This is a genomic window from Mesorhizobium sp. B2-8-5, assembly GCF_006440675.2.
In the GTDB taxonomy this organism is placed as follows: domain Bacteria; phylum Pseudomonadota; class Alphaproteobacteria; order Rhizobiales; family Rhizobiaceae; genus Mesorhizobium.
In genome coordinates this window covers 3,629,143-3,685,031 of record NZ_CP083951.1, presented here as the reverse complement: position 1 = coordinate 3,685,031, position 55,889 = coordinate 3,629,143, and the positions used below count along the sequence as shown (strand labels likewise).

Sequence of the window (55,889 nt, the reverse complement as noted above, 5' to 3'; positions counted from 1 at the left end):
GCGCGTCACCTGAATCCATTTCGATGCGACGCGCTTTAACCGGATAGCATGACTTGGGCGCCGACATTGACAGAATGATGGCTACATGGGATTGCCGGGGAAAGCGGATGTGGCGGAATTGGTAGACGCCCTGGATTTAGGTTCCAGTGCCGAAAGGCGTGGGGGTTCGAGTCCCTTCATCCGCACCATCCTTCGCTCTTCGGGTGGCAGGCCACTCTGAAGATGAGTGGACATAGGGGTCTCTCCCAAGCCTTGGCAAAGAAGGACCGCAGCTATCTCCTGGCGGCGCAACCAAGGCTCTCACGCTCTCGGAGCCCATCCCGCTTTGCGCATCCGATGCACTTGAAATAGCCCTTTAACAGGTTCTTACTTGCAATAGGCGGGTCGGAGCTCTGTCAGATTGTGCGTGTAATTTCTCTAGTTGTGGGGGTTGGGTCAGCTCTCGCGGCGGCGTCTCAGGTTGAAGCTTTGGAGTACACTCCGGCTTCTCTTCCAGGTCACCGGCCAATGCTCATTGTCTCCGGTGAGTTTAGCGCCAATGAGTCCTTGAACGGCTTTAGCCGCGCCGTTGCGAGCAGCGGGGCCAAGGTGATTGTATTCAACTCCCTTGGTGGCAACGTCGGCGGTGCTATCCGGTTGGGGCGTATGATCCGCGCAGCAGGGCTGGATACGCTTCAGGTTGGGCAATTGCAGTGCGCTTCAGCCTGCTCACTGGCCTTCCTGGGTGGCATCCACCGTATTGCCGAACCAAGTTCCATCGGCATTCACCGGGCGTTTCTCAAACCGGCTGACGGGATGTCCACCGAAGAAGCGAAGGCCCGCGTCCAGCTCGGAACGGCTGCAATCACATCCTATGTGGTCGAGATGGGAGTGGACCCCAAGCTGATAGAATTGGCTTCGAGCTATGGTAAGCATGACATAAGATATCTATCGGCCAGCGAAATGGCTGAGTTGCACGTGACCAATGCCGCAGCGAACCAATCGCCGGCAGATATTTCACAGGTGTTAACGAGGCCAAATCCTGCGCCCGTGTCCGCTCCTGCACCCAACGCAAGACAGCCGGAAAGCATTGCGGTCGCCTTCGTCAGGGATCTCATCGAGCATCATGGCGACAACGACGATTTCGCTCTTGCCCAAATTCAGGCGTCCTACGCTCCCACGGTCGATTATTATGGCAAGCTGACGAACTTGAGGTCGATCATTGACAACAAGAGGAACTATTACCGGCGATGGCCTGAACGCGGATATAGCGTCCGCAATGACAGCATCGTGGTCACCTGCACTAAGGATCGCTGCATGGTCTCGGGCGTCTACGACTGGGCTGTGCGCAGCCCCTCGAAACACAAGCAGGAAAAAGGCGCAGCAAACTTTAGCTATACGATTTTGATCGGTCCCTATCCCAAAATTATCGCAGAGACAGGGGGTGTCCAGCGATAACCGGAACACCGTTAGCGCGGACACTGACCTCAAGCCTCCTATACACTCTAATCTAATAAAGTGGCTCCTCGAACAGCGTCTTGTCACCGTCCATCAGCGCCTTGATCTGTGCCGTGCCGTCGGGTGCTAGCGCGAGCTTGATGCCGAACGGCCGCACGCGCATGTCGTTCTGGATCGCCATTCCTTCGCCTTCCGACACATAGAAGCGATCGATCCCGTAGTCCGGCGCGATCGTCATGTCGGGGCTGCGAAGATCCCAGCCCGCGGCGACATGTCCGACGATGTCCGCCTCGTCCACGCCCGTCGGGGCCGGCGCTTTGCCGAACCAGGCCGCCGTCGGCTGCCAGTAACCATCCGCGCCCTTCTTCAATCGCACCGCGATCGAACCGTCGTCGCTGGAAAAAGCGCCTTGTGGAATGTCGGCGATCAGCTTCACCGGAATCCGCGAAATGTTGTTGTTGAGCGAGACATAGTCGCCGCGCATGAGATCGCGCGGATCGACGGGCTCGACTTTCAGAAGCACTTCCTTGCCGTTGCGCAGGATTGCGGCGCGGCCGGCGATGATCCAGCTGAGAAAGCCGATCTGGACAAGCGCCAGCACCAGCGCCGCGATGATCAGTTTTTTGCCGGTCATGGCGTTGCTCCTGCCTTGGCGGGCGCCCTCATGCGTTTCTCGACGCGGATGATGATCAGCGCCAGGATACCGAGCAGCACGGCGGCGGCCAGGAAGAATCCGGCCGTATCGAGCATCGACCGCAAGGTGACGCCATAGATGATGGCGAGTTCGAAGGCGAAGCCGGCATAGGCCAGCCAGCGCAGCCCCCTGCTCTCGCGGCCGGCCAGCATGATCGCCGCCACGATGCCGGCAAGCGCCACGATCGAGGCGACGGCGAAACCGCTGTTGTAGGTGCTTTCATCCGCCAGCTCGAACTGGACGATCGCCATGCCGGTGAGGAAGCCGAACAAGGCGTGCAAGGGCAGCCGGCCGCCGAGTTGAAGGATCCTGTCGATCGGATCGCCCGTAAAGACCGAAGCGGCAAACAGCAGCGCCGATATGACGGCGAGCGAAACCGCCACCGGCAGCGTGTCACGATCCGTCGCCAGCAAAACCAGATAGAGAACGACAGACAGAATGATGAGGTGGCGCGCGGCCCGGCTGCGCGTCCAGAACGAAATGGCGAACAGCACGACCGCCATGACGATGAAGAGATGCGGGATCTCCGCGCGCCAGTAGAAGCCGAACCCCTTGAGGACCAGCCAGGCGTCGGCGATGCCGACCGCCGCCACGGTCAGCGGGTTGGAACGCAGCGCCACCGCCGCCAGCCCCGTGCCGGCGCACCATGTCAACAGCGCCGAGGCCTCGTCGCCCGAGAGGTGGTACATCTGGCCGATGAGTGCGATCGAGCCGCCGAAGGCGGCGGCGGCGACGATCCACAGCGCCTCGCCGACCGCGGCATGGTCGCGCGTCTTCAGCACCGCACCGCCGACATAGCCTGCGAGGATGACGGCAAACAGGGCCGCCACGCGAACGAGGCGCGGGATGGCCTCCCAGTTGGCGGCGACGAAAATCAGGATCGCTGCGCCGAACAAAAGCGCCGCCATCATCGCCAGGATGGAGCCGAAACTCAGTGACGCCCGCTCGTTGGCGGCGACGTCGCGTGTCAATGCCTCCGCCGTGGCGGGATCGATCAGCCCGGCCTCCCGCCATCGCGCGATATCCGCCCTAACCTGTGTTGCATAGCCCGCCATGCTTTCCCCCAAAGCCTGGTCATTTCCTTAGCCGGGAACAGCCAAGCCATTGACGCGGCGGCATTTTCCGATTCGGTCTTCTTTGTGACGTAGGCGTGAATGGCCGTTAATGTTGCATTGCACAATTTGCATTGCTGCCATGCGCCAACGGCACTTTTAAACCGATATGATCCCACCTATTTCCTGTTCGTACGCAAACGGAATGATCCGAACCAAAGACGAAACGAGAAGTACCATGAACCTGATCCGCAACTACCGCAACTGGCGCCGCTACCGGGACACCGTCTCCGAGCTGAGCCGCCTGTCGAACCGTGAACTGACCGACCTCGGCATCAGCCGCAGCGACATCCACTACGTCGCCCGCAAGGCGGTCTAATCCGCTTCGGACCGCAAATGGTCCGAACCAGTTTTGAAGAGAGTAACGACAATGAACCTGATCCGCAGCTATCGTAACTGGCGCGTCTATCGCGACACCGTTACCGAGCTGGGTCGGCTTTCGAACCGCCAGCTCCATGATCTCGGCATCGTTCGCGACGAGATCAAGATGGTCGCCCGCAAGGCGATCTAAGGAATTTCGCCAGGGTCGACCTCCTCCCCGACCCTGACGGATACGGTCAACCTTCACCTCCTCCCGAGGGTTGACCACTGAAACGGCGCCCGCCGGACCTCCTCCCCCGGCGGGCGTTGTTCCCGAAGCGAACGTAGTTCGTCTTCGAAAGCTTCGCCCCTTCTCAAAGGCGAGAAGAATTTTCGTCCTCAAGGGCGATAAGGAATTTCGTCAAAGCCGACCTCCTCCCCGGCAATGGCGAATAAGGTCGATCTTCACCTCCTCCCGAGGATCGACCCCCAAAACGACACCCGCCGGACCTCCTCCCCCGGCGGGTGTTGTTGTTTTTGGCGCAGGCTTCCCACTTCGCCCGTTGCTGGCCGGCAATTGCAATCGTGCCGCCAAGCGACTATTCCGGCGCTCATGAGCAAAAATCCCGTCCATATCATCGGCGGCGGCCTCGCCGGTTCCGAGGCTGCATGGCAGATCGCTGAGGCCGGCGTTCCGGTCGTGCTGCATGAAATGCGCCCGGTGCGCGGCACCGACGCCCACAAGACCGACAGTCTGGCCGAGCTCGTCTGCTCGAACTCCTTCCGCTCCGACGACGCCGAAAACAATGCGGTCGGCCTGCTGCATGCCGAAATGCGGCTTGCCGGCTCGCTGATCATGAGCGCCGGCGACGCCAACCAGGTTCCGGCCGGCGGTGCGCTGGCGGTCGACCGCGACGGCTTTTCCGATGCGGTCACCGCGAAGATCGAGGCGCATCCGCTGATCGCCATCCAGCGCGAGGAAGTGCCGGGACTGCCGCCCAAGGATTGGGACCAGGCGATCATCGCCACCGGCCCGCTGACGGCGCCTTCGCTGGCGCAGTCGATCGCCGAGGCGACCGGCGCCGATGCGCTCGCTTTCTTCGACGCGATCGCGCCGATCGTGCATTTCGACACGATCGACATGAACACGGCCTGGTTCCAGTCGCGCTACGACAAGGTCGGCCCCGGCGGCACCGGCAAGGACTACATCAACTGCCCGATGGACAAGGACCAGTATCTCGCCTTCGTCCAGGCGCTGCTCGACGGCCAAAAGACCGAGTTCAAAGAGTGGGAAGGCACGCCCTATTTCGACGGCTGCCTGCCGATCGAGGTGATGGCCGAACGTGGCGTCGAGACGCTGCGCTACGGGCCGATGAAGCCGATGGGCCTGACCAACGTCCACAATCCGACGGTCAAGGCCTATGCGGTGGTGCAGCTTCGCCAGGACAATGCGCTGGGCACGCTCTACAACATGGTCGGCTTCCAGACCAAGCTGAAGCATGCCGAGCAGGTGCGCATCTTCCGCACCATCCCCGGCCTTGAAAACGCGGACTTCGCGCGTCTCGGCGGCCTGCACCGCAACACCTACATCAACTCGCCGACGCTGCTCGATCCGTCGCTGCAGCTCAAATCGCGGCCGGGCCTGCGTTTCGCCGGCCAGATCACCGGCTGCGAAGGCTATGTCGAAAGCGCCGCCATCGGCCTGCTCGCCGGCCGCTTCGCCGCCGCCGAACGGCTCGGCCAGATGCCCGCCCTGCCGCCGCCGACCACCGCCTTCGGCGCGCTGCTCAACCACATCACCGGCGGCCACATCGTCTCGGATGATGAGCCGGGCAAACGCTCCTTCCAGCCGATGAACGTCAATTTCGGTCTGTTCCCACCCGTGGAAGCACCGAAGACCGAAGGCAAGCGCCTGCGCGGCAAGGACAAGACCGTCGCCAAAAGGCATGCCATCACCTCCCGCGCCCTGGCTGAATGCAGGGCATGGTTGGGGCTGCCGGGCAGAGCTGAGGCAGCCGAATAAGCTTTTCTGTCCCATTGGCCATGCATATAAAGTAGGATATAATCCCACTTTATATGCATGGAGCGATGTCAATGGAATCTGCCGAGAAACTATCCATCACCGTCACGCCTGCCATGGCTCGCATGATCCGCGAGAAAGTCGAGGACGGGTCTTTCGGCTCCGCCAGCGAAGTCGTCCGCGCAGCGCTCCGCGCCTTCCAGCGCGAAGAGGAAGAGCATGCCGAGCGAATGGCATCGATCCGGGCGCGGGTGAAGGCTTCGATCGAGGACAAGAGGCCGAACCTTTCAGGAGAACAGGTGCGCGCTCATCTTCAAGGGCTGTTTGCCGAGTATTCGAGCCCCGACGATGATTCAGCGGCTTGAAGTCGAATACAGCCAAAGCGCGAGAGATGATCTCGCTAATATTTTCAGACACATAGTCGAGGCTAGCGGAAACCCTCACGTCGCGTTGAAATTCGTTCTGCGCATCGAAGACCGCTGCCAGAACATCGGCAACGCCCCTCGCGGCGGCCGAACTCGCGACGATATCGTACTAGGCTTGCGAACCGTCCCTTTCGAGCATTCTGCCGTCATCACCTATGTTGTCGAAAGCGATGTCGTTCGCATCATCAACATCTTCTACGGCGGTCGCGACTACGAGACGTTGATTCGAGACGGTGGGTCGAGCGCTCCATCCTGAAGGGGTCTTACTCCGCCGGCTCGGCACCCATCCCTGGCAATCCCGGCTTTCCTGCCTCTCCCGGATTCCTCCGCACATAAGCCGCCTTCAGCGTCTCGGATGTATCGTGCGAACCGTCATGGCTCCAGCCTGGCGGCTGGATGAGATAGTTCAACCGCTGGGCAAGCGTCAGCCCCGGCGCCAGCGCATCGTTGAACATGCCGATCCATTCGTGGAACGCCACCTTCAGCGGATTGAAGGTGCCGATGTTCTTGACGATGCCGTAGCGCGGCCGGTCTTGCTCCAGTTCCTCGACGAAGGTTCCGAACATGCGGTCCCAGATGATCAGCGTGCCGGCATAGTTGGCGTCGAGATAGCGCGGATTGGTGGCGTGGTGGACGCGGTGGTGCGAGGGCGTGTTGAAGATGAATTCGAACCAGCCCCACATCTTGCCGATCGTCTCGGTATGGATCCAGAACTGCCAGACAAGGTTGAAGCCGAAGACGAAGGCGATCACCGCCGGATGGAAACCGAGCAGCACCAGCGGCGCTTGCAGGATGAAGGTGAAGGTGAACAGGCCGGTCCAGCTTTGCCTCAGCGCCGTCGAGAGATTGTAGTGCTGGCTGGAGTGATGGTTGACGTGCTCGGCCCACACCCAGCGCACCCGGTGCGCGATGCGGTGATAGACATAGTAGCGCAGATCATCGAGCAGGAAGGCGGCCAAAAACACCCAGATCGACAGGCCGAGATTGAAGAACCGGAACTGCCAGAGCCACAACAGCGCCCAGTAGGATACGACGCCGAGCAGCAGTCCGGCGACGACATTGCCGGTCCCCATCATCAGGCTGGCCAGCGTATCGCGCGTTTCGAACGATCCCTTGGCACGGCCGCTGCGCACCAGCCAGAGCTCGATCAGGATCGCCGCGACGAAGAACGGAATGGCAAGCTGGGTGACCTGCGGAAAATTATACTCATCCATCACGCAGCCTTTCGGATCTGATCACGGCCTTGCAGCGCCGCCGCCACGGCCAGCGCGCCGGCCTCGTCGGCAAAGACGAACGTGCCGCCCTTCCAGGTGAAATCGTTCGACCGCATCGACACCACATTCCCCTCCCTGGCCAGCGCCAGAACGTCTCGCGGCCTGACGATGCGCGTCAGAAAACAGTCGCCTATGCTCTGGACGATGCCGCAACGCTGCGGGCCAAGATCGAGAAACGCGGCATGGCTGTCGGCCGTCAGCCGCACGACACCCGGCTTTTCGTCGGGAAAATCCTCGGCAAAGCGTGCGAGCGCCTGATCCGGTCCGGCAAGCGTCGCGGTCGTCGTACCGCCGGTGAAGTGCACGGCGGCGACGGACAAGGCGATGCCGAACACGACAAGAACGACCAGGACTGGCAGGCTCATGGAAAGGCTACTCCTCCGGCGGCCCGCATTTCTTCGACGCGAGTCCACATAGACGGAATCCCTAGCATGATTGACGTTTACGTCAAAGGGGCGTCCAGCCCCGCATCGCATGACGCAGGAGCAGCCAATGGCGGCGCAGGGTGGAGAGCGTCGTCGTCGAGCCGAGCGGCGACCCGCCCGCCTTCTCCATCTTGTCGAGATAGGCGCGCGTCAGCGCCAACGGCAGGAAAGCAGGCCGCAGCGCGACAGGAAGCGCCGGCGCGCCTTTCTCGAAGGCGTTGAGATGGTCCCGCGCCAGCGCGATCATAGCAGCGACCGCGCGCTCGGCGCCGGCCCCGCCCTCGCCCTTGATGAACTCTTCCGGCGTCGTGCCGGCGGCCGCCAGGACGTCCGCGGGCACGAAACACTGGCCGCGCCGACGATGCAGCGGCAGCAGAAGCAGCAGGCCGGTGATGGCCTGAGCGCAACCGGCCCGGCCCGCCGGTTCGGCAAAGCGCGGCGCCACGACCGGATCGAGCACCATGGCCGCAAGCTGGATCAGTGCAGCGGCCGTTTCGCCGCAATAGCCCTCGAGGTCGGTCCGCGACGGCATCGGATCGTCATAGAGATCGAAGATGCGCGCCTCGAGCATATTGTCGAAAGCGGATTTCGGCAGATGATTGCCGACGATCGCGGCCTTGAGGGCATCGGCGATCGGATGACCGGTCTCTCCCGGCCCGTCCGCCGCGATGACGTCGCGCCACCATTGCAGCCTGACCTCGCCCGGCAGTGGCTCGTGGATGCGATCGCGCACGCCGGCGATCTCGGCGTTGAAGGCGTAGAGCGCGAGCAGCATGTCGCGCCTCTCGGCCGGCGCGTAGAGCGCCGACAGATACCGGTCATGGTCGGCGGCGCGCACCGCATCCATGACGACGTCGCCATTCTTGACGATGTTGGACGTGCCGGCCATTCAGTCGACGGCGATCAGCGCAGCGGCCACCGCGCGGTCTTCGGCGAGCAGCACGTTGTAGGTCCGCACCGCCGCCCCCGTCGACATCGGGTCGGCCGAAATCCCGGCCTCCTTGAGGGCGGCGCGCAGCGCCGCCGGCAGCGGCCGCAATTCCTTGCCCATGCCGACCAGCAGAATCTCCACCCTGCCGGCCTCGGCGAACAGCCTGTCGAAATCCGAGGCCTTCAGCGCCAGCGGATCGGCCGGCTCCCAACCATGGATGCCCGACGGCAGGACGAGCAGCGAGCCCCGATGCGACATGTCGGCAAAACGGAAGCCGCCATTGCCATAGGCCTCGATCGGCGCCTTGCCCGGGAAATGCGCCTCGCGGATGATGATGCCTTTAGCCATGGGTCTAGAGCATGATGCCGAAAAGTGTGGAGCGGTTTTCGGACGACATCATGCTCTATCTCTTTGATTTGGAGCCGGATGATTTTCAGGTTGGCTCGACCTGAAATCATCCGGCTCTGACGGCGTCAGGTCGCCACGGCCTTGCCGTTCACCGGCTTCTTCTCTTCTTCGGTCGCGGCCTGCGGCCGCAAGCGGAACAGGATCAGCAGCGGCGCGGCGATGAAGATCGACGAATAGGTGCCGAACACCACGCCGAACAGCATTGCCAGCGTGAAGGAGCGGATCACCTCGCCGCCGAACAGCACCAGCGCCAACAGCGCCAGGGATGTGGTGACAGAGGTCAGCGTGGTTCTCGACAGCGTCTCGTTGATGGCGTTGTTCAAGAGCTGCGGCAGCGGCATCTTCTTGTATTTTCGCAGATCCTCGCGCACGCGGTCATAGACGACGATGGTGTCGTTCAGCGAATAGCCGATGATGGTCAGGATCGCCGCCAGCGACGACTGGTTGAACTCCAGCCCAGTCAGGACGAAGAAGCCGATCGTCATCACCACATCGTGCACCGTGGCGACGATGGCGCCGACGGCGAACTGCCATTCGAAGCGGAACCAGACATAGAGCAGGATGCCGGCCAGCGCGATCAGCATGGCGATGGTGCCCTGCTTGGCGAGCTCGCCGGAAACCGTCGGACCCACCACTTCGACGCGGCGGAAATCATACTGGTCCTGCAATTCGCCCCGCACCTTGTCGATGACGGTCTGCTCGGCGTTCTCGCCGGCGTCCTGCGTGCCGACACGGATCAGCACGTCGTTCGGCGCGCCGAACTGTTGCACCTGGATCTCGCCGATGTTGAGCTCGGAGAGCCTGCTGCGGATATCGCCAAGATCGGCATCGCCCTTTTTGGACTGCACCTCGATCAGCGAGCCGCCCTTGAAGTCGATGCCGTAGTTGATGCCAAGAGTCAGGAACCCGACGACCGACAGGATCGACAACGTGCTGGAGAGAGCAAATGTCCAGCGGCGGATGCCCATGAACGGGATCTTCGTGCCCGGCGGAATGAAGGTGACCGGCGCGCGCGGCAATTCCTTCGGACGAGCGCGGCGCAGCCAGATCGACACCAGCATGCGGGTGAAGGTGAAGGCGGTGAAGACCGTCGTCAGAATGCCGATGGCATAGGTGATGGCGAAGCCCTTCACGGGACCGGTGCCCAGAAAGAACAGCACGACGGTCGCGATCAGCGAGGTAACGTTGGAATCGACGATTGTCGCAAGCGCCTTGGAGAAGCCGGTGTCGATCGCCTGGATGACCGAGCGGCCGTTGCGCCGCTCCTCGCGGATGCGTTCATAGATCAGAACGTTGGAGTCCACCGCCATGCCGATGGTGAGCACGATACCGGCGATGCCGGGCAAGGTCAGCGTAGCGCCGAGCAGCGACAGCGCGCCGACGATCATCGCCACGTGCACGGCCAAAGCGATATTGGCGATGAAACCGAGGAAACCATAGGCGACGAACATGAAGGCGACGACGAGGATTGAGCCGATCACACCCGCCACCTTGCCGGCGTGGATGGAGTCCTGACCAAGGCCGGGGCCGACGGTACGCTCTTCGATGATGGTCAATTTGGCCGGCAGGGCGCCGGCGCGCAGCAAGACGGCGAGGTCGTTGGCGCTCTCGGCCGTGAAATTGCCGGAGATCTGCCCGCTACCGCCGAGGATCGGCTCGCGGATCACCGGCGCCGAAATCACCTGGTTGTCGAGCACGATAGCGAACGGCTTGCCGACATTCTGCTGGGTCGCCTGGCCGAACCGCGTCGCTCCGCGGGAATTGAAGGTGAACGAAACCACCGGCTCATTGGTCTGTGAATTATAAGTCGGCGTCGCATTCGACAGGTCTTCGCCCGAGACGATAACGCGGTTCTCGACCAGGTAAGGAACCGGAGGATCGTCCTGCGAATAAAGGATCGAGTCGCCAGCCGGCGGGCGATTCTTCATCGCGTCCTGGACCGGCACCGACGTGTCGACCATCTGGAACGTCAGCTTGGCGGTCTGGCCGATAATGTCCTTGAGCCTTTGCGGGTTCTGGAGCCCCGGCACCTGGACCAGGATGCGATCGTCGCCCTGCCGCTGCACGATCGGCTCGGTCGTGCCTAGCGCGTTGACGCGTCGCTCCACCACTTCAATCGCCTGCGAGAGCGCGGTCGAGGTACGATATTTGATGCCGGCATCCGTAACGGTGAACTTCAACAGCCCAGGCTCGGAATCGTCCAGCGCCATCGACTGCACGGAACCACCGGCAAACAGACCGGCCGTGACCGGGTTGGTTATCGGCTTCAGCGCGGTCTTGGCGGCGTCGAGCTGGCTCGCATCGTTGATGCGCACCTGCACGGTTCGGCCTGTTCCGCCAAGGCCGGTATATTGGATCTTGGCGTCGCGCAGCAGCGTCCTGATCTCGTCGCGCGTCGTCTGCAGCTGATCCTTGATCAGGTCGTTCTGATCCATCTGCAGCAGGATGTGCGAGCCGCCCTGAAGGTCGAGGCCGAGCGTCATCTGCCGCTTCGGCACCCAGCTCGGCAGTTGCGCCAGTGTGCTTGCCGGGAAAAGGTTGGGCGCGGCGAGGATCACTGTGATGGCCACGGCGAGCCAGATCAGGATCATCTTGAGGCGCGAGAAATAGAGCATTCGTTCTTATCCGTTCAGGCGTACAAGCGGCAGCGTTCCGCCATCGGCTAGATTATCAGCTATGGTTTTCGTTCCAACCACGGTCGGCCCTATCGTGCTTCCTCGACGATTGTCAATCTCGCCGGCAGCGCGCCGGTGCGGAATAACAGGGCAAGCTCCTTGGCGCTGTCGGCCGTGAAATTTCCCGATATCTGCACGGTGCCGTGCTCGATGGGTTCACGGATCATAGGTGCCGAAATCACCTGACCGTCCAAAATCACCGCAAATGGCTTGCCGATATTCCGAGTGGTTGCCCACTTGAAACGTTGCGTACCCTTGGAATCGAGCCGGAATGCGACGACAAACTGTTCTGTCGAACTGTCGCGGATCGCTTCCGCGTCCAGCACGCTGTCGCCCGAGACAAGCACGCGGTCTTCGACCAGATAGGGAACTGGCGGATCATCCAGCGTGTAAAGCACGCTTGAACCGGCAGGCGCCTGGCCGTTGACCGCATCGTTCACAGGCGTCGACGTATCGACCAATTGGAAGCTCAGTCGGCCTTGCCGCCCAAGGGTTTGCGCCAGGCTGTGCAAATCCGCGACGCCTGGCGCCTGAACCAGTATGCCGTCATCCGTCAACTGGACCGCGGGATCGGCCACGCCAAGTTCATTGAGGCGATTTTTGATGACCTCGATCGACTGTGCGAGCGCGGCATAGGTTCGATACTTCGCACCGGCATCGGTCATGGTGAACTTCAACAGGCCGCGCTCGCTATCGTCCAGCGCAAACTCCTGGACCGGACCTTCCTTGCCGGCAATGGGATCGATCACCGCCTTGAGTGCCGCTTTGGCGGCCTCGACTTGCGCGGGATCGCCAATGCGCAATTGAACCGTGTGGCCCGATACGGCAAGGCCGCTGTAGCTGATCCTGGATTCGGCGTCGCGAAGCAGCGTCCTGATCTGGTCGCGCATTGCTTCCAGCCGGCGGCTTTTTACCTGGTCGGTATCCAGGCGAAACAAAATATGCGCGCCGGGCACCGCGGCGAGAACATTCGGCGCGCCGAAGGCCATCGAGATCAGGGCAAGCCCGATCAAAATGACCTTCAGGCGCGAAAGATAGACCATATGCCGCCGTTCGTCAGAACCCTGCCCGCGGCCATCACCGCTGAGATTTCGCCTACTTCTTGGCGTTCTGGTTCGCCACCGGTTCGCCCTTGACGCGCACGTCCGAGATCGTCGAGCGCAGCGCGGTCACCTTGGTTCCGCCGCCAAGGTCGATCTCCAGCTCATTGTCGTCGATCACCTTGGTCACCTTGCCGACGAAGCCGCCGCCGGTCACCACCGTGTCGCCGCGGCGCACCGCCGAAAGCATTTCCTGGCGCTTCTTCAGCTGTGCGCGCTGCGGCCGGATGATCAGAAAATACATGATCACGAAAATCAGGACAAACGGCAAAATCGAGATAAGCATGTCTGGCGAAGCGCCGACGCCCTGGGCGTATGCCGGTGTAACGAACATCAAGAAACTCCTGGATGGTGAAATACCGCCGGGGCGGCCCCGCGAAAATTTGGCCGGAATATAGTCGGTAAACTTGCTAATGCAACTGCGCTGCGAGGCCAATCCGTTGCTTTTCCAGCCGTTTGCGGCGTGCTAGAGCGTCGCAGCGGAAGCCGCTTCGAGGCCACCGAAAAGATCATGCTCCAACAAAAGCTTGGACCTGGTTCTTGCAGCGACGCCGTGGAAGCTGCTCCCACATGCTGAAATATCACAACAAAAAGACCTGATATGACCGACAGCCTGGATACATTGAACAAGAAACTCGACCGCCTGATCGAGGCGGTTTCCCGCCTTGCCCCGCCGCCGGTTCCGCAGACCGACCTCGGCGTTGCCGACTGCTTCGTCTGGCAGGCGGACCCTGGCTTTCTGGAACCGGTGCGCAAGGTCAACCGCGTCGACATCGGCCTGATCCGCGGCGTCGACCGCGTGCGCGACATCCTGCTCGACAACACCGAGCGCTTCGCGTCCGGCTATGCGGCCAACAACGTGCTTTTGTGGGGCGCGCGCGGCATGGGCAAATCGTCCCTGGTCAAGGCCGTGCATGCCACCGTTAACGCCTCCGACAAGCTCGACCGGCCGCTGAAGCTGATCGAGATCCACCGCGAGGACATCGACACGCTGCCCAAGCTGATGGGTCTCCTGAAGGCGGCGCCTTATCGGTTCATCCTGTTTTGCGACGACCTCTCCTTCGACCATGACGACACGTCGTACAAGTCGCTGAAGGCGGCGCTCGAAGGCGGCGTCGAGGGCCGCCCCACCAACGTCATCTTCTACGCCACGTCCAACCGGCGGCATCTGTTGCCGCGCGATATGATCGACAACGAGCGCTCGACCGCCATCAACCCCTCGGAAGCGGTGGAGGAAAAAGTCTCGCTTTCCGACCGTTTCGGCCTGTGGCTCGGCTTCCACAAATGCTCGCAGGACGAGTATCTCGACATGATCGACGGCTATGTCCGCTATCACGGCCTGGCGACAGACCCCGAGCAGCTGCGCGCCGAGGCGCTGGAATGGGCGACCACGCGCGGCAGCCGTTCGGGCCGCGTCGCCTGGCAGTTCACCCAGGACCTCGCCGGCCGGCTTGGCAAGCCGCTGAAGGATTAGGCTTGACCATGATCGCAAACCGAACCTTCGGTTCTCGCAGCCAAAACAAAAACTGAAAAAGCCCGCTCCTTTCGGAGCGGGCTGAAGACGGCGGGCCGGACTGGAGGTCAGGCGGCCCGCAAAACGGTTCTTGTTCTATTCGAGATAGCCCGTCGGATCGACCGGGGCCGAATTCTTGCGCACTTCGAAGTGCAGTTTGGGCGAGTCGGTCGTGCCGCTCATGCCGGACAGCGCGATCTCCTGGCCGCGCTTGACCTTCTGGCCGCGCTGCACCTCGATCGAGCTTGCATGGCCATAGACGGTGACCAGGCCGTTCTCGTGCCGCACCAGCACGGTGTTGCCGAATTCCTTGAGACCGTCGCCGGCATAGATGACGACGCCGTTCTCGGCCGCCTTGATCGGCGTTCCTTCCGGCACCGCGATGTCGACGCCGTCCTTGCCGGAACCGAAGCCGGAGATCACGCGGCCGCGCACCGGCCAGCGCATCTTGCCGATGCCGGTCGCGTCAGGCGCCACCGCATCGTCGTCCTCGGCCTGCTGGATGACCTTGGCGTCCTTCTTCGGCGGCGTGTAGGAAGCGAGCGTCTGCGACGGCGTCGTCTTCGCCGGCGGCTGCGTCGTCGCCGTGGTCACCGGATCGACCGCCGGCTTGGCGGTGGTAGCGGCACCCTTGGCCGCTGCGACAGCGACCGTGCCGCCGGCCGGAACCTTGAGCGTCTGGCCGATCTTGAGGAGGCCGTCCTGCATGCCGTTGGCCTGCTTCAGCGCCACGACGCTGACGCCGGTCTTCCTGGCGATCGAGGACAGCGAGTCGCCCTGCTGCACGGTGTAAGAGCCGCCGGCGCCAGCCGGCTTGGCCTCGGCCATCCGCGGCGCGGGCTTGGGGTTCTTCGAGCCGCTGGCCGCGGCCGATGCATCGACCTGAGCGGCCGACTTGCCGTCCTTGACCTTGGGCTGCTGCGGCAGCACAGCGACCTTTTCCGGCACGGGCTGCTTCGGCGTGTTCGTCGGCTTGCCTTCGGCGACCCTTGGCTCCGTCTTGCTGGAATAGGCATAGGCGGGAATGACGATCTTCTGGCCGCTGCGAATGCCCTTCTTCGGATCGATCCCGTTGACCTTGGCGATGGCATCGGCCGGCACATGGTAGTGCGCTGCCAGGCCCGAAAGTGTCTCGCCGTCCCGCACCACGATTTCGGTCGCGTGCGGCGCAGCGCTCGCATCGGGCTCGGCGGTCTTGAACGGCTTGGCCGCGGCAACCGTGCCGGTCCTGTCGAGATGCGGCGCGGGAGCAAGCGCCGGAGCCGGCGCGAGAGCGGGAGCCGAAGCGGTACGCATCGGCTTTGCCGCAGCCGGCGCCGACGGAGGCGGCAGTTGCTGGGCGGTGACCGGCTCGAGGCTGGAGCGGCTCACCGACTGGGTGTGGGTGCCGTCGACCGGCGCAGGCGCGACATTGTCGCCCGGATAGGGCTGGTCGACATTCTGCTTGTTGATGATGGCACGCTGATTGTTGGTGGAGGATGTGAAGACATCATCGACACCGTTGAAGCGCATCGACTGGGAACTGCACCCGGCCGCCGCGCCGGCAATCATCAGGACAGCGCAACCGCGCGCCAGATTGCGTCTGTTTGCCTTCAAGTGATTGAATTGCATCGCACTAACCCGCACAGACCCGGTACAAACTGGCTGTAATTAAAGCGCGTTAATGTTACTGGCCGGTTAACCCATTAGAATCCGGCGAAAATTTTCTTAAAACATTGGCGGAAATTTTGGCGCGGCCAAAATCCGGGCGACGGCGACGCGGACATCCCGGCTTTCCGGCGCATTCGCGGCTGGTTCTCGGGACCGCGGGCTTCGCTTCATTTGCCGGGCCGGGAACAAAGTTCAATCGCCGAACATCGAAGTGATCGGCCCCGGACGCCGCAGTCTCCTATCCAAGTATAGTTCGGATTCAAATATTCCCGAGTGTTGCTTCCAGGTAACGGGATTTCCGGATCGGGTTCCGATACCGTCAGGGAACTTGGGAGGGTCCTTCAATGAAATGTTTTCTCGTCGCCGCGGCGTTTGCCGCTGCCTTGGCCGCGGCTGCGCCTGCATCCGCCGCCGATCTCACCGAAACGCCTGTCGCCGCGAGCTATGACTGGAGTGGCTTCTACATCGGCGCCAATGGCGGCTGGGGATCGAGCCACTCATGCTGGGACGCTCAACTTGCCGGCCTGTCTTTCAGTGAGGGCTGTCACAATGCCACCGGCGGCACCGTCGGCGCACAGCTTGGCTATCGCTGGCAGCGCAACGACTGGGTGTTCGGGCTCGAAGCGCAAGGCAACTGGGCCGATCTGAACGGCTCCAATGTCAGCGAATTCATTCCCCCTTTTATAGATCGTTCCCGCGTCGACTGGTTTGGGCTGCTGACGGCCCAGGTCGGATACAGCGTCGACAACGCTCTCTTTTACGTCAAAGGCGGCGCGGCCGTGACTCACGACCGTTTTGAGGTCCTCTTTCCCCCGGATATTCCCGCTGGCAAGACCGGCGATCAGACCCGGTGGGGAGGCGCGCTGGGCGCGGGCCTCGAATACGGCTTCGCCCCGAATTGGTCACTCGCAATCGAATACGATCACCTGTTCATGCCCGACAAGACCACTGCTTTCGCGGCAGTCGGGCTGCCCTTTCCGTTCGGCACGGATCGGATCGGCCAGGACGTCGATCTGGTCGGCTTGCGGCTGAACTTCCACTGGAACGGTTGAGAAAAGCTAGATCACCGCGGCGATGCTGCGCAGGATCGGCTGCAGCCTGACCATGCCGATGTCCTCGCGCTCGAAGCGGCTGCCCACCTTGGTGAGTTTGGCCAGCACCTGCTCGCCCTCCTCCGGGCCGATCGGCGCGATGACGATGCCGCCGCTCGACAGTTGGTCGAGCAGGAAGCGGGGCAGGCTTTCGAAGGCCGCCCAGGCGACGATGCGGTCGAACGGCCCTTCATTGGGCAGGCCGTTGGAGCCATCGGCCTGGCGGGTGATGACGTTGCTGATGGCAAGCGCCTCGAAGCGCTGCTTGGCCTGCTCGGTCAGGGTTTTGTAGCGGTCGATGGTGATGATGCGCGCCGCAAGCCGCGACATGACGGCTGCCGTGTAACCCGAGCCGGTGCCGATCTCGAGCACGCGATTGCCCGGCTCGATGTGAAGCGCTGCGATCACCGCCGCCTGCAGATCTGCGCCCTCGATTGCCTCGCCGCATTCGATCGGCAGCATCCCGTCCGACCAGGCGATCACATGGAACTGGGCCGACAGGAAACTACGCCTTGGCGTCGCCTCGAAGGCCGCGACCAGCGCCTTCGGCGCCGTGCCCCTGCCCCGCAGCCTGAGTAGGAAAGCGGCGAAACCTTCGCGGTCGTCGATGCCCGTGTTCATGCCAAAACCGTGTTCATGCCAAAACCCTGTTCATGCCAACGCCTTGTTCATGACAGTGCCTTGGTCAGCTGGTCGCGGAGTTCATGGGCGGTGAGGTCGAGTTGCAGCGGGGTCACCGACACCAGCCGGTTGCGCATCGCGTGGAGGTCCGTGCCCTTCTTGCCTTCGACCGGCTCGCGGCCGAAACGCAGCCAGTAGTAAGGCAGGCCGCGCCCGTCGCGCCGCTCGTCGACCCACAGGCTGTGCACCAGCTTGCCCTGCGCGGTGACGACGGTGCCCTCCACTTCATCGGGGGCGCAGTTGGGGAAATTGACATTGAGCAGCACGCCTTCGGGCAGCGGCGTTTCCACCAGGCGCTTGAGCAGCGCCGGCGCCAGCGCCTCGGTCGTCTCGTAAGGAACGACGCGGTCCTCGCCGACATAGGAATAGGCCTGGCTGACCGCGATCGAGCGCACGCCGAGCAGCGCGCCTTCCATGGCGCCCGCAACGGTACCGGAATAGGTGACGTCGTCGGCGATGTTGGCGCCGGAATTGACGCCGGACAGGATCAGGTCAGGCGGTCCGGGCAGGATTTTTTTCGTGCCCATGATGACGCAGTCGGTCGGCGTGCCGCGCACGGCGTAATGCTTCTCGCCGATCTTGCGCAGCCGGAGCGGCTCCGAAATCGACAGCGAATGCGCATAGCCGGACTGGTCCTGCTCGGGCGCGACCACCCAGACATCGTCCGACAGCGTGCGGGCTATGCGTTCGAGCGACGCCAGCCCCTCAGCGTGGATGCCGTCATCGTTGGTCAGGAGAATGCGCATGCGGTCACTTCGATTCGATCTTGGTAAGACCACCCATGTAAGGCCGCAGCACTTCAGGAATGGTTACGCTGCCATCCTCATTCTGGTAGTTTTCGATGACGGCTATGAGAGCGCGGCCGACCGCGGTGCCCGAGCCGTTCAACGTATGGACGAAGCGATTGCCCTTGCCGTCCTTGTCCTTGTAGCGGGCATCCATGCGCCTGGCCTGGAAATCGCCGCAGACCGAGCAGGACGAGATTTCGCGATAGGCGTTCTGCCCCGGCAGCCAGACCTCGATGTCGTAGGTCTTGCGCGCGCCGAAACCCATGTCGCCGGTGCACAGCGTGACCGTGCGGAACGGCAGGCCGAGCCGCTTCAGCACCTCTTCGGCGCATTGCGTCATGCGCTCGTGCTCCGCGATCGAGCTTTCCTGGTCGGTGATCGAGACCAGCTCGACCTTGTAGAACTGGTGCTGGCGCAGCATGCCGCGCGTATCGCGGCCGGCGGAACCCGCTTCCGAACGGAAGCACGGCGTCAGCGCGGTGTAGCGCAGCGGCAGCTTCTCATGCGCGGTGATCTCCTCGCGCACGAGGTTTGTCAGCGGCACCTCGGCCGTCGGGATCAGGCCGAGGCGACTGTCGCCATGCGGCGTGAAGAACAGGTCCTCCTCGAATTTCGGCAGCTGGTTGGTGCCGAAAAGCACCTCGTCGCGCACCATCAGCGGCGGGATGATCTCTTCATAGCCGTGCTCGGTGGTGTGCAGGTCAATCATGAATTGGCCGAGCGCGCGCTCCAGGCGCGCCAGCTGGCTTTTCAGCACCGTGAAGCGCGAGCCGGACAGTTTCGCCGCGCGCTCGAAATCCATCATGCCGAGCGCTTCGCCGATCTCGAAATGCTCCTTCACCCAGTTCGGGCGTGTCGGTATGTCGCCGACGAGGCGCTTGATGACATTGTCGTGCTCATCCTTGCCAATCGGCACGTCTTCAAGCGGCACGTTGGGCAGCACGGCAAGCGCGTCGTCCAGCGCCTTGTCGAGCTCGCGCTCGCGCGCCTCGCCATTCTGGATGAACACCTTGATGTCGCTGACTTCGCTCTTGAGCTTCTCGGCAAGGGCTGAATCGCCCGAACGCATGGCGTTGCCGATCTCCTTCGAGGCGGCGTTGCGACGCTCCTGCTTGACCTGCAGCTCACTGAGATGCGAACGCCGCGCCTCGTCCTTCGCGACCAGATCGCCGACCGTGGACTGCGCCTCGCCCGCCGACCACGAGCGCTTCACCAGCGCCTCGACAAGGGCCTTCGGGTTGTCGCGAATCCATTTGATATCAAGCATGGTCGATCCTCAAACTAATGCATGTCGCCCAAAAGTGTGCAGCGGTTCTGGGACAACGACATGCATGAAAATAGAGACTTAAACCGCGTCGCGCGCTTTAATGCATGTCGCGCAAAAGTGACCTCGGTTTTGCGACAACGACATGCATCAAGCAACGACCTAAAGCGCGTCGCGTGAATCCGTTTCGACGCGACGCGCTTTAAGGATCGAGGGCGTAAACCGCATCCGTCGTCGATGCAAGACGGCGGGTAAATGGACCGCTGCGATTTCCTGCCCCAGGCGGCGCCGTTTAGGTCAGGAGGCCGAGGTGTCCGGCGTGTCGCTCGAAACCGAACTCCCCGCCTCCGCCTGCTCGCGCGCCAGGCGGTCGCGCGCCTGGGCGCGCTCGATCATGCGCGAGGACCAGATGGCAACCTCGTAGAGGATGATGGTCGGGATAGCGAGGCCGCATTGGCTCATCGGATCGGGCGGCGTCAGCACCGCGGCGACCACGAAGGAAAGGACGATCGCCCATTTGCGCTTCTCGGCCAGCGCCTGCGACGACAATATGCCGACGCGCGTCAAAAGGCTGGTCACCACTGGCAGCTGGAACACCAGACCGAACGAGAAGATCAGCGTCATGATCAGGCTGAGATATTCCGACACCTTCGGCAGCAGGGAGATCTGCACCTGGTCGTTGGTGCCGGTCTGCTGCATGGCCAGGAAGAACCACATCACCATCGGGGTGAAGAAGAAATAGACCAGCGAGGCGCCCATCAGGAATAGGATGGGCGAGGCGATCAGGAACGGCAGGAAGGCGCTGCGCTCGTTCTTGTAGAGGCCCGGCGCGATGAACTTGTAGATCTGCGTGGCAATCAGCGGGAAGGCGATCACCATGCCGCCGAACATGGCGAGCTTCACCTGGGTGAAGAAGAACTCCTGTGGCGCGGTGTAGATCAGCTCGACCTTGTGCGGGTCGAGCCCTGCCCATTGCGTCGCCCATTTGAAAGGGACGACCAGAAGGTTGAACAATCGCTTGGCGAAGAAGAAGCAGACGAGGAAGGCGACGAAAAAGCCGCCCAGCGACCAGATCAGCCGGCGGCGCAGCTCGATCAGGTGTTCGATCAGCGGCGCGGACGATTTTTCGATTTCTTCCTTTTCCTTGTCCGAAACGCTCACTTGGTGTCGCCCGCCATCTTCTTGCTGTCGGTTGCCTTCTTCGCCGTGGCTGGCTTTGCCTCAGCCTTGGGCGCCGCCTTCCTGGCGGGCGCGGCGACTTTAACCGAGGCCGATGAGGGTTTGGCCGGCGCCTTTGCGGCCGGTGCCTTCGCTGCCGCAACTGCCTTTGCGGTGGCGCCAGTCGTCTTTGCCTTGACGGTCGCAGCCTTTTTCGCCGGCCGGGCCGGCGCGTCGGTCTCGGAAACCGGTGCGGTGACGGAGGCGTCGGTCATGGCAGGGAAGATCGGGGTGGCTGAGGCAGCCTCGGTTCCGTTGGCGCCGGGCATATCCGTCGCGCCGTTCTTGAGCGGCTCGGCGGCCTGCGGAGTCTCTGCCGCCGGTGCTGTCGGATCGGCGGCCGGCTTGGGCTTCATCATCGTATCGACGCCGGCCCGCACGTCGGCCGCGGCCTGCTCGAACGGATTGAGCTGCTTGCGCACCTCGTTCAGCGGATTGAGGCCGCGCAAGCTATCGATGGAACTCTTCACGTCGTCGAGCTCTGCTTCCTTCAGCGCCTCGTTGAACTGCTTCTGGAAGTCGCCGGCCATGGCGCGCAATTTCGCCGCGGTGCGACCGAAGGTGCGTAGCATGTTGGGCAAATCCTTAGGCCCGACGACCACGATCATGACGACCGCGATCACCAGCAGTTCGCTCCAACCGACTTCAAACATGACAATCTATTCCGACGAGTGCCTGCCGCCCAAAAATGCGAAGCGGTTTTGGGACAACGGCATGCTCAAACCAACAACCGGGATCAGCTCTTGCTGACCTTTTCCTTGGCCGGCGAAACAGTCTCGTCAGCGCGATGTTCGACGGTACGCTTGTCGTCGGCGTCGTCGTCGGCCATGCCCTTCTTGAAGCTCTTGATGCCCTTGGCCATGTCGCCCATCAGTTCCGGGATCTTGCCGCGGCCGAACACCAGAAGCACGATGACCAGCACGATCATCCAGTGCCAAATCGAAAATGAACCCATTGCTATTCTCTCTCGAATGTTTTCCCTGGCGATGATCTATGCGTTTTCGCTCGGGGATTCAAACACAACCGCTAGGAAGTTGATAAAATGGCTAGCGGATGTCACGCACTTTCGGCGTGAGCGGCTTGCTACCAATCCGCGCAGCCTCTGCTAATAGACCATTCGCGGCGATTTGATGGTCACTCGTCAGTGACGCGCGGCGTCAACAGCCCGAGTTCCTCGAGGTCGATATCGGTCAGCGCGTCCTCGTCTTCGGCGAGCGCATCGGGATCGGCCGGCGGCACCGGCATCGAGAAATTGGCCGGCATGCGCGTCGAGAGCAGGCCAGCGCCCTTCAGCTCCTCCATGCCGGGCAGATCGCGGATCTCTTCCAGCGCGAAATGATCCAGGAAAGCGTCGGTGGTGCCATAGGTCACAGGCCGCCCGGGCGTGCGGCGGCGGCCGCGCATCCTGACCCACTCCGTTTCGAGCAGCGTATCGAGTGTGCCTTTCGACGTCTCGACGCCTCTGATGTCTTCGATCTCGGCGCGCGTCACCGGCTGGTGATAGGCGATGATCGCCAGCACTTCGAGGGCCGCGCGCGAAAGCTTTCTCTGCTGGACCGAGTCCCGGCTCATCAGGAAAGCCAGGTCGCCTGCGGTGCGGAAAGCCCAGGCATCGCCGACCCGTACCAGGTTTACGCCGCGCTTGGCATAGATTTCCTGCAGATCCGCCATTGCGGCGGCAATGTTCACGCCTTCCGGCAGGCGCGCGGCAAGCTGCTTTTCGCTGACCGGCTCGGCGCTGGCGAAAATGATCGCCTCTGCCATGCGCACGGCTTCCGACAATTGCAGCCGCTCGGCCGGGTTCTCGATGGAACCCTGCTCCGCCATCTCGTCTTCCGGTTCGTCCTCGACCTTGAACGGGATGACCGAAGCGTTGGCGCGTTCGCTCATGATACCACCTCGACTGCCCTTACCCCTTGCGCGCGGCCGCGCAGATAGATCGGCGCGAACACCTGGTCCTGCCGCATGTCCAATTTGCCCTCGCGCACCATTTCCAGCGTCGCCGCGAAGGAACTGGCCATCGCCGTGCGCTTCTCTTCCGGCGCCGCCAGATATTCGATCAGGAAACTGTCGAGCGTCGTCCAGTCGCCGACCGAGCCGATCAGCCGCGCCAGCACCTCACGCGCATCCTTCAACGACCAAACGGCGCGCCGGGCAATCGTCACATTGTTGATCGCCTGCTTCTGGCGCTGCTGCGCATAGGCGGTGAGCAGATCGTAGAGCGAGGCCGAAAAGCTGTTGCGCTTCTCGATGATCACCATTTCCGGCAGGCCGCGCGAAAAGACGTCGCGGCCGAGACGGTTGCGGTTGACCAGACGCGCCGCGGCGTCGCGCATGGCTTCCAGCCGCTTCAGCCGGAATTGCAGCACCGCCGCGAGTTCCTCGCCGCTTTCACCCTTTTCGCCCGGTTGCTTCGGGATCAGCAGCTTCGATTTCAGGAAGGCGAGCCACGCCGCCATCACCAGATAGTCGGCGGCAAGCTCGAGTCTCAGCGCCCGTACCTTCTCGACGAAGGCCAGATATTGCTCGGCGAGCGCCAGGATCGAAATGCGCGCCAGATCCACCTTCTGGTTGCGGGCTAGATGCAAGAGAAGATCGAGCGGGCCTTCGAAGCCGGCCACGTCGACGACCAGCGACGGGTCGCCTGTCAGGCGTGAATCGTCGTTCTCGGCCCACAGACGGTCCATCGGTGCGGCCTTCGCGGCCTTGCCTTCCAATGTCTCCGCCACTTGCCTTTCGTCCCTTCGGTTCAGGCCACCGCTTCGAAATAGGTGGCGAATTCTGCGCGTATCGCCGTTTCGTCGGCGACGTCGCGATCCTTTATATAGGTCAGCGCCCGCTCGGCTCTCGCCAAGGACTTGCCCGACAGCGCCGTCGTGCGCGAGGCGATCCCCGACATCTCCTCGAAAACGCCGTTGCAGTGAAGGACGAGATCGCAGCCGGCCGCAAGGATCGAGGCCGCCTTTGTCGGGAAATCCCCAGAAAGTGCCTTCATCGAGGTGTCGTCGCTCATCAGCAGCCCATCGAAACCGATCTCGCCGCGGATCACTTGGTCGACGACCTGGGCGGATGTGGTCGCCGGATTGTCGGGGTCGACGGCGCTGTAGACGACATGCGCCGTCATCGCCATCGGCAGCTCCCTAAGCGCCGTGAACGGGGCGAAATCATGCCGGCGGAGCTCCTCCAGCGGCGTATCGACGGTCGGCAGCGCGAAATGCGTGTCAGCAAAGGCGCGGCCGTGGCCGGGAATATGCTTCATCACCGGCAGCACGCCGCCGGACATGAGCCCCTCGGCCGAAGCCCGGCCAAGCTCGATCGCGGCATTGGGCTCCTTGCCATAGGCGCGCGCGCCGATGACGTCGCTGGCGCCTTCGACCGGCACATCGAGCACCGGCAGGCAGTCGGCGGTAATGCCCAGCCGCGAGAGATCGAAGGCATGCAGCCGCGCCATCAGCCAGGCGGCGCGGCGGCCGGCCTCGCGATCGTCGCGCCACAACGCGCCAAGCGCGCCCCCGGCCGGATAGTTCGGCGCCAGCGGCGGGCGCAGGCGCTGCACCCGCCCGCCTTCCTGATCGATGAAGACCGGAGCATCCGGGCGGCTGACGCTGTCGCGCATCGAGGCGACAAGGTCGCGGATCTGCCCGGCTTCGCCGATATTGCGCGCAAACAGGATGAAGCCCCAGGGACGTTCATCGCGATAGAAGCGGATTTCGTCTTCGGCGAGGGATTTCCCGGCACAGCCGAGGATCATGGATTTTGATTCGCTCATGCACCAAAGCTTAAGGCTTTGGGCGGGCAAAGGGAATCACCCCTGCCCTCCGACCAGCCAAAGCCCACAACCGTCCACAACGAAAAGCCGACGCGGCCTTGCGGCGGCGCCGGCTTTGGAAGCTGAAACCTGTCAGCGCGATACGAAGCAGTTGCCGCCGGCCGCCTTGTAGCTGGTGCAAAGGTTGATCGCATCGTTGCGCGACTGGGCCGGAACGCGAACGCGGTAGAAGGTGCCCTTGCCCGCGACCTCGGCCTTGACGATGTTGGCGGTGCGGCCGGAGAGCACGCTGCCGTAGCGGCGTTGCAGGTCCTGATAGGTCGACTGCGCACTTTCGACCGTCGGCTGTGAGGCGATCTGCATCGACCACGAGCCGCCGCCGGCAGCTACCGCCGGATCGATCGAAGCGACCTGGTCCGGCTTGACCTCACCGACGATATCGACCGGCTGGTCGGACGGACGCGCCGGCGCCACCGGCACCACCGCCGGCGTGTTGGCCGACTGAGCCTTGGCTTCAACCTTCTTCGCGGGCTTCGCCGGCTTGAGGGCAGGCGCATCGGCCTGGTCCGCGTCGGAAGCCACGGTTCCCGTCTGCTGGCCGTCGGAGGCCGGCGCGACATGCTGCGGCGCCGGATCGCTCGGCTCGGCCGCCGCGACCTTCGGCGCGGCCGGGGCCGGGTCTTCACGCGGCACCAGCGAGCCGTCCGGCTTCACCATCATGGTCTTCACCTTGCGCGGCGCGACGGCGACGACGTCGTTGTTGACGGTGTTGTCGGCATCCTGCTGCAGCACCTGGGCGATGCGGTCTTCCGCCTTCGGCGCCGGCGCTGCGGGCTGCGCGCTTGCCGGCGCGGCAGGTTGCGCGCTTTGCGGCACGGTCGCTTGCGCGACGCCAGGCAGGGCTGCAGCTGAATCGTCGGCGGCGTCAGTGCCGGCCGCGGCGTCGTTGTCGTTGGGCGCGAGATCGACGACCCGGCTCGGCGGCGGTTCCTTCGATGCCAGGTCCACGGGCTGCTCGGTGGTGTTCACCAGCTTCTGCTGCACCGGCTCGGCGGGCTTGGCCGCGCCGCCGCCCTTGGCCACCGCGTCATAAACCTTGTTGTCCTGGTTCGGCACCACCGTGCCGCCCGGATTTTCGGGCTTCACCTTGATCGGCGAATTGTCGGCCTTGACGATAACCGGAGCCTCGCTGCCGCCCTTGCCGCCGAACGAGAAGGCCAGCGCGCCAAGCCCGCCGAGCACCACCACGGCGCCGACCAGCGCCGCGATCATCACGCCGCGCCGGCGCGGCTGCGCCGCCTCGCGCTCGGCAAGCCCGGGGATCGCCATCGCTTCCTCGAGCTCGGGATCGTAGTCGAGCTCATCGGCGGCGAAATCCTCCGCCTGCGAAACCGGCCGGCTGCCGGGCAGGTCGTCGGCGTCGTAATCGTTGGCGACGGCAAACGAAGCCGGGGCCACCGGAGCCGCCGGAGCCTCGGTGCGCAAGTCGCGACGGTCATAACCGTTGAAGCCGGCGCTGTAGGATTCGTCATCATAGCCCCGGTTCTGCGCGGGCGCCGGCGCGATCTCCGTCGCATTCATGTCGGTGAGCAGGCTGGCGAATTCCGCATCGAGATCGTCGTAAGCGGGCGCCGCCGGCTGGTCTTCCTCGAAGCTGAGCTCCGGAATGTCGAGGTCGTCCGCGAGCGCGACCACGCGCTCCGGCACATCGACCGTCTCGACATCTGGCACATCTTCGTGCTGGCGAGGCGGCGACGAAGGCGCAAACGGCTGCGCCGGCATGGCATAGGCGGAATAATCCGTTGCCGGTTCGCTGCGGTAGGCTGGCGCCGCCACCTGCACTGGCGCTGAAGGCGCGGCCATCTGCGCCGGAGCCGAGGGCGCCGGCTGCGTGGCAAACGAAGCCTGCACCGGCGGAGCCGAGGTCGGGGTCGAACGGCTCCACGACTTGCCTGATTCCGTAGGCGTCGAATGCAGCCAATCGGAGGAGTTTACCGGAGACCTTGCCGTGGCGGCAGCTGCCTGTTCAGCTTCGATGCTCTTGGCGAAAGCAGCGCCGAAATCGTCATCGAAATCAACATCGGCCTCGGTTTTGGCCGAGCTTGAGAAATCCTGGCGATCGAGTTCGCTGGCAAGCAGGTCGTCCATGTCGCTTTCTGCCGGCTGAGCGCCCTGCCCGTTTTGCGCCGACTGGTGCTCGTCGAGATCCCAGTCGAGATCATCAGCCGCCGCCTTCCCGCCAGCGTAGCTTGCGGGTTCCGCAACCAGACGTGGCGCGGGAGCGGGCTCCTTGACCGCGGGCATCGGTCGCGCGGTCATGGCGCCGAGCAGCGCATTGAGCTCGTCTTCCAGGCTTCGTTCGCTGGCCGCCGGCCTCGCCGGTTCGACGGCGGCGACAGGCGAAACCAGCGCGGCGGCGACAGGCGGAACCGGAGCGGCGACGACAGGAGCCGGCTCGACCGCGGCAGCGGGCTCGACGGCCGGAGCTTGCGGCTCCTCGTTCAGCGCATCGCGGAAACTCAGTTCGAAATCGTCATCAAGGGTCAGCGCCGCGGCAGGTTCAGGCGCGGCGAACTCCGGCTCGGCGGCGAAATGGGCCATCTCGGTCGCTGCCTCGACCATCGGCGCCGGGTCGTCGTCAACTGCCGGCTCCTGCTCCTGAAAATCCTGAGCCTGGCCGAGATTGACATCGACATCGGTCATCGTCTGGTCGAAGTGACCGGCAAAATCGTCCTCGGAAATCAGCGGATCGGCCGCGGAGACTTCGACCGGCTCGACGGCTTGCGCCTGCTGCTCCAGCTCGTGGCTCTCAAACGACAGCTCGTCTTCGAGCGACATCTGAACGGCATTGTCGAAATCGGCGTTGAACGCCTCTTCACTCGCGGCCTGCACGGCCTCGACAGCGGCCTGACGGGCCTCAGCCGGCTCGTGATAGTCGAGGTTGGCGGGTTCGTGATGGTCGAGCTGGTCGAGCTGGAAATCCTGGTCCAGCGAAGCCGCCATTTCCTGATCGATCGGAAGCTCGTCTTCGAGCGGCGAGACATCCAGCGAACTGGCGACGGCCTTGTCGAAATCATCGTCAAAAGCGACTTCCGGCTCGGGAGCTTCTTGTAGCTCCGGCGCGAAATGCGGCTCAGCTGCAAAATGCGCCTCCGGCGCGACTTCCGGCTCCGGCGCGAAATCCGGCTCCGGCTCGAAATCCGCCTCCGGCACATGGGCCACGGCGAAATCGGCATGATCCGCCGCGTCGTCGAACACGAAGTCCTGCTCGAAGGACGCAGTCAGCTCGTCGTCATTCGCGGCGGCGCTTGCGGCCTCGAAAGCCCGCTCATAGCCGATCTGATGCAGGGCAGCCTGCTGAGCGACCGGCTCGCTTTCCTCGACGGAATCGAACTCTCCCATCAACTCCTTTTCGAGGTCGATGTCGAAATCGTCCGCCGCCGGAGCCTGATTGACCGGCGCGGCCTTCTCGGCCGCAGGAGCCGGCTGCCTCACCGGCTGGCGCGGGTCGAAACCCATGATCCGGGTCAGTTCCGCGAACGGATCATCGTCGGCGATGTCGTTGTGGTCGGCTACTTTCAGCGGGGTTCTGTCTGCCATTATTGTTCCCGAACTCGCACACAGTCGGACGCCATGGACGTCGCGCAGGGTTGGCCCTTACCAGCGCAATGTGGGCAAAAGGTGACAGGTTTTTTAGTTAAACCTAACGCATTTCAGTGGGCGCGTCTGCCCCGATCAGCGTCAGGCCGGAGGTCAAAACATCCGAAACAGCCTGCACCAGCCCTAGTCTGGCATAGGTTGATTCTCGGTCGTTAACCTTAACAAAACGTAAGTCCTGGTTGTCGTGGCCGCGATTCCACTGTGCATGGAAGCCGGAAGCCAGATCGTAGAGGTAGAATGCGAGCCGGTGAGGCTCCAGCGAAAGCGCCGCGGATTCGATCAACCTTGGATATTCAGCCAGCTTCCGGATCAGCGCGATTTCGCCCTCGTCGGTCAGCGCAGCCACGGAAGCCGCCAGCCGGTTGCGGTCGAAATTCGCCTCGCCGAGCTGCTCGCTCGCCTGCCTGAAAACGGAATGGCAGCGCGCCGACGCGTACTGCACATAGAACACCGGATTGTCCTTCGACTGCTCCGTGACCTTGGCGAAGTCGAAATCGAGCGGCGCATCGTTCTTGCGATAAAGCATCATGAAGCGGATCGGGTCGCGGCCGACCTCTTCCACCACGTCGCGCAGGGTGACGAAATCGCCGGACCGCTTCGACATCCGGACAGGCTCGCCGTCGCGGAACAGTTTCACGAGCTGGCAAAGCAGCACGGTGAGCTTGACCGTGTCGCCGGCAACCGCCCGCGCCAGCGCCTCCAACCGCTTCACATAGCCGCCATGGTCGGCGCCGAGCACATAGATCAGGTCGACGAAGCCGCGCTCGACCTTGTCCTTCAGATAGGCGACGTCGGCGGCGAAATAGGTGAACGAGCCATCGGACTTGACCAGCGCCCGGTCCATGTCGTCGCCGACCGCCGTCGAGCGGAATAGCGTCTGCTCGCGGTCTTCCCAGTCGTCCGGCTTCTCGCCCTTGGGCGGCGGCAGCTTGCCCTTGTAGATGTGCCCTTTCAGCGTCAGGTCGGCGATCGCCGCCCGGATTCTCTTGGCGTTGTCGGCATGCAGCGTGCGCTCGGAGAAGAACACGTCGTGATGCACGTTGAGCAGCGCCAGATCCTCACGGATCATCGCCATCATCGCGTCGACGGTGCGGTCCTTGACGATCGCCAGCGCTTCCTCTTCCGGCATCTGCAGCAGGCCGCGGCCGAATTCCTTGGCCAGCGCCTGGCCGACGGGGACCAGATAGTCGCCCGGATAGAGACCGGACGGGATCTCGCCGATGTCGTCGCCGAGCGCCTCGCGATAGCGCAGGAACGCCGAGCGGCCGAGCACGTCGATCTGCGAACCGGCGTCGTTGATGACATATTCCTTGGTCACGTCGTAGCCGGCGAAGGCCATCAGATTGGCCAAGGTGTCGCCGACCACGGCACCCCGGCAATGGCCGACATGCATCGGGCCGGTCGGGTTGGCCGAAACATATTCGACATTGGCCTTGCGGCCGCCGCCGATGGTCGAGCGGCCATAGTTGCGCCCCTCGCCGAGCAACGTCGTCAGATGCGCGTGCCAGAACGCGTCCTTGAGTCTGAGATTGACGAAGCCCGGCCCGGCGATCTCGGCCGAGGCGACGTCTGCATCGGCGCGGAGCGCTTCGGTCAGTCTTTCGGCAAGCGCGCGCGGGTTCTGTCCGGTGGGCTTGGCCAGCACCATCGCCGCATTGGTGGCGAGATCGCCATGGCTTGCATCGCGCGGCGGCTCGACCGCGACACGCGACAGGTCGAGCGCGGCCCCCTCCTTGTCCTTGAGATCAAGGGCTTCGACGGCCTTTACGATCCGCGCGTTGAAATCGGCGAAGATATTCATTGGATATGCTCTGGGCTTTAAGAGACGACCGGCAGCCTGGCCGGCAAAATCGAGGCTCGCCCTAGCCCAAATCGGGCGTATGGTCAAACAGGCGCCGATGTTCCTTGAGCGCATAGGTGTCGGTCATGCCGGCCAGGAAGTCGGCGACGCTGCGCGCCTTGATGCGATCCTCGGCCCTGTCGAGCCCTTCGCGCCAGCCGTCGGGCATGGCGCGCGGATCGGCGAAATAGATGTCGAACAGCTCGCGCACGATGCGCTCGGCCTCGGCTCGCACCCGCATCACTTCCGGGTGCCGGTAGAGATGCTTGTAGAGGAAAGCCTTCAATTCCTTTTCGGCCGCGGCCATCCCTGGCGAAAAGGTCACCAGGGTCTCGCCCGCCGCGCGCACCGCATCGGCGCTGTCCGGTTTGAGACGCTCGACGTTGGCAGCGGTCGATGTAATGACATCCTCGACCATCAGCGTGATCTGCCGGCGCAACAGTTCGTGGCCGGTGCGGACATCGTCGAGCTGAGGATATTTGGCGCGCACGCCGTTCAGGATCGAGCCCGGCAGGCCGACGCCTTGCAGCATGTCCAGCGTCAGCAGGCCGGCGCGCAGGCCATCGTCGATGTCATGGGTGTTGTAGGCGATGTCGTCGGCGATCGCGGCGCACTGCGCCTCGATGCCGGCGAAGCGGTCGAGCTCGAGGTCGTGCAGTTCGGAATAGTCGCGGATCGCCTGCGGCACCGGATCCTTGAGCCCCTTCCCGCTCGCATCGGTCAACGGGCCGTTATGCTTGACCAGCCCTTCCAGCGTTTCCCAGGTGAGGTTCAGACCGTCGAACTCGGCATAGCGCCGCTCGAGCCGCGTGACCACGCGCAGCGACTGGGCGTTGTGGTCGAAGCCGCCCCAGGCGGCCATCTTCTCGTTGAGCGCGTCCTCTCCCGTATGGCCGAAGGGCGTGTGGCCGAAATCATGTACAAGGGCGACTGCTTCGGCGAGATCCTCGTCGCCGCGTAGCGCCCGCGCCAGTGCTCGTGCGATCTGCGCCACCTCGATCGAATGCGTCAGCCGCGTGCGGAAGTGATCGCCCTCATGCGCCACGAACACCTGCGTCTTGTGCTTCAGTCGGCGGAATGCGGTGGAATGGATGATGCGGTCGCGGTCGCGCTGGAACGGCGTGCGGGTCGGACTCTCGGCCTCCTCGAACAGGCGTCCGCGCGAGCGCGCCGGATCGCTCGCATAGACCGCGCGCGGCCGATAGCCGAACCCGATGTCGCCGAGAGCATCCTTGCCCTGCCGCTCGTCCATTGATCCACCAGTTGACTTGGCCACGCCCGCTTCATACCTATCATGTGAAACCGAAAGCAAGGTGACGCCGATGGGCGCGGATGCCAAGACTGCCATGAAGGTCGAAATGACCGATGCCGCGGCCAAGCGGATCGCCAGGATCGTTGCCGGCGAACCGGGCAAGACGGCGTTGCGCGTCTCCGTCGAAGGCGGCGGTTGCTCTGGCTTTTCCTACAAATTCGATCTCGTCGGCAGCCGCAACGATGACGATGTCGCCATCGAGAAGGATGGCGCGACGATCCTGATCGACGACCTGTCGCTGGTTTATATGGGCGGCTCGGTGATCGACTTCGTCGATGACCTGATGGGCCAGTCCTTCCAGATCAGGAACCCCAACGCTGTCGCCTCCTGCGGCTGCGGCACCAGCTTCTCCATATAGCCCAATGCCTGCCATCGGCGCGGTCCGTCAGGTCGCGCTCTCGGCTGGCCGCGACCTCGATGCGACGCTTGCTTTCTGGCGCGACGTGCTCAGTCTGAACCTGCACGCCCGCTACGACCCGCCCGGTATTGCCTTCATTATGGCCGGTGATGTACGCCTGCTCTTCACCGACGGCGTTCCGGCCGGAACCGTCTATTTCGACATCACCGGCCTCGAAGCCTTCTACGCGGAAGCGAAAGCCGCGGGCATTCCCTTCACCGCTTCGCCGACGCTCGTCCACCGCGACACCGAGGGGCAGTTCGGTCCGGCGGGGGAAAGCGAATGGATGGCCTTTCTAAAGGACCCCGCAGGCAATACGATCGGCCTCGTCGAACGCCTGCCGTCCGAAGAGCATTGAGGTCCTCATGAAGATCGTCACCTGGAACATCAACGGCGTTCGCGCCCGCATCGGCAACCTCACCCACTGGCTGACCGAAAGCGCGCCGGACATCGTGTGCCTGCAGGAGATCAAGACGGTCGACGACCAGTTCCCGCGCGCCGAGATCGAGGCGCTGGGCTACAATGTCGAGACCAACGGCCAGAAGAGTTTTAATGGCGTCGCTCTCCTGTCGAAGCTTCCCTTCGACGAGGTGAATCGCGGCCTGCCTGGCGACGATGCGGATGATCATGCCCGCTTCATCGAAGGCGTTTTTTCCACCGACCAGGGCGCCTTGCGCGTCGCTTCGCTCTATCTGCCGAACGGCAACCCGATCGACGATGAGAGGAAGTTTTCCTACAAGCTGGCGTGGATGGCGCGGCTGGAGCGTTGGGCGCAGGAACGGCTGCGGCTCGAGGAGGCGCTGGTGCTGGCCGGCGACTACAATGTCATTCCCGAACCCGCCGATGCCCGGTTTCCCGAAAACTGGCTGGGTGACGCGCTGTTCCAGCCGCAGACGAGGCAAGCCTTCCGCCGGCTGAAGAATCTCGGTTTCACCGAAGCGGTGCGCACCGTGACCGACTCGGCCGGCGTCTACACCTTCTGGGACTATCAGGCCGGCGCCTGGCAGAAGAACAACGGCATCCGCATCGACCACCTGCTGCTGTCACCCGAAGCCGCCAATCGTTTTGCGTCGGCCTCGGTGGAAAAACATGTCCGCGCCTGGGAAAAACCGTCCGACCACGTGCCGGTCGCTATCGACCTCAGCCTTCAGCCCGCCTGAGACGTTGCCAGGCTCCCGGACCCAGTATCGCCACAAATCCCGTCTTTGATGCGGCTTGCTGTGGGGGTTGAATGGCGATCCGATTTCTTTTCTGGCCAGCCGGCCTTGCCTTGGCGCTTGCCGCGCCGACGCCGTTGCTGGCGGCGCCAACCTGTCTTGCCAACGGCAAGTCCTTCAACGTCGGCGAGACGGCGTGCCTGATGCTGGCCGGCGAGAGCTACCTCGCCCGTTGCGACATGGTTCTCAACAACACGTCCTGGACCAGGATCAAGGACGAATGTCCGGGCGAAGCGCCAAAGCCGCACCCGACGTCGCTTTCCACCCCGACGCCCGGCCAGACGCCGACGGAGCCGACCGAGAACTGAGGCTTCGTTGATCTCCCCACCATCCAGGTTACACTATGCACACATCTTCTGTGACTGGCGCGACTGATCAGGCCGAGGCTTGATTGCCAGGTGGTTCCCCCAATCCGTCGCCGCTTCGCAGCGCCACCTTTCCCCCCTCCGGAGGGAAAGGAAGGGAGCGTTGCCGGACGGGCGTTGACGGCAAAAAAGCTTGGCGCCTTTCCTCTACCCCGTCGATCGGGGGAGAGGTGGCTCGGCGAAGCCGAGACGGAGTGGGGGTCGACCAGCGCTACATAAGACAATGCATGCGCCAAGCTGCCATGCACGCTATCGCCAACCTGCGCTTACTGGTCGCCGTTGTTGCCCTTGGTCAGGATATCGTCGGCGAGCGAGATCGCGGTCCGGCGATCGGCCTCGCCGGCCGCGGCGAACGCCTCTTCCTGCATGTTGCGGATCCAGGGCTGGTCGGCCGCCGGAGCCCGCTCGAGTGCGGCCGTCATCATCGCCAGGCCGCGCACCACCTTGCCGCTCTGGAACAGGAGGTTGCCGAGCGTCGCCTGCGCGCCGGCATGGCCCTTCTCGGCCGCGAGCTGCAGCCAGCGGCCGGCTTGCTTGACGCTAGCCTTCACGCCGCCCTCGCCCTTGAGGAACATCTGGCCGATCTCGAACTGGGCGTTCGGATTGCGGTAGTTGGCGGCGGCGCGCATGTAGTATTCCTGCGCCGCGACGTCGTTCTCCTCGACCGGCGTGCCGGGAATGCCCTTGCGCAGATAGTCGCCCAGCGCCACCAGCGCGTCCGACACATAGCTCTCTTCCGGCGAGCCGGGCTCGACATCCTGATCGACGATTTCCGAGAAGAACTTGAAGGCGGCGTAGTCGTCGCGCGTCACGCCGTCGCCTTCGGCATACATGCGCGCAAGCTTCCAGGTGGCGCCGATCTGGCCGTTCTCGGCGGCGTATTTATAGGCTTCGACCGCCTGTTCCTTATGGCCGCTCTTGTAGGCGGAGAAGCCGAACTGGAATACCGCCCAGGGGCTCGACTGCGGCTTCACTCCGGTCTTGTCGTCGAACACCTTGTCGTCGAAGGCCATGGCCTGCCCGACGGCGCCCAAGGTCGCGCCAAGACCGGCGATCACGACCAGTGCCGAAAAGACAGACGACCTCAACACCTCAGATGTCCGCATAGCAGTGCGTTTCTTCTGCGGCGCCCGGATGGGTCACCGCGCCGTCGCGGGCCGGCCCTACGGCCTGCGCATATTTCCAGATCGCACCGGACTGATAGTCGGTCTTGCGCGCCTTCCAACTCTTTGCCCGGGCCGCCAGTTCGGCGTCCGACAGGGCCACTTCGATCGTGCCTTTCACGGCGTCGATCGAGATCAAATCGCCATCCTTGATCAGCCCGATCGGCCCGCCGACCGCCGCCTCCGGCCCGACATGGCCGATGCAGAAGCCGCGCGTGGCGCCGGAGAAGCGCCCGTCGGTGATCAGCGCTACCTTGCCGCCCATGCCCTGGCCGTAGAGCGCGGCCGTCGTCGACAGCATCTCGCGCATGCCCGGACCGCCGCGCGGCCCCTCATAGCGGATGACGAGAACCTCGCCTTCGCGGTAGTTGCGCTGCGTGACCGCTTCGAAGCACTCCTCTTCCGAATCGAAGCAACGCGCCGGACCGGAGAATTTCAGTTCCGACATGCCCGCGACCTTCACGATCGCACCTTCGGGGGCAAGGTTGCCCTTCAAGCCCACAACGCCGCCTGTCTTGGTGATTGGCCGATTGGCGGGACGCACAACATCCTGGCTCTCATTCCAGGAAACGTGCTCCATATTTTCGGCCAAAGTGCGGCCAGTGACCGTCATGCAGTCGCCATGCAGATAGCCATGGTCGAGCAGCGTCTTCATTAGGAGCGGAATGCCGCCGGCCTCGAACATGTCCTTGGCGACATATTTGCCGCCCGGCTTGAGGTCGGCGATGTAGGGCGTCTTCTCGAAGATCGCCGCTACGTCGAACAGGTCGAACTTGATGCCGGCCTCATGCGCGATCGCCGGCAGATGCAGCGCCGCATTGGTCGAGCCGCCGGTGGCCGACACCACGGTCGCCGCGTTCTCCAGCGCCTTGCGCGTGACGATGTCGCGCGGCCGGATGTTCTTGGCGATCAGCTCCATCACCTTTTCGCCCGAAGCGAAATTGAAGCGGTCGCGCATTTCGTAGGGCGCCGGCGCGCCGCAGGAATAGGGCAGCGCGAGGCCAATCGCTTCAGCAACGGTCGCCATGGTGTTGGCGGTGAACTGGGCGCCGCAGGAACCGGCGGAAGGACAGGCCGCCTGCTCGATCTCGAGCAATTCGGCATCGCTGATCGTGCCGACCGAATGCTGGCCGACCGCCTCGAACACGTCCTGCACGGTGATCTGCCGGCCGCGATAGCTGCCGGGCAGGATCGAGCCGCCATAGATGAAGATCGAGGGCACGTTGAGGCGCACCATCGCCATCATCATGCCGGGCAGCGACTTGTCACAGCCGGCGAGCCCGACAAGGGCATCGTAGCAATGGCCGCGCATGGTGAGCTCGACCGAATCGGCGATCACCTCACGCGACACCAGCGACGACTTCATGCCCTGGTGGCCCATGGCGATGCCGTCGGTGACGGTGATGGTGCAGAACTCGCGCGGCGTGCCGTTGGCGGCCGCAACGCCCTTCTTGACCACTTGCGCCTGGCGCATCAGCGAGATGTTGCAGGGCGCCGCTTCGTTCCAGCAGCTGGCGACGCCGACCAAAGGCTGCGCGATCTCGGCCGCCGACAGGCCCATGGCATAGAGGTACGAACGATGCGGCGCGCGCGCCGGACCAACGGTCACGTGGCGGCTGGGCAGCTTGGCCTTGGAGATTGCCTTGGCGTCCATCATCGTCCTTGCCGCACACCCCGCGGCCGGTCCCCTCGCCGCGCCAACCTGGCACGCATCCCGGGACATATCTCGGGTGCTCCGGGTTTATGGCGGGAAATGGGCAGTTCCCTCTGTCAGACTTCTACAGCAGGGGTTGTTCAGAAAGTGTTGCCGAAACGTCACAATCGCATCGGGCGCCGGTTCGCGACGAATCTGCAACAGCGGGTTGAAGGGGCGAAGCCGAAGCATCATTGACCCAACAAAAAAGGCCGAGCACTGCCCGGCCTTTTTGATGAATTTTCAGAAACTTAGAACTTGATCTTGATTCCGCCTGAAATCGCCGTGATCAGATCATTGCCGACGTCATAGGTAGCGTCTTCGCCCGCGGTATAGCCATTCTCGTCGGTAAGCGTGCCAGAATGGCCGCTGGTCATGACGCCGATAGCACCAGCCAAGCGTAGCTCGATGTTTGGCCGAGGCGTGTAGGCAACACCGCCGCCGAGCGTCCAGGTATCGGTTTGGACGCCATAGCCGTGCGACGTGCCGCGATCCCAGGTAAGCTGACCAGCGGCGCTCCATTCATCATTGAACTTGTGACCTATGCCGCCGGAAACAGTCCAGCCGTCGCGATACATCAGGTCAAGAGAGGTAAGCCGAACCGGAAGAGGAGAAACGGTTGTACACGCAGCCAAACCTTTGGTCTGTTCGGAACAGATCGGAACACTTTGCAGAGTGCTCCAGTTAACCCACTTGATCGAACCAAAGGCCAGCCAGCCGGGAGCGATACCCGACTGCAATTTCAACTCGACCGAGTCAGGCATGTACTGCGTCGAGCCATAGATTGGCGTGGCTGTGGTCCCTCCCAAGCCGTCCGGCAAAGTCAGCGTTCCAGAGATGTTGTCGAGCTTGACCTGCGAATTGTAGACCAAGCTGGCCCGAAGCGCGATCTCAGGGATTTCGTAGGCAACACCGGCTCGCCAGCCCCAGCCGCTGGCCTCCAGGTCGACGCGACCAATCGGTGACGGCCCAAATGGATTGAAACCCACCAAGCTTTCCTTGAAGCCTGAAATGTCCTGATAAAACACGCCGCCGATAAAACGTAGCTGGCCCTTACCGGCATCAAACTTGTAGGAGCATGTACCGGCGTAGTTATTGCTCTTAATATCCGTTTCGACGTTCGAAAAAGCGCCATTCCACGACGCGCCAGGGGCGGTGTGGGCGCCCCAAGGCTGTGAATAGTCGACCATACAGTCGACGCCTTGAACAACTTGGGCTTTGACCCCAATGCGCGGTACCCAATAGGGCTCGGCCCCATCTGCCGTGGAACTGAAAAAGTTGAAGCCCCCCGGACCAGTCGCATTCTTGTACTTGCGATCCGGCATCACATAGGTCGCTTCAGCTTCCGTCGCGACCTGCGAAGGATCGAAAAGCAGGTCGATGTCGTAGCCGCCGCGCTCCAGGCCGCCGGCATGCGCGGGATGCATCACCGCGCCGATCAACGCGATCGAAAAGCAGCCTGCCCCCGCCAGAGCTTTGAGCCGCAAGATGTTCATGGAAATCCCTCCCCGAAATACAAGTGGCTCAAAGCTAGAACCAATTCGGGTTAACGACGCAACAACGATTTCAGGAGCTGTACATGTACATCTTGACAGCACGTATTTTCGCCATGGTGGCTGGCACCGCAATCGGCGCCTGAATCGCGCCAACCGGGGTCGAACGGTCGAAAAAATCCGAAGAAACTACCCAAAACAGGGCAAAAACAGCCGATTTTAGCGCTCGCGGGCCGCATTGTTACATTATGGCAACAATGGGGCGCAAACTTTCCGTTTACGTCAAAATTAACGTAGCGGCACGCCCATTTTCGAGGCAGCTAACGTACCGGAAAGCACCTTTGGAGCGAGGCCGAGTCTTGCCTTTCAGCCGGCGTCGCGGACCCTGGTCAAAGCCACCGAAAGCTTCTCCTGCGCCTCGCGATATTCGGCGAGTTTCTCACGCTCGGCCTCGACCACCTCTTCCGGCGCATTGGCGACGAACTTTTCGTTCGACAGCTTCTTGTGCAGGCGGGCGATCTCCTCGGTCACCTTCGCCAGTTCCTTCTGCAGCCGCGCGGCCTCCGCCTGGAGGTCGATCAGGCTGCCGAGCGGCAGGCTCACCGTCGCCTCGTTGAGCACGATCTGGGCCGAGCCCTTGGGCGGTGCATCGGCGAGCGCGATATCGCCGATGCGCGCCAGCCGCTTGATCGCCTGGGCGTGACGCTCCAGCCGCTCTTGCGTCAGCGTGTTGGCGCCGATCACCATCAGCGGCGCGATCGCCGCCGGCGGCACATTCATTTCCGAACGCACCGAGCGGATGCCCGAAACGAGGTCGACCAGCCAATTGATGTCGGCGGCGGCCTCTTCGTCCCCGAAGTCGGGCGACGGCCAGGCGGCGTGGCAAAGCAGCGACGAGCGCTGCTTGCCCTCGCCGGCGGTCTGCGCCCACAGTTCCTCGGTCATGAACGGCATCATCGGATGCAGGAGCTTGTAGATCTCGTCCAGCACGAAGGCAACGCATGCCCGGCTCTCGGCCTTGGCGGCTTCGTCCGTGCCCATGAACACCGGCTTCAACAGTTCCAGGTACCAGTCGCAGAACAGGTTCCAGACGAACCGATAGGCCGCGCCCGCCGCTTCGTTGAACCGGTAGCTGGTGATGCCTTCGGTGACAGCGCGCGCCGCCCGCGTCAGCTCGGTCAGGATCCAGCGGTTGACCGGCAGCTTGGCGTCGTTCAGCCAGAACTCGTCGTCGCGCGCGACCTCGTTCATCTCGGCGAAGCGCGTCGCGTTCCACAGCTTGGTGCCGAAATTGCGGTAGCCGGCGATGCGGGCCGGATCGAGCTTCACGTCGCGCCCTTGCGCCGCCATGACGGTCAGCGTGAAGCGCAGCGCGTCGGCGCCATATTCGTCGATCAGGTCGAGCGGATCGATGACGTTGCCTTTCGACTTCGACATCTTCTGCCCGTTCTTGTCGCGCACCAGCGCATGCACATAGACGGTGTGGAACGGCTCCTCGTCCATGAAGTGCAGGCCCATCATCATCATGCGGGCGACCCAGAAGAAGATGATGTCGAAGCCGGTCACCAGCACGTCGGTCTGGTAATAGGTCTTGAGCTCCGGCGTCTGATCGGGCCAGCCGAGCGTCGAGAACGGCCACAGCGCCGACGAGAACCAGGTGTCGAGCACATCCTCGTCGCGGGTCAGGATCTCGCCCGGCTGGAAGTTTTCCAGCTTGTCCTCGACCCAGGCCTTCCACGGCCCTTCCAGCGCAAGGTAATATTCGATCGCCGCTGCTAAAGCCTCTTCCTCGGTCTTTTCGACGAAGACATGCCCGTCCGGCCCGTACCAGGCCGGGATCTGGTGCCCCCACCAGAGCTGGCGCGAGATGCACCAGGGCTGGATGTTCTCCATCCAGTCGAAATAGGTCTTCTCCCAGTTCTTCGGCACGAAGTTGGTGCGGCCTTCGCGCACCGAGGCAATCGCCGGCTTGGCGAGCTCGGCGGCGTTGACATACCACTGGTCGGTCAGGAATGGCTCGATCGGCACGCCGCCGCGGTCGCCATGCGGAACGGCATGGCGATGCGGCTCGACCTTTTCCAGAAAGCCGCCGGCCTCCATCAGTTCGACGATCTTCTTGCGCGCCGCGAAGCGGTCGAGCCCGTCCAGCTCGTCCCATACGGCCTGGCGCTCCGGCGTGACCTCGAGACCGGCGAGGAAATCCTCATTGTCCTTGAGCTTGATGTCCGCTTCGACCGTCAGGATGTTGATCGCCGGCAGCTTGTGACGCTTGCCGACCTCGAAGTCGTTGAAGTCATGCGCCGGCGTGATCTTGACCGCGCCGGAGCCTTTCTCCGGATCGGAATACTCGTCCGCGACGATCGGAATCTTGCGGCCGACGATCGGCAGCACGACGTGGCGACCGACCAGATCGGTGAAGCGCTCGTCGTCCGGATGCACGGCCACGGCGGTGTCGCCGAGCATCGTCTCGGGACGCGTCGTCGCCACCGTGATGAACGTCTTCGGGTTCTGCGGGTCGAACGCCTCGCCTTCGATCGGGTAGCGGAAGTGCCAGAGATTGCCGTTGACCTCATGCTGCTCGACCTCAAGGTCGGAAATGGCGGTAAGCAGCTTCGGGTCCCAGTTCACAAGGCGCTTGTCCTTGTAGATGAGGCCTTCCTTGTAGAGCGTGACGAAGACTTCCAGCACCGCCTTGGACAGGCCTTCATCCATGGTGAAGCGTTCGCGCGACCAGTCGGCCGAGGCGCCGAGCCGCTTCAGCTGGTTGAAGATCGCGCCGCCCGATTCGGCCTTCCACTCCCAGACCTTCTCGATGAACTCCTCACGCGTCAGATCGCGGCGGTGGATCTGCTTTTCCATGAGCTGGCGCTCGACCACCATCTGCGTGGCGATGCCGGCGTGATCCATGCCGGGCTGCCAAAGTACGTTCTTGCCGCGCATGCGCTCGAAGCGCACGAGAATGTCCTGCAGCGTGTTGTTGAGCGCATGGCCCATATGCAGCGAGCCGGTGACGTTCGGCGGCGGGATGACGATGGTGAAGGCTTCGGCCCCCTCTTCCGCGCCGGCGCCTGCGCGGAAGGCATCGGCCTCTTCCCAGATTTTGGCGATCTTCGGCTCGACGGCTTTGGCGTCGTAGGTCTTATCAAGCATGGAGGAGGTCCGAACTGTCGGGAACAAGCGTCCGGTGTAAATCGGAAGGTCTTGGCCGAGTCAACCGCGAGAACTGCGATCGCTCTTACAGATAGGCATGCCGCGACCGGCGACAATCCCGGCCGGTGCCGCAATGGCGGCTCGCCTGATGCATGTCGACTGCAAGGGCGCAGCGGGTCCCAAAGCAAAAGCGCTGCCCGAAGGCGGCGCTTTTCAGCGTGCGTGTTGCGGCAGCTTACTGCGCCCCGCGCGCCACGCGCTCGATCTCCTCGCGCACCAGCCTTTCGACCAGCGTCGGCAGGTTGTTGTCGAGCCAATCCTGCAGCATCGGCCGCAGCATCTCCTCGGCCATCTCGTCGAAACTCTTCTTGCCGCGGCTGGCAAAAGCATCGGAAAGCTCGCCGAAGGCCGCGGCAACCTGCCGGCCCGTATGCTCGGAAAGGATCGCCGGCCGGGCCGGCTGTGCCTCCGGTTCGGATGCCCGGGGAGCGCTGGCCTGCGCGGCAGCTTCAAACGCCGGCTCTTGCTTCTCGATCTCGACCCTCGGCGCGGCTTCCGGGACCCGGACGGCCGGTCTCGCGGTAACCGTGCTGCCGCCGACCGCCGCTATTTCGCGCCGCCAATCGGCGACTATGGTCTCGGCCGACTGCGTCGCATTTGCCGCGGCCGGCCTGCTCGTGGCCGCTTGCGCGCTCGGCTCGGCGCCCTCGGGATCGACCGCGGCCGGAGCCGCCTTGACCGGCTCTCGACGAGCCTCGACGCGTGCGACCGCCGGATCGGCCGCGGCCAGCTGGGCCTGGACCTCCGCCAGCGTCGCTGGCTTGCGCGGGCCGGCGTCGGCATGCAATTCGGAACGAAAGGCGTCGACCTCGACCGTGGGTACGCTAACCGCGGCCGGCTCCAGATCCTGGCGCAGTTCACCGGCCTCGGCCGGCTGCTTGCGCCCGGTGTCGCTGTCTTCGATGATCCTTCGGATGGAAGCCAGTATCTCTTCCATGGAAGGTTCGCGCTGCGCGCTGCTTGCCGTCGCCATCGTCACATCCGCCGCCCCAGTGACCTGCCCAAGAACTCGACCCTGTCCAAGAACTGACCCGTTCAAGAACTTGACCCATTCAGGAATTCCGTTCCTGCCCGGGTCGGAATTCGAATCAATGGCGACAGCGTAACCGACCGATCGTCATCCGAGAATCCCCAATCTGGGGACTTGTTGGATTTCAACAGATTAGGCGGTTCGCGGCCCGACGAGCCCGTGCCATCGACAAAGAAAAACGCCGCGCGTCCATCGGACACGCGGCGCTTGCTGGAAGCATACCGGAAATCAGCGTCCGTCGGGCGTGCGCAGTCCGAACCACTTGTCCTTGACGGCGTTGTAATGCTCTTCGGGCCTGTATTTGGTGACCGCCAGGCCAAGACGATCGACCGACAACCGGCCCATCGCCGACAGGATGGCATAGCTCGCCACGACCACGTCGCGCTCGGAGCTGGCCTGGTTGATCTTGGCGGTGATGACCGCGTTCTGCGCGTTCAACACATCCAGCGTCGTGCGCTGGCCGACATTGCGCTCTTCGATGACGCCGTTGAGCGCCAGTTGCGCGGCATCGATCACCTGCCTGTTGGCATCCACGCTTTGGCGCGCGGCGACATATTGCGTCCAGGCCGAGACCACGGCCTGGCGCACCTGGTCGCGGCTGACATCGACCTGGATGCGCGCCTCGCCCAGTGATTCCTTGCTCTGCCGCACCAGCGCCGAGGTCCGGCCACCCGAATAGATCGGAATGGTGAGCGAAGCGCCGATATTGGCTGATGTCGAACTACCGTTGGGGCTGCTGATGGAACCGGGAACGGTGTGGCTGTAGTCGTCCGAAACGCCGGCCGAGGCCGTCACCTGCGGCAGCAGCGCGCCTTCCGACGACTTCACCGAAAAGGCGGCGGCATCGACGAGATGCTGTGTGGCCAGAATGGCGGGATGTTCGGCGGAAGCGATGGCCAAGGCCGAATCGACCCCACCTGGCAGCAGCTTGCCAAGCGGCGAGGCTGCCTTGAGCTTGCCCGGCTCGTCGCCGACGATCTGGTGGTAGGTTGCGGCGCTTGCCAGCGCCGTCGCGCGGGCGGCGCTCAACTGCGCCACGGCCGTCGCGCGGGAGGCATCGGCCTGGGCGACGTCGGTGCGGGTGCCCTCGCCGACCTCGAAGCGCGAGCGGGCGGCGCGCGCTTGCTCGGTCAGGAACTGCAGGTTCTGCTCGGTCAGCACCGCGATCTGACGGTCGCGAATCACGTCCATATAGGCGCTGGCCGCGTTGAACAGGATGTTCTCTTCGGTGTTGCGCAGGGTTTCGACCGAAGCCTTCACCTGCGATTCGGCGGCGGCGACATTGTTCTTGGTCTGAAACCCGTCGAACAGCGTCTGGTTGATCTGCACGCCGAAGCTGCCCGTCGTTATTCTCCTGCTGGTGCCAAAGCCATGTATGTTGGTGTAGTCGATGTTGGCCGAACCGGTGACGGTCGGACGCCAGCCCGACTTGGCAATGGCTACGCCCTCATCAGTGACGCGCACGCCAGCGCGGGCAGCATTCAACTGGGAGTTATACTGATAGGCTTTGGCGAGCGCGCCCGTAATGGTTTCAGCGGAGGCGGCCAACGGCGAAAGCGCGGTGGCCGAAACAAGGATAGCTACTAAAACACTCTTGCGTAGAGGCGGCACGTTATTTCCCTCATTCGTTTTGCATGGGAACCACGCCACGTCAGCCTACCCATACGGATCGGCCGGCGCCGCGTTGTTTATCGTTCCCCCGCTGACGGCTTCCCGAAAACACCCGGTTAACCAAATCAGCAACGATTGTCAGGCGCAAGCGATCATGACAGCGCATTCGCTGCAAGGCAAAAACGCTCAGAATTCAAACGCGTGAGCACGTTCGAAGCCCGGTAGTGGCTTAATTGCCGCATTAAAGGCCCTTCTTCCGGTTACAACCCCTCCTGCCTTGAAAAACAGACGGGCCACGCCAGAGTTGCCCCGCCCTTCGACCACAACCAGGCGGCCTTCTTCCGCAAGCTGATCGAGCAATGCCGGCGGCACTTCCTCGACGCTGCCGCCGATGAAGATGGCGTTGTAGGGCCCCTTGGCGGCCTGCCCCTGCGGCAGCGGCCCGGTGACCACCGTGACGTTCTGGCAGCCAAGACTGGAAAGCGTGGATTTGGCGGCATCCGCCAGCGCGGGATCGCTCTCAAGCGCGACGACCGAACGCGCGAGCCTGGACAGCAACGCGGCGGAATAGCCGGTGCCGCAACCGACATCGAGCACCGAATCGCTCGCGTCGATTTCAGCCAGTTGCAAAAGCTTGGCGAGCGGCGACGGCTCCATCAGGTAGCGTGCGCCGCCGCCATTCGCGCCATCGGAAATGCGGATGTCTTCGTCGATATAGGCCAGATCCCGCTGTCCGGCGCCGACGAAGGCCTCGCGCGGGACGGTCAGCATCGCCTCGATGAGCGGCGCGCTGGTGACATCGGTGGTGCGGACCTGGCCGTCGACCATCTTCACGCGGCGTTCGGAGAAATCAGCGTTCATGTCCCAACAATCCGCTCCCCGCGCCAGGCGCACGGCCAAAACTTCGACTGGAACCCCTGCTCCGGCGCGGTTGCGCTGGAGCCCGCAAGCATCTGGAGGCCTCGCCCGGAATCGAACCGGGGTGCAAGGATTTGCAGTCCTCTGCGTAACCACTCCGCCACGAGGCCTCGCAATGCTCCCGGCGTTCCGAGCGAACTCATTATGTTGGCGCTCAAAGGTCGTCAAGCGCTCGCGCGTCATTCCCGACGCTTTCGTATGGAGCAGCCAAAGTGGTGATTACCAATCGGTTGTCATGGGTCCGGCATCGCCGCGGCGGAGCCGCCGCAGGCGCTCAGTCGGGCCGGCGCCGGCGTTCCCACCAGACGACGAAACGCCGCCGGTGGCGCCGGATCATGGCGAATTCGTAGGACAGCACCAGGAGACCGAGCGGAACCATCCAGAAGCCGAGAATCGGCAGAAAGCCCAGAATCCCGCCAAGGGTGAGCAGCATGCCGATCGCGATTCGCCAGCCGCGCGAGCGCGGCATGGTGAACTCGCGGCCGAAAACCGAAATCTTCCGCGCCGGGGCACTGTCGTCGTCAGCTGCCGTCATTCAAAATCAAATCCCATCTGCCGCCAATGCCATGTCAAAGGCCAACCGGCCGCTTTGTTCCGTGCCGGTGTGAAGCCCTTCATATGTGGGCATGTTGAACGATGGCACAAATAGCCGCATTAAAAACTGGAGAAAAATTGCGAATTGCTGCTTTGCAAAGCCGAAAGGTGTTTGCTATAGGCTGCGCCACTCACGTCAGAGCCTCCGTTCCCCGGTAGCTCAGTGGTAGAGCAACCGGCTGTTAACCGGTTGGTCGCTGGTTCGAATCCGGCCCGGGGAGCCAAGTTTTCCAAGGGATACAGAGTTTTCAGGATTGGCCGAAAAATGGCTGATCTACAGCATATCTACACAACTCGACTCCGCTAGGCGCCGATCTACGCGAAGGAGAGAAATTCCGATGGACCACGTTTTCGACGAGCTGATCAACCTGCAGAGAACTCTGCCGAGAGGCAATTGGCGCGCCGCCGCGATATCCTGCGCGCTCCGCTTGGCCGGAAACTTGACAACCGGCATCGCGATCGGCGTCGGGATTTCGGTCGGTCTAGCCCTGGGCTGACGAAGCAAATACGATTTCAGCCCTCGCTCCTTTGTCTGCCTTGATCGCTGCGTGGCAGTCCTTCAGCTTCTGGGATGCGCCGCTACCGGCAGTCAGACCAGCCCCGTCATACGGATGAGCCGAAAAACCCCATGGCCGATCGCGAGCACGAATTCACCATCGTTGGCGGCCAAATCCCAGCCGAAGAATGCAGCCCAACAAAAGAGCACCAGGGTGAAACGCATTAGAGAATTCTAATACACGGTGGTGGTTGACCAAACGTTTACCCGCATCGATGAGGGCAAAGCGACGGTCAATCTCGGCGTGCCGGTCACTGTGAACGCCGATAAGGTCAGACTGGTGACCGCCTACGTTCCGCCGAAGAGAAAGACGCCACTGGTCGACAAGCCGACATGATCCAGAGACGATGGGTAGTGTCTCAGTTTGAAATTTGTCCTCCCGCACATCCCGTTTGATGACATAGGCGCTTACCCGCCAGCCACAGGCCGCACGCCCCCACACCCCGTCCTATTTTGAGGCGGCTCAGTTCATGACGCCCGATCTCGGGGCAGCTCGAGCGCGGCAGCGGCAAGCAGTCTGAGTTCCTCACTTGTCAGGGTTATCTCGTAGCGCTGCTTGGATTTCTTTGTGTAGATGTCATCAGCAGTCACAGAGATTATAACAACGCCTTCCTCTTCCACCTGCACACTATCGATCGGTAGTGGCCCCGAAAATATGCATTTCGACGCGCCAGCCCTTCGGCTCGGCCGAGTATGTATCCGCATCTCGTCATCCCTTTCCGCTCTCGAAAGGGTCCAATGCAGGAAAGATGCCAGATCGTGGCTATTTCAACCTTGGGCCTCAACACCGTCCACGCCTTCGCGGGCTGAACATTAGCAACTGCTTATATTTGTCCTACCGCAGGCAGATAATGCCATTCGGGACTTTGAGGGAGGTTCCGATGCGCTGGCCCCTTATCGTGACCGCGTTCATCACTGGCTTCATCCTCTGGGACCGCTTCGAAAACGACGGCACCTATACCGCCGACGTCGAGCGAAGTTTCCGTGAGGCATCCTTGGATATGCCGGGCGGGTGGAGGCCACCTACCATCACCATCAATCGCGATTTGCTAAAGCGATAGCCGAGGGGCCATCGTCTCGCTCCGGCCCCTTTTCATCACAGGAATGAAGCCGCAGCCACCCGCTTTAGATTGCTGCCAGCGCGGGTGTGTATCATTTTAATACAATCCTCAATTTGTAGACTCCTGCGATTTATTGGCGGCCATTGGCCTCGATCCGCTTTATGGAGGGAAAGCCCCCGCGGGAGGAATACCAATGACCATCCAAAAGGAAGACTATCGAACCAACAGAGCCGACTATGCCATCGCATCGATGCAAGGCCAATCGGCCGCTTTTGATGCTCGCCATGAGAGACGGGAAAGCAAGAAATCCCTGTGGCTGAGAGATCGGCGGCTCGCCAGATTGGCCGAAAATCCGTGTGAAACCGTGCCAGGATCAAGAGCCAGACGGCGCGGGAATTAGCGCGCTGGTTGTCGTTAGCCGGTGCCGTGTCTCGCCCCCGAGACCCATCGGCTAGGCCCGGCGTTTGCTGGCAGCTGCCAGCCTGCCGGGCCGCTCCTGCTGTCCTTTGCTCATCGCGCCAGATCACCCGCTTCTCCCGCCGGATTTCGACAAGCCGCCGAAAGCGGATCGTATGGGCCTGCTCGCCGGTCGCGTGAAATAGCTGCGCGCTCATCCACTCTCGGCTGCCGCACTTCTGACAGCGGCTAAAACTGGGGAAAATGGCAGCCCAGGGTTTTTATGCGCAGCCGCTAATATTACGCTACGACTCAGCCGGCCTCCAGCCCTTGGCCGGTTAGGCCCGGCGGCCCGTCCGCTTCCTACCCCAACAGGCTGTCGGGCTGCTTCGTCGGAAAGATGCATCAGATACTCACAATGAAGGAAGTGACGCATATTCCGGGGCGCGCAATCATCAACATCCTTCCGGGCGCGGGAACTACGGCTCGCCTGAGCCCGCGTTCAGCGGAAAAGAGCAGGGTCCGCACCTGCGTAGCGTTTTGGTGCGGACCTTTTCCACGCCAGCCATTTCTCTCAGCGGTGACCCGGCTAATCTTCGCGGAATCCCGCAGTGAGGCGTGGCGCAGCATCTCCTCGCCCTTCCTTGGCGAGCCACTTGGGTGGCGGCGCGCCGGTCTTGCCCTGCACCCTGTTCCCAAAGCCGCTCTCGAATCGCCAAGTCATCTGACATGTGCAGCCGGGGCATAAGCCCACTGGAGATCGATAGCTAAAGAAAGACCCGCCGACCGAAGCCGGCGGGCCATCTCCCTCATGCTTGCGCCCCTAGTTCCAGACGGTCCGCCGTGTCCAGGAAACCCTACGCAACCTCGTTTGTAGAACAAAATCCGGATGCTGCGCTGTAGCTCTGCGGCAACACTCGCCTCAGATGTGTCTCGTTTCGGGACGAAAGAGCCGGCACGCGAGGCTGAGGGAATTACGGTGACACTGCACCTTTTCCTTTTGCAGCCGGCCTCGGATTGCTGAATCCAGGAGCGCTGGCTTTGATCATTAGCCACCGCAATTCGCCAATCCGACGACGGGCATTTCGATTGCTCATGAGTTGAAGACAAACAAGGGTAGAGACCGACGTTAGGCCCAACGGAATGGGCATTCAGTCCAAATTGCTGGTCTTCACGACGCCAAATAACCTTCCGAAAGGAAGGCAGGGGCACATGGCGGGAAAACGGGCAATTGCAGTCAAAGACTGGTCGTGCGCCATGAGTGACGAGATTGGCCGCGTGGTCTTGGCCATAAACTCGACCGAAGGTGAAACGACCTACGTTCTTATGACGGTCTTCCAAGCGGCAAAGATGGCCCAGGAACTGCGATCGCCGAAGCTGGTCCCCCGATACGACATGTAACCATCTCTGGCAAAAACATTGAGCAGCACATGGGGGGAAATCTGAACCAGCGGCCAATACTCGCGAGGCGCCCAGTGGGTCCGCCTCATTCCTTCACATTATTCCGCCTCCGTGCAGCAAGCTACAATCGCTCCTGCTTGCGATAGGCTGCGGCTGTGGGGATAGCTTGGGGAAATGCGAGGGCGCCAATCAAGCCGATCGTTGGCGAAACGCATGAGACAAGGTCGCCGCTGGCGCCTGTCCGCAAACATGGTGATTTGGACATCGATCGTGCTTTTGATGACAATCTCGATCGCGCTGATAGCGAATAAAGCTGGCTGGCCCCGCTAATTGACGAAACAGAGCCTGGTCCGGCGCCGCCTCCACCCACCCCGCATGGGCCAAATTCCCATAGTCATTGTGCCGGCGAATTTTGCTTTGCGGGTTGGCCGCCCTGCCTTAGCCTCATTGCGGAAAACCTTGCCGACAAGCTGATAGCCGGATCTGTATACCGTGCCCCTGAAAGCCACCGCCCATATCGAGGCCATGTCCGCTTTCGCGCTGGCGAATTTCGGCGGGTATGACCGGCCGACGCTGGCCCAGAACGAGAGCGCCTTCCCGCCCAGCCCCAAGGCGATCGAGGCCGGCCGCGACGCCGTGGCGCGCAGCCACCTTTATCCGGACCCAGACTGGACCTTGCTGCGCGATGCGATCGCCAGGGCCTATGGGGTCGATCGCGATCTTGTCCTGTGCGGCGCGGGCTCGATGGAGCTGATCGCCTGCACCTTAGCGGCCTTCGCCGGTCCGGGCACGCAAGTGCTGGGCACGGACTATGCCTATAATTTCGCCGCCTCGGCGGCCGCGCGCGTCGGGGCGACCTACGTCAAGGCTGCGGAGCGCGGCTTCGAGGTGTCGATCGATGCCATCCTTGCGGCTCTCACGCCGGCAACGCGCGTCGTCTTCGTCTGCAACCCGGGTAACCCGACCAGCACGCGCATCAAGAACGCCGAGTTGCTGCGCCTGCGCGCGGCGCTGCCCGGCAACGTTCTCCTGGTGATCGACCAGGCCTATGGCGAATTCGACGACCAGGATCCGCAAGCCGTCTTTGCGCTGGCTGGGCGCGGCGACACCGTGGTCCTGCGCACCCTGTCCAAGGCCTACGGGCTGGCCGGCGCGCGCGTCGGCTGGGGGCTGTTCGCGCCGCAGGTCGCCGCCGAAGTGCGCAAGATGCAGAATTCCAACCAGGTCTCGACGGTCAGCCTCGCCATGGGTGTCGCGGCGGTCGAGGACCAGGCCTATACGCGCGGCATCGTGGCGCGCACCGCCGATATCCGCGACCGCTTCGCGCAGGGCTTGCGGGCCGCCGGATACGAGGTTCCCGAAAGCCGGACGAATTTCGTCCTGGTCCGCTTTGCCGACGCGGCGGCAGCCACCACCGCCGACAACGCTTTGCGCGGCGCCGATATCATCACGCGCGGCCTCTCCGGTTACGGCCTGACCGACTGCCTGCGCATCACGGTCGGGCCGCAGGATGTCATGGACCGCACGCTGCGCGCCCTGACCGCCATGCGCGGCCGGCAATGCTGGTAGGGCTCCATCGGAGGGGATTTTCAAGACGTGACGTCACATATGCCGTATCTGCCTGCCCGCGATTTCATCGGCTATGGCGAGCAGCCTCCGCAGGCTGAGTGGCCCGGCGGCGCGAAACTGGCGCTCAACATCGTCGTCAACTATGAGGAAGGCGCCGAATACAGCATCGGCGAAGGCGACGGCGTCTCCGAAGCGATCCTCTCCGACCTTGCCGTGGCGCCCGCCGCACCCGGTCTGCGCAACCGCAACATGGAATCGCTTTACGAGTACGGTTCGCGCGTCGGCGTCTGGCGGCTGATCTCGCTGTTCCAGGACAAGGGTGTGATCCCGACCTTCTACGTCGTCGGGCGCGCGGTGGAGCTCAATCCGGCCGCGGGCAAGGCGATCACGGCACTTGGCAGCGACATTGTCTGCCATGGCTGGCGCTGGATCGACTACGCGCCGCTCAGCGAAGAGGAAGAGCGCCAGCATATAGCCATGACGGTGGATGCGGTCCGCAAGGTCACCGGCATCGATCCGCAGGGCTGGTACACCGGCCGGCCAAGCCTCAACACGAGGCGGCTGGTGGTCGAACATGGCGGCTTCCTGTTCGACTGCGACGACTACAATGACGACCTGCCCTATTTCGTCGACGTCGGCGCCAGGCGGCACCTTGTCGTGCCGCACAGCTTCGACAACAACGACAGCCGTTTTTCGCGCGGTTCGGGCCTGGAGACGGGCAGCCAGTTCTTCGAATATGTCAGCGACGGCGTCGACTGGCTTCTGAAGGAAGGCCAGAAGACCCCGCGCATGATGACGGTGTCGCTGCATTGCCGGCTGGCGGCGCGGCCGGGTCGCATGATCGGGCTGGAGCGCTTCCTCGACAAGGTCACGTCGAATCCGGACATCTGGGTCTGCCGCCGCTCCGACCTCGCCCGCCATTGGCTGGACCGGTTCTGCGGCTGAGCCGTCGGCGGCACGGTCGCCGCCGACCAATTCTCAAGCAATAGCGGCCACTACGACCGCAGCCGCTTGCCTTCCGGATCGAACGGCGGATGCGCGAGCAGCACCGCGTCATGCGGCCTGCCCAGAATGGCGACGGTCACCTTGTCGCCCGCCTTGGCGGTTCCGGCCTTGACGTAGCCCATGGCCAGCGACTGATCGACGAAATAGCCATAGGCGCCGGACGACACCTGGCCGATCGGCGTGCCGTCCGGCAGGAAGATCGGCTCGCCGCCGGTGGCGTCGGCATCCTTGGCCGAGACGGAAAGCATGATCAGTTCGTCCCGCGCCGGCTTGTCGGCGACGGCGAGATAGGCTTCGCGGTTGAGGAATTCCTTGTCCGTCTTGATCAGCCTGTCGAGCTTGACCTCCTGCGGCCAGTATTCCGGCGAATATTCGCGGCTCCAGCTGCCGTAGCCCTTCTCGACGCGCAGCGACATCAGTGCCCGCGAGCCGACCGGTCCGGCGCCGACTTCCGCGCCTGCCTTGAGCAGCGCGCGATAGAGCTCGACCTGGTCGGCTGCCTGGCAATGCAGCTCCCAGCCGAGATCGCCGGTGAAGGAGACCCTCAGCGCCACGACATCGACGCCGGCGACCGCAATCTGGCGCGAGCGCATGAACGGGAAGGCCTCGTTCGACAGGTCGTCATTGGTCAGCCGCTGCAGCAGTTCGCGCGATTTCGGCCCGGCGACGTTGAAGCCGCCAAGCTCCTCCGTGCGCGAGCGGAAGGTCGTGCCCGCCGGCAGCGGCACGGACTTGAAGAAGCGCTGGTGGAAGCGCTCGGCCATGCCCGACCCGATCACCATGAACTCGTCGTCCACCAGCCTCGTCACGGTGAAGTCGCCGGCTATGCCGCCACGCTTGCCGATCAGCGGCGTCAGGCAGGAGTTGCCGACCTTGCTCGGCATGCGGTTGGCGAAGACCGCATTCAGCCAGGCTTCCGCGTCCGGCCCCTTCACCTCGTATTTGGCGAAATTGGAGATGTCGATGATGCCGGCATGCTCGCGCAGCATGCGGGCTTCGCGGCCGACCGGCGCCCACCAGTTCTGGCGCGTGAAGCCGATCGTCTCCTCGCGCGGCTCGCCTTCGGCGGCGAACCACAGCGGATGTTCCCAGCCGAAATTGAGGCCGAATACCGCGCCCATTTGCTTCTGCATCTCGTAGACCGGACGGGTCCGCACCGGACGGCCGGCGGCGCGCTCCTCGTTCGGGAAATGGATCTTGAAACGATGGCTGTACTGGTCCTGCACGCGAGCCTTGGTGAAGGCCTTGCCGGCCCAATGGCCGAAGCGCGCCATGTCCCAGCCGAACATGTCGAGCGTCGGCTCGCCCTCGATCATCCATTCGGCCGCAAGCTTGCCCATGCCGCCCGATTGCGAGAAGCCCGGGATGATGCCGTTGCAGCAGAAATAGTTGCTGAGCTCCGGCACCGGCCCGAACAGCACGGCGCTGTCGGGAGACCAGATCATCGGGCCGTTGATCACCTTCTTGACGCCGGCGGTAGCGGCGGCCGGGACACGCTGGACGGCGCGCATCATGTTTTCCTCGATGCGGTCGAGGTCGTCGGGAAACAGCTCGTGGCCGAAATCCATCGGCGTGCTGTCCTCGGCCCAGAATTTCATGTTGCGCTCATAGGCGCCGATGAGCAGCCCCAGGCCTTCCTGGCGCAGATAATACTCGCCGTCGCGATCGGCGACCGACGGCAGGCGCCGGCCCATCGAGGCGATCTCGGGAATGGTCTCGGTGACGAAATACTGGTGCTCGGTCGGGATCAGCGGCAATTGCAGCCCGGCCATGGCGGCGACCTCCCTGCCCCACAGGCCGGCGGCGTTGACCACCCATTGCGTGCGGATGTCGCCCTTCGGCGTGCGCACGATCCAGCTGCCGTCCGCTTGCGCCTCGGTCGCCGTGACCGGTGTGAAGCGATGGATCTCGGCGCCGCGCTGGCGGGCACCCGCGGCATAGGCCGCCGTCACCCCCGACGGATCGACATTGCCGCCCTCCGGCTCATACATGATGCAGCGAATGCCGTCGAAATCGACCAGCGGATGCAGCCGCTCGGCTTCATCGCGGCCGACTTCGTAGAAATTCATCTTGTAGCGCCGCGCCTTGGCTTCCTGCAGCCTCAGCTGATGCTCGCGCGCCTCCGTCTGGGCGAGATAGAGCGAGCCCGGCTGGAAGATGCCGCAGCCCTGGCCGGTCTCGGCCTCCAGCTCCTTGTAGAGCGCCATCGTGTAATGCTGCAGGCGGCTGATATTGGTTGAATCATGCAGGCCGTGGATGTTGGCGGCCGCGTGCCAGGTCGAACCGGAAGTCAGCTCGCTGCGCTCCAGGAGGACCACATCCGTCCAGCCGAACTTGGCGAGGTGATAGAGGATCGAGCAGCCGATCAGACCGCCGCCAATGACAACGGCTTGTGCATGAGTACGCATATCGAGGTTTCTTCCCTTTGTTCGGCGACTTGTCTCGCGTTCTTTCGAAACGCTCTGCGAGTTGGTTTAGCCGACTGGGCAATCACAGTCGCCGGCGAATTCAGGGGCGCAACACGCCCCTGAGATATTTGTCGCGATTGACCGCTTCAGGCCTTGTCCAGCCAGACCTTGTCCAGTTGCAGTTCAAACGTCTGATGCATGCCAAGGTTTTTCACATAGGCGGCGTGGTGACGGTAGAGCGAGCGCCAGAACGCCTGGACGAGGATGCCTGAGTCCTGCAGGATGAACTCGACGTCCTTCATCAGTTCCTTGCGCTTCTCGGGGTCGGCGATGGCCATCGCCTCGTTAAGCTTCTTGTCGAAGTCCGGATTGGCGTAGCCGGACTCGTTCCACGCCTCGCCGCTGCGATAGGCGATCGCCAGCACCTGCACGCCGAGCGGCCTCATGCCCCAGTCGGTGGTCGACCACGGATATTTCGTCCAGTCGTTCCAGAAGGACGAGCCCGGGATGATGGTGCGCTTGACCTTGAAGCCGGCGTCGCGCATCTGCGCAGCGACGACGTCGGCCGGATCCTTCACATAGTCGGCGTCATAGGAAATGAGCTCGAACTCGTGGTCCGTCTGGCCAGCCTCCGCCATCAGCGCCTTGGCCTTCGCCAAGTCGCGCGGAACTTTGGGCAGCGCGTAATATTCCGGATGGATCGGGCAGACATGGTGGTTCTCGGCAACTTGCCCGAGGCCGCTATAGCCGAGCTTCAGCACGGTCTCGTTGTCGACGGCGAGCTGGATGGCGTTGCGCACCCGCTTGTCGTCGTAGGGCTTGTTGGTCACGTTGGTGCGCAGCACGATCGTGCCGGCGGTGACCACCTGCTCCTTGACCAGGCCCATGCTGTCATAGAGGTCGACGGTGCCGCCGACGGTCTGGTAGTTGCAATCGATCTCGCCGGCCTCGAAGGCGCTGCCGATGGCGGGGTTGGACGCATCCGAGCCGTAGTCGGTCCAGTCGACGCCATCGAGATAGGGCTCGCCGCCGAACCAGGTGAAGTCCTTGCGCCGCCGCACCGAAGCCGACTCGCCGACCTTGTAGGAGATCAGTTCATACGGGCCGGTGCCGGGCGTCTTGAGCATGTCGGCGCCGTTTTTGTCGAAGTCCCGATGGACGATGACCGCCGGATAATCGGAGAAGCCCGGGATGATGGTGACGTCCGACTGGTTGCATTTCAGCTTCACCGTGTGGTCGTCGAGCTTGGCGATGGCGCCGGCGGCGGCCTTCTTGGTGGCGGGATCGATCAGCGAGCCCATGCGGCCGGCCATCGAATTGCCCTCGGCCGCCTTATCGCACCAGCGTTCGATATTATGGACGATGTCGTCGGCGTTGAAGTCGTCGCCATTCGACCATTTCACGCCCTTGCGCAGATGCAGCGTGTATTCGGTGGCGTCGTCGCTCACCTCCCAACTCTCGACCAGATGGCCCTCGAAGGTGAAATCGGTGGTGTAGCGGATCATGTAGTCGTTGCACTGGCGCATGACGTTGGCGATTTCCGACCAGTCCCAGGCGCGCGGATCCTTCATGTCCTTGATGATCATCTGCATCTTCAGGATGCCGCCCTTCTTGCCGGGCACGATCGCGGCGGCCTTGGCCGGCTCGATCCCCGCCATCGAGTAGGCGAGCGCCGTGGAAGCGCCCATCACGCTCGCCATGGCCAGGAATTCGCGGCGGTCCATCCGGCCGCTTTTGACTTCGGCTGCGTAGCTTTCGATGACCGTCGGGACGCGGTCACCGTTGCTCTTGAACATTGTCATCGTTGTTCTCCGGTTCAGGGCTTTTCCGCCCGTTACATTCCCCTTGCGGATACGCATGTTAGGGGCGATGCAAAAATCCCGGAAGGGCTTGTCATTTCACAAACCGCAGAAAGCCGGCCGTAAAGGCCTAAAAAAACAATGCCATTGGCCCGTCAAATTTTTGAAGGCGATGACGCTGCCGCGTTCAGGCAGCGTCTTCCCTGGCCCTGGACAGGATCCATTCCTTGACCGTGCGCGCGATGTTTCCCTTGGAAAGCTGGCTCTCGGTCAGATAGTAGTTCCAGGGGCTTGGCGGCCGGACCGGAAACGGCTCGACGAGCAGCCCTCGGCGCATATAGGCATGCGCGAGCGAGCGCTGCGTGGCGACGAGGCCGGCCCCCATGGCGGCAAGCTCGAGCGCGATGTTGGAAGCA

General features: G+C 63.1%; 52 protein-coding genes and 3 tRNA genes (1 of these 55 running past the window's edge). 20 read left to right on the top strand and 35 right to left on the bottom strand.

The features are described 5' to 3' along the window. The first annotated feature begins 103 nt into the window (after window positions 1–103). Window positions 104–188, top strand: a tRNA-Leu gene (locus FJ430_RS17800). A 319-nt stretch (window positions 189–507) separates the two neighbouring features. Next, window positions 508–1,437 (top strand): hypothetical protein, encoded by a 930-nt coding sequence (locus tag FJ430_RS17795; protein WP_140708100.1) that lies wholly within the window; start codon window positions 508–510, stop codon window positions 1,435–1,437. A gap of 52 nt (window positions 1,438–1,489) precedes the next feature. Here the strand turns inward: FJ430_RS17795 and FJ430_RS17790 are convergent, their stop codons facing one another. Together FJ430_RS17790 and FJ430_RS17785 are read right to left on the bottom strand one after the other, a co-directional pair. Next, a complete protein-coding gene (locus FJ430_RS17790) occupies window positions 1,490–2,071 on the bottom strand; it encodes a GDYXXLXY domain-containing protein (protein WP_140708102.1) in 582 nt (193 codons plus the stop codon). Beyond that, window positions 2,068–3,186: a DUF2157 domain-containing protein gene (locus FJ430_RS17785; RefSeq protein WP_140708104.1), complete on the bottom strand. Its 1,119-nt coding sequence runs from the start codon at window positions 3,184–3,186 to the stop codon at window positions 2,068–2,070. Before FJ430_RS17785 ends, FJ430_RS17790 begins: the two co-directional genes overlap by 4 nt. A 235-nt stretch (window positions 3,187–3,421) precedes the next feature. Between FJ430_RS17785 and FJ430_RS17780 the strand changes: the two genes are divergently transcribed. The 5 genes from FJ430_RS17780 to FJ430_RS17760 all read left to right on the top strand — a co-directional run bounded on the left by FJ430_RS17780 (window position 3,422) and on the right by FJ430_RS17760 (window position 6,244). Then, a complete protein-coding gene (locus tag FJ430_RS17780; RefSeq protein ID WP_006335194.1) occupies window positions 3,422–3,562 on the top strand; it encodes a DUF1127 domain-containing protein in 141 nt (46 codons plus the stop codon). Window positions 3,563–3,613: 51 nt separating this feature from the next. Next, a complete protein-coding gene (locus FJ430_RS17775) occupies window positions 3,614–3,754 on the top strand; it encodes a DUF1127 domain-containing protein (RefSeq protein ID WP_084508100.1) in 141 nt (46 codons plus the stop codon). A gap of 402 nt (window positions 3,755–4,156) precedes the next feature. Beyond that, complete coding sequence (gene trmFO, locus FJ430_RS17770) at window positions 4,157–5,566, top strand: methylenetetrahydrofolate--tRNA-(uracil(54)-C(5))-methyltransferase (FADH(2)-oxidizing) TrmFO (protein WP_140708106.1); 1,410 nt, start codon at window positions 4,157–4,159, stop codon at window positions 5,564–5,566. Between the two features lie 71 nt (window positions 5,567–5,637). After that, on the top strand, window positions 5,638–5,928 hold the full coding sequence (locus tag FJ430_RS17765; RefSeq protein WP_140646717.1) for a type II toxin-antitoxin system ParD family antitoxin: 291 nt from the start codon (window positions 5,638–5,640) through the stop codon (window positions 5,926–5,928). Next, window positions 5,912–6,244 carry a type II toxin-antitoxin system RelE/ParE family toxin gene (locus FJ430_RS17760; RefSeq protein WP_181175505.1) on the top strand — a complete coding sequence of 111 codons (333 nt, stop codon included), beginning with the start codon at window positions 5,912–5,914 and terminating at the stop codon, window positions 6,242–6,244. Before FJ430_RS17765 ends, FJ430_RS17760 begins: the two co-directional genes overlap by 17 nt. Before the next feature lie 7 nt (window positions 6,245–6,251). Here FJ430_RS17760 and FJ430_RS17755 read toward each other — a convergent pair whose 3' ends face one another. The 7 genes from FJ430_RS17755 to yajC all read right to left on the bottom strand — a co-directional run bounded on the left by FJ430_RS17755 (window position 6,252) and on the right by yajC (window position 13,135). Beyond that, window positions 6,252–7,202, bottom strand: coding sequence for a sterol desaturase family protein (locus FJ430_RS17755; RefSeq protein WP_181175506.1), 951 nt, complete (start codon window positions 7,200–7,202; stop codon window positions 6,252–6,254). After that, window positions 7,202–7,627, bottom strand: a complete 426-nt coding sequence (locus FJ430_RS17750) for a hypothetical protein (protein WP_140708110.1) — start codon at window positions 7,625–7,627, stop codon at window positions 7,202–7,204. Before FJ430_RS17750 ends, FJ430_RS17755 begins: the two co-directional genes overlap by 1 nt. 82 nt (window positions 7,628–7,709) lie before the next feature. After that, on the bottom strand, window positions 7,710–8,576 hold the full coding sequence (locus FJ430_RS17745; RefSeq protein ID WP_226891754.1) for a phytoene/squalene synthase family protein: 867 nt from the start codon (window positions 8,574–8,576) through the stop codon (window positions 7,710–7,712). After that, window positions 8,577–8,966 (bottom strand): Mth938-like domain-containing protein, encoded by a 390-nt coding sequence (locus tag FJ430_RS17740; protein WP_140646714.1) that lies wholly within the window; start codon window positions 8,964–8,966, stop codon window positions 8,577–8,579. Window positions 8,967–9,091: 125 nt separating this feature from the next. After that, window positions 9,092–11,641: a protein translocase subunit SecDF gene (gene secDF / locus FJ430_RS17735; protein WP_140708112.1), complete on the bottom strand. Its 2,550-nt coding sequence runs from the start codon at window positions 11,639–11,641 to the stop codon at window positions 9,092–9,094. Between the two features lie 89 nt (window positions 11,642–11,730). After that, entirely contained in the window at window positions 11,731–12,744 is a 1,014-nt protein-coding gene (locus FJ430_RS17730; RefSeq protein WP_140708114.1) for a SecDF P1 head subdomain-containing protein, read from the bottom strand. A 52-nt stretch (window positions 12,745–12,796) separates the two neighbouring features. Further along, window positions 12,797–13,135, bottom strand: coding sequence for a preprotein translocase subunit YajC (gene yajC / locus FJ430_RS17725; protein WP_095765024.1), 339 nt, complete (start codon window positions 13,133–13,135; stop codon window positions 12,797–12,799). A gap of 267 nt (window positions 13,136–13,402) precedes the next feature. On the opposite strand from yajC, the gene FJ430_RS17720 reads away from it, so the two are divergent. Further along, entirely contained in the window at window positions 13,403–14,275 is an 873-nt protein-coding gene (locus FJ430_RS17720; RefSeq protein ID WP_140708116.1) for an ATP-binding protein, read from the top strand. A gap of 135 nt (window positions 14,276–14,410) precedes the next feature. Here the strand turns inward: FJ430_RS17720 and FJ430_RS17715 are convergent, their stop codons facing one another. Continuing rightward, window positions 14,411–15,925, bottom strand: a complete 1,515-nt coding sequence (locus FJ430_RS17715; RefSeq protein WP_140708118.1) for a LysM peptidoglycan-binding domain-containing M23 family metallopeptidase — start codon at window positions 15,923–15,925, stop codon at window positions 14,411–14,413. Between the two features lie 383 nt (window positions 15,926–16,308). Between FJ430_RS17715 and FJ430_RS17710 the strand changes: the two genes are divergently transcribed. Then, window positions 16,309–17,016, top strand: a complete 708-nt coding sequence (locus FJ430_RS17710) for an outer membrane protein (protein WP_140708120.1) — start codon at window positions 16,309–16,311, stop codon at window positions 17,014–17,016. A gap of 6 nt (window positions 17,017–17,022) precedes the next feature. On the opposite strand, the gene FJ430_RS17705 is transcribed toward FJ430_RS17710, so the two are convergent. The 12 genes from FJ430_RS17705 to FJ430_RS17650 form a co-directional block, all read right to left on the bottom strand. Beyond that, on the bottom strand, window positions 17,023–17,676 hold the full coding sequence (locus tag FJ430_RS17705) for a protein-L-isoaspartate(D-aspartate) O-methyltransferase (protein WP_140708123.1): 654 nt from the start codon (window positions 17,674–17,676) through the stop codon (window positions 17,023–17,025). 47 nt (window positions 17,677–17,723) lie between these two features. Continuing rightward, on the bottom strand, window positions 17,724–18,482 hold the full coding sequence (surE, locus tag FJ430_RS17700; RefSeq protein ID WP_140708125.1) for a 5'/3'-nucleotidase SurE: 759 nt from the start codon (window positions 18,480–18,482) through the stop codon (window positions 17,724–17,726). 4 nt (window positions 18,483–18,486) lie between these two features. Continuing rightward, a complete protein-coding gene (gene serS, locus FJ430_RS17695; RefSeq protein WP_140708127.1) occupies window positions 18,487–19,791 on the bottom strand; it encodes a serine--tRNA ligase in 1,305 nt (434 codons plus the stop codon). A 294-nt stretch (window positions 19,792–20,085) separates the two neighbouring features. After that, entirely contained in the window at window positions 20,086–20,949 is an 864-nt protein-coding gene (tatC, locus tag FJ430_RS17690; protein WP_140652508.1) for a twin-arginine translocase subunit TatC, read from the bottom strand. After that, a complete protein-coding gene (gene tatB / locus FJ430_RS17685; protein ID WP_140708130.1) occupies window positions 20,946–21,659 on the bottom strand; it encodes a Sec-independent protein translocase protein TatB in 714 nt (237 codons plus the stop codon). Before tatB ends, tatC begins: the two co-directional genes overlap by 4 nt. Before the next feature lie 83 nt (window positions 21,660–21,742). Further along, on the bottom strand, window positions 21,743–21,961 hold the full coding sequence (locus tag FJ430_RS17680; RefSeq protein WP_027167260.1) for a twin-arginine translocase TatA/TatE family subunit: 219 nt from the start codon (window positions 21,959–21,961) through the stop codon (window positions 21,743–21,745). A gap of 179 nt (window positions 21,962–22,140) precedes the next feature. Next, window positions 22,141–22,896: an SMC-Scp complex subunit ScpB gene (gene scpB / locus FJ430_RS17675; RefSeq protein WP_095765016.1), complete on the bottom strand. Its 756-nt coding sequence runs from the start codon at window positions 22,894–22,896 to the stop codon at window positions 22,141–22,143. Continuing rightward, entirely contained in the window at window positions 22,893–23,693 is an 801-nt protein-coding gene (locus tag FJ430_RS17670; RefSeq protein WP_140708150.1) for a segregation and condensation protein A, read from the bottom strand. Before FJ430_RS17670 ends, scpB begins: the two co-directional genes overlap by 4 nt. 62 nt (window positions 23,694–23,755) lie before the next feature. Then, window positions 23,756–24,775, bottom strand: coding sequence for a beta-N-acetylhexosaminidase (gene nagZ / locus FJ430_RS17665; RefSeq protein WP_140708132.1), 1,020 nt, complete (start codon window positions 24,773–24,775; stop codon window positions 23,756–23,758). 132 nt (window positions 24,776–24,907) lie between these two features. Beyond that, window positions 24,908–28,375 carry an SPOR domain-containing protein gene (locus tag FJ430_RS17660; protein WP_140708134.1) on the bottom strand — a complete coding sequence of 1,156 codons (3,468 nt, stop codon included), beginning with the start codon at window positions 28,373–28,375 and terminating at the stop codon, window positions 24,908–24,910. Window positions 28,376–28,478: 103 nt separating this feature from the next. Continuing rightward, entirely contained in the window at window positions 28,479–30,236 is a 1,758-nt protein-coding gene (gene argS, locus FJ430_RS17655) for an arginine--tRNA ligase (protein ID WP_140708136.1), read from the bottom strand. A gap of 61 nt (window positions 30,237–30,297) precedes the next feature. Then, entirely contained in the window at window positions 30,298–31,527 is a 1,230-nt protein-coding gene (locus FJ430_RS17650) for a deoxyguanosinetriphosphate triphosphohydrolase (protein ID WP_140708138.1), read from the bottom strand. Between the two features lie 70 nt (window positions 31,528–31,597). Between FJ430_RS17650 and erpA the strand changes: the two genes are divergently transcribed. From erpA to FJ430_RS17630, 4 genes are all read left to right on the top strand, one after another. Then, a complete protein-coding gene (gene erpA, locus FJ430_RS17645) occupies window positions 31,598–31,945 on the top strand; it encodes an iron-sulfur cluster insertion protein ErpA (protein WP_140652519.1) in 348 nt (115 codons plus the stop codon). A 4-nt stretch (window positions 31,946–31,949) separates the two neighbouring features. Further along, complete coding sequence (locus FJ430_RS17640) at window positions 31,950–32,342, top strand: VOC family protein (RefSeq protein WP_140708140.1); 393 nt, start codon at window positions 31,950–31,952, stop codon at window positions 32,340–32,342. A 7-nt stretch (window positions 32,343–32,349) separates the two neighbouring features. Continuing rightward, the gene (gene xth / locus FJ430_RS17635; RefSeq protein ID WP_140708142.1) at window positions 32,350–33,144 is read left to right on the top strand and encodes an exodeoxyribonuclease III; all 795 of its coding nucleotides are present in this window, start codon (window positions 32,350–32,352) and stop codon (window positions 33,142–33,144) included. A gap of 71 nt (window positions 33,145–33,215) precedes the next feature. After that, window positions 33,216–33,509 carry a hypothetical protein gene (locus FJ430_RS17630; protein ID WP_140646697.1) on the top strand — a complete coding sequence of 98 codons (294 nt, stop codon included), beginning with the start codon at window positions 33,216–33,218 and terminating at the stop codon, window positions 33,507–33,509. Window positions 33,510–33,832: 323 nt separating this feature from the next. On the opposite strand, the gene FJ430_RS17625 is transcribed toward FJ430_RS17630, so the two are convergent. The 9 genes from FJ430_RS17625 to FJ430_RS17585 form a co-directional block, all read right to left on the bottom strand. Then, entirely contained in the window at window positions 33,833–34,672 is an 840-nt protein-coding gene (locus FJ430_RS17625; RefSeq protein ID WP_140646696.1) for a tetratricopeptide repeat protein, read from the bottom strand. Continuing rightward, window positions 34,659–36,383 carry a dihydroxy-acid dehydratase gene (gene ilvD, locus FJ430_RS17620; protein ID WP_140711229.1) on the bottom strand — a complete coding sequence of 575 codons (1,725 nt, stop codon included), beginning with the start codon at window positions 36,381–36,383 and terminating at the stop codon, window positions 34,659–34,661. Before ilvD ends, FJ430_RS17625 begins: the two co-directional genes overlap by 14 nt. Window positions 36,384–36,673: 290 nt before the next feature. Then, window positions 36,674–37,918 (bottom strand): OmpP1/FadL family transporter, encoded by a 1,245-nt coding sequence (locus FJ430_RS17615; RefSeq protein WP_140711228.1) that lies wholly within the window; start codon window positions 37,916–37,918, stop codon window positions 36,674–36,676. Window positions 37,919–38,281: 363 nt separating this feature from the next. Beyond that, window positions 38,282–41,065: a valine--tRNA ligase gene (locus FJ430_RS17610; RefSeq protein WP_140711227.1), complete on the bottom strand. Its 2,784-nt coding sequence runs from the start codon at window positions 41,063–41,065 to the stop codon at window positions 38,282–38,284. A 235-nt stretch (window positions 41,066–41,300) separates the two neighbouring features. Further along, on the bottom strand, window positions 41,301–42,098 hold the full coding sequence (locus FJ430_RS17605) for a PopZ family protein (RefSeq protein WP_140711226.1): 798 nt from the start codon (window positions 42,096–42,098) through the stop codon (window positions 41,301–41,303). A gap of 285 nt (window positions 42,099–42,383) precedes the next feature. Further along, window positions 42,384–43,766 carry a TolC family outer membrane protein gene (locus tag FJ430_RS17600; RefSeq protein WP_140711225.1) on the bottom strand — a complete coding sequence of 461 codons (1,383 nt, stop codon included), beginning with the start codon at window positions 43,764–43,766 and terminating at the stop codon, window positions 42,384–42,386. Between the two features lie 186 nt (window positions 43,767–43,952). After that, a complete protein-coding gene (locus tag FJ430_RS17595) occupies window positions 43,953–44,627 on the bottom strand; it encodes a protein-L-isoaspartate O-methyltransferase family protein (RefSeq protein ID WP_140652530.1) in 675 nt (224 codons plus the stop codon). A gap of 93 nt (window positions 44,628–44,720) precedes the next feature. Then, a tRNA-Cys gene (locus tag FJ430_RS17590) sits at window positions 44,721–44,794 on the bottom strand. Window positions 44,795–44,958: 164 nt separating this feature from the next. After that, window positions 44,959–45,219, bottom strand: a complete 261-nt coding sequence (locus tag FJ430_RS17585; protein ID WP_140646690.1) for a hypothetical protein — start codon at window positions 45,217–45,219, stop codon at window positions 44,959–44,961. Between the two features lie 208 nt (window positions 45,220–45,427). Between FJ430_RS17585 and FJ430_RS17580 the strand changes: the two genes are divergently transcribed. Together FJ430_RS17580 and FJ430_RS17575 are read left to right on the top strand one after the other, a co-directional pair. Beyond that, window positions 45,428–45,502: transfer RNA gene (locus FJ430_RS17580), tRNA-Asn, on the top strand. Between the two features lie 114 nt (window positions 45,503–45,616). Next, window positions 45,617–45,775 carry a hypothetical protein gene (locus FJ430_RS17575; protein WP_181175619.1) on the top strand — a complete coding sequence of 53 codons (159 nt, stop codon included), beginning with the start codon at window positions 45,617–45,619 and terminating at the stop codon, window positions 45,773–45,775. A gap of 92 nt (window positions 45,776–45,867) precedes the next feature. On the opposite strand, the gene FJ430_RS31635 is transcribed toward FJ430_RS17575, so the two are convergent. After that, a complete protein-coding gene (locus FJ430_RS31635; RefSeq protein WP_264295969.1) occupies window positions 45,868–45,999 on the bottom strand; it encodes a hypothetical protein in 132 nt (43 codons plus the stop codon). A 22-nt stretch (window positions 46,000–46,021) separates the two neighbouring features. On the opposite strand from FJ430_RS31635, the gene FJ430_RS17570 reads away from it, so the two are divergent. From FJ430_RS17570 to FJ430_RS17550, 5 genes are all read left to right on the top strand, one after another. Beyond that, a complete protein-coding gene (locus FJ430_RS17570; RefSeq protein ID WP_210242131.1) occupies window positions 46,022–46,171 on the top strand; it encodes a hypothetical protein in 150 nt (49 codons plus the stop codon). Between the two features lie 544 nt (window positions 46,172–46,715). Then, window positions 46,716–46,895: a hypothetical protein gene (locus FJ430_RS17565; RefSeq protein ID WP_226891752.1), complete on the top strand. Its 180-nt coding sequence runs from the start codon at window positions 46,716–46,718 to the stop codon at window positions 46,893–46,895. A 1,539-nt stretch (window positions 46,896–48,434) separates the two neighbouring features. After that, a complete protein-coding gene (locus FJ430_RS17560; protein WP_181166898.1) occupies window positions 48,435–48,692 on the top strand; it encodes a hypothetical protein in 258 nt (85 codons plus the stop codon). A 492-nt stretch (window positions 48,693–49,184) separates the two neighbouring features. Then, window positions 49,185–50,261, top strand: coding sequence for a pyridoxal phosphate-dependent aminotransferase (locus FJ430_RS17555; RefSeq protein ID WP_226891751.1), 1,077 nt, complete (start codon window positions 49,185–49,187; stop codon window positions 50,259–50,261). Between the two features lie 27 nt (window positions 50,262–50,288). After that, the gene (locus FJ430_RS17550) at window positions 50,289–51,206 is read left to right on the top strand and encodes an allantoinase PuuE (protein WP_226891748.1); all 918 of its coding nucleotides are present in this window, start codon (window positions 50,289–50,291) and stop codon (window positions 51,204–51,206) included. A gap of 50 nt (window positions 51,207–51,256) precedes the next feature. On the opposite strand, the gene FJ430_RS17545 is transcribed toward FJ430_RS17550, so the two are convergent. From FJ430_RS17545 to FJ430_RS17535, 3 genes are all read right to left on the bottom strand, one after another. Continuing rightward, entirely contained in the window at window positions 51,257–53,674 is a 2,418-nt protein-coding gene (locus tag FJ430_RS17545) for a GcvT family protein (RefSeq protein ID WP_140711170.1), read from the bottom strand. A 146-nt stretch (window positions 53,675–53,820) separates the two neighbouring features. Continuing rightward, window positions 53,821–55,476 (bottom strand): ABC transporter substrate-binding protein, encoded by a 1,656-nt coding sequence (locus tag FJ430_RS17540; protein WP_140711171.1) that lies wholly within the window; start codon window positions 55,474–55,476, stop codon window positions 53,821–53,823. Window positions 55,477–55,660: 184 nt separating this feature from the next. Continuing rightward, on the bottom strand, window positions 55,661–55,889 hold the 3' end of the coding sequence (locus FJ430_RS17535) for a LysR substrate-binding domain-containing protein (protein ID WP_140652546.1). Its footprint extends 659 nt past the window's final position; the window shows 229 of its 888 coding nt (coding positions 660–888); the start codon falls outside the window, past its right edge; the stop codon is at window positions 55,661–55,663.

Excerpts from the sequence above, each read along its gene's own strand:
- FJ430_RS17795 (WP_140708100.1), top strand. The coding sequence starts at position 508 with ATGCTCATTGTCTCCGGTGAGTTTAGCGCCAATGAGTCCTTGAACGGC.
- FJ430_RS17790 (WP_140708102.1), bottom strand. The coding sequence starts at position 2,071 with ATGACCGGCAAAAAACTGATCATCGCGGCGCTGGTGCTGGCGCTTGTC.
- FJ430_RS17785 (WP_140708104.1), bottom strand. The coding sequence starts at position 3,186 with ATGGCGGGCTATGCAACACAGGTTAGGGCGGATATCGCGCGATGGCGG.
- FJ430_RS17780 (WP_006335194.1), top strand. The coding sequence starts at position 3,422 with ATGAACCTGATCCGCAACTACCGCAACTGGCGCCGCTACCGGGACACC.
- FJ430_RS17775 (WP_084508100.1), top strand. The coding sequence starts at position 3,614 with ATGAACCTGATCCGCAGCTATCGTAACTGGCGCGTCTATCGCGACACC.
- trmFO (WP_140708106.1), top strand. The coding sequence starts at position 4,157 with ATGAGCAAAAATCCCGTCCATATCATCGGCGGCGGCCTCGCCGGTTCC.
- FJ430_RS17765 (WP_140646717.1), top strand. The coding sequence starts at position 5,638 with ATGGAATCTGCCGAGAAACTATCCATCACCGTCACGCCTGCCATGGCT.
- FJ430_RS17760 (WP_181175505.1), top strand. The coding sequence starts at position 5,912 with ATGATTCAGCGGCTTGAAGTCGAATACAGCCAAAGCGCGAGAGATGAT.
- FJ430_RS17755 (WP_181175506.1), bottom strand. The coding sequence starts at position 7,202 with ATGGATGAGTATAATTTTCCGCAGGTCACCCAGCTTGCCATTCCGTTC.
- FJ430_RS17750 (WP_140708110.1), bottom strand. The coding sequence starts at position 7,627 with ATGAGCCTGCCAGTCCTGGTCGTTCTTGTCGTGTTCGGCATCGCCTTG.
- FJ430_RS17745 (WP_226891754.1), bottom strand. The coding sequence starts at position 8,576 with ATGGCCGGCACGTCCAACATCGTCAAGAATGGCGACGTCGTCATGGAT.
- FJ430_RS17740 (WP_140646714.1), bottom strand. The coding sequence starts at position 8,966 with ATGGCTAAAGGCATCATCATCCGCGAGGCGCATTTCCCGGGCAAGGCG.
- secDF (WP_140708112.1), bottom strand. The coding sequence starts at position 11,641 with ATGCTCTATTTCTCGCGCCTCAAGATGATCCTGATCTGGCTCGCCGTG.
- FJ430_RS17730 (WP_140708114.1), bottom strand. The coding sequence starts at position 12,744 with ATGGTCTATCTTTCGCGCCTGAAGGTCATTTTGATCGGGCTTGCCCTG.
- yajC (WP_095765024.1), bottom strand. The coding sequence starts at position 13,135 with ATGTTCGTTACACCGGCATACGCCCAGGGCGTCGGCGCTTCGCCAGAC.
- FJ430_RS17720 (WP_140708116.1), top strand. The coding sequence starts at position 13,403 with ATGACCGACAGCCTGGATACATTGAACAAGAAACTCGACCGCCTGATC.
- FJ430_RS17715 (WP_140708118.1), bottom strand. The coding sequence starts at position 15,925 with ATGCAATTCAATCACTTGAAGGCAAACAGACGCAATCTGGCGCGCGGT.
- FJ430_RS17710 (WP_140708120.1), top strand. The coding sequence starts at position 16,309 with ATGAAATGTTTTCTCGTCGCCGCGGCGTTTGCCGCTGCCTTGGCCGCG.
- FJ430_RS17705 (WP_140708123.1), bottom strand. The coding sequence starts at position 17,676 with ATGAACACGGGCATCGACGACCGCGAAGGTTTCGCCGCTTTCCTACTC.
- surE (WP_140708125.1), bottom strand. The coding sequence starts at position 18,482 with ATGCGCATTCTCCTGACCAACGATGACGGCATCCACGCTGAGGGGCTG.
- serS (WP_140708127.1), bottom strand. The coding sequence starts at position 19,791 with ATGCTTGATATCAAATGGATTCGCGACAACCCGAAGGCCCTTGTCGAG.
- tatB (WP_140708130.1), bottom strand. The coding sequence starts at position 21,659 with ATGTTTGAAGTCGGTTGGAGCGAACTGCTGGTGATCGCGGTCGTCATG.
- FJ430_RS17680 (WP_027167260.1), bottom strand. The coding sequence starts at position 21,961 with ATGGGTTCATTTTCGATTTGGCACTGGATGATCGTGCTGGTCATCGTG.
- scpB (WP_095765016.1), bottom strand. The coding sequence starts at position 22,896 with ATGAGCGAACGCGCCAACGCTTCGGTCATCCCGTTCAAGGTCGAGGAC.
- FJ430_RS17670 (WP_140708150.1), bottom strand. The coding sequence starts at position 23,693 with ATGGACCGTCTGTGGGCCGAGAACGACGATTCACGCCTGACAGGCGAC.
- nagZ (WP_140708132.1), bottom strand. The coding sequence starts at position 24,775 with ATGAGCGAATCAAAATCCATGATCCTCGGCTGTGCCGGGAAATCCCTC.
- FJ430_RS17660 (WP_140708134.1), bottom strand. The coding sequence starts at position 28,375 with ATGGCAGACAGAACCCCGCTGAAAGTAGCCGACCACAACGACATCGCC.
- argS (WP_140708136.1), bottom strand. The coding sequence starts at position 30,236 with ATGAATATCTTCGCCGATTTCAACGCGCGGATCGTAAAGGCCGTCGAA.
- FJ430_RS17650 (WP_140708138.1), bottom strand. The coding sequence starts at position 31,527 with ATGGACGAGCGGCAGGGCAAGGATGCTCTCGGCGACATCGGGTTCGGC.
- erpA (WP_140652519.1), top strand. The coding sequence starts at position 31,598 with ATGGGCGCGGATGCCAAGACTGCCATGAAGGTCGAAATGACCGATGCC.
- FJ430_RS17640 (WP_140708140.1), top strand. The coding sequence starts at position 31,950 with ATGCCTGCCATCGGCGCGGTCCGTCAGGTCGCGCTCTCGGCTGGCCGC.
- xth (WP_140708142.1), top strand. The coding sequence starts at position 32,350 with ATGAAGATCGTCACCTGGAACATCAACGGCGTTCGCGCCCGCATCGGC.
- FJ430_RS17630 (WP_140646697.1), top strand. The coding sequence starts at position 33,216 with ATGGCGATCCGATTTCTTTTCTGGCCAGCCGGCCTTGCCTTGGCGCTT.
- FJ430_RS17625 (WP_140646696.1), bottom strand. The coding sequence starts at position 34,672 with ATGCGGACATCTGAGGTGTTGAGGTCGTCTGTCTTTTCGGCACTGGTC.
- ilvD (WP_140711229.1), bottom strand. The coding sequence starts at position 36,383 with ATGGACGCCAAGGCAATCTCCAAGGCCAAGCTGCCCAGCCGCCACGTG.
- FJ430_RS17615 (WP_140711228.1), bottom strand. The coding sequence starts at position 37,918 with ATGAACATCTTGCGGCTCAAAGCTCTGGCGGGGGCAGGCTGCTTTTCG.
- FJ430_RS17610 (WP_140711227.1), bottom strand. The coding sequence starts at position 41,065 with ATGCTTGATAAGACCTACGACGCCAAAGCCGTCGAGCCGAAGATCGCC.
- FJ430_RS17605 (WP_140711226.1), bottom strand. The coding sequence starts at position 42,098 with ATGGCGACGGCAAGCAGCGCGCAGCGCGAACCTTCCATGGAAGAGATA.
- FJ430_RS17595 (WP_140652530.1), bottom strand. The coding sequence starts at position 44,627 with ATGAACGCTGATTTCTCCGAACGCCGCGTGAAGATGGTCGACGGCCAG.
- FJ430_RS17585 (WP_140646690.1), bottom strand. The coding sequence starts at position 45,219 with ATGACGGCAGCTGACGACGACAGTGCCCCGGCGCGGAAGATTTCGGTT.
- FJ430_RS17575 (WP_181175619.1), top strand. The coding sequence starts at position 45,617 with ATGGACCACGTTTTCGACGAGCTGATCAACCTGCAGAGAACTCTGCCG.
- FJ430_RS31635 (WP_264295969.1), bottom strand. The coding sequence starts at position 45,999 with ATGCGTTTCACCCTGGTGCTCTTTTGTTGGGCTGCATTCTTCGGCTGG.
- FJ430_RS17565 (WP_226891752.1), top strand. The coding sequence starts at position 46,716 with ATGCGCTGGCCCCTTATCGTGACCGCGTTCATCACTGGCTTCATCCTC.
- FJ430_RS17560 (WP_181166898.1), top strand. The coding sequence starts at position 48,435 with ATGGGCATTCAGTCCAAATTGCTGGTCTTCACGACGCCAAATAACCTT.
- FJ430_RS17545 (WP_140711170.1), bottom strand. The coding sequence starts at position 53,674 with ATGCGTACTCATGCACAAGCCGTTGTCATTGGCGGCGGTCTGATCGGC.
- FJ430_RS17540 (WP_140711171.1), bottom strand. The coding sequence starts at position 55,476 with ATGACAATGTTCAAGAGCAACGGTGACCGCGTCCCGACGGTCATCGAA.